We start from the raw sequence: 55276 nt of genomic DNA, 5'->3' as shown, positions 1-55276 counted from the left end.
GCTCGGTCTGCCGCTAGCTGGTGTTGCGTCCGCTTCCCGGCCCCGGCTCCCGATGAGCCCGGACCGGAGCGGCGGCCCACCGGGCGGTCCCGGGGCCGCCGTCGCTCGGGGAAGTGGCCGGCAACCCGAATGTGAGGAGTGGTCGTGAAGAAGGCCTACGAGGCACCCACGCTCGTCCGGCTCGGCACCTTCCGCAAGGAGACGGGGCTCCTGGGGCGCTCCGGCAACGACCGGCTGATCCTGAGCAAGAACTGACGACGGCGGTCCTCGACCCGACGTCATGACCGAACTGCACGAAAGTGCGAGGACGGGCCCCGGCGACGCGCACTTCGCGGTCTTCACCGACCGTGCGGACGCGGCCGCCGTGGCCCGCTCCCTCGCCCGTACCGGAAGCCGGACCCTCGCCCACGCGTCGGGCCGGCCCTGGCTGGTGGGCCACTGGCACGACGAGGAAGTCGTCACCGCCGAGGCCGGCGGCGCCGCCCTCGCCGTGATCGGCTGCTGTCCGATCGACGCCGGTGAACTGCGGCGCCGGGCCGCGCGATTGCGCGATCTGTCGGAACTCGACACCCTGGCCCGCTCCCTGCCCGGCAGCTTCCACCTCGTCGGAGCCCTCGGCGGACGGATCAGGGTGCAGGGCACCGCATCGGGACTGCGGCTCGTCTTCCACGCCGAGATCGACGGCGTCCGGGTGGCCGCCACCCGTGCCGACACGCTCGCCGCCGCCCTGGACCTCGACCCCGACGTCGAGGAAGTGGCCGTGAGACTGCTGTGGCCCGCCCCGTACCCGTTGTTCGAGACGTCCCTGTGGCGCGCGGTCACCGCCGTTCCCCCGCAGGACGCCCTGATCGTCGCCGCGGACGGACGTACCGTGCGGCACACCAGATGGTGGACGCCCCCGGAACCGGACCAGCCGCTCACGCGGGCGGCTCCCATGATCCGCGAGGCCCTGCAGGAAGCCGTCGGGGCCCGGACCCGGCAGGGCGGCGTGGTCAGCTGCGACCTGTCCGGCGGCCTGGACTCGACCTCCGTCTGCTTCCTGGCCGACCGCTCCCCCGCCCGCGTCGTGGCCGGCACCTGGCCGGGGCGCGATCCGGCGGACACCGACCTGGAGTGGGCCCGCAAGGCGGTGAGTCACCTCCCGGACGTCGAGCACGTCGTCTGGGACGCCGACGCCTCGCCGCTCGTCTACGAGGACCTCCTCACCATCGACGACCTGCTCGACGAGCCCACCATCGGCGTCATGGACCGCTCCCGGGTCCTGCACCATCTGCCCGGCCTCGCCGCACGCGGCAGCCGGCTGCACCTGACCGGCATCGGCGGCGACCACGTGGCGTGGTGCTCCGAGGCCTACTACCACCGGATGCTGCGCACCCGCCCGCTGTTCGCGATGAGGCAGTTGCGCGGGTTCAGGGCCCTGTGGCAGTGGCCCCTCGACGGCACGGTGCGTGCTCTCGCCGACTCCCGTCCGTACGGCAGATGGCTCGCCGAGGCCGCCGGTCACCTGCGCGATCCGCTGCCGCCGTCGGTCGCGACGGGCCTGGGCTGGGGCATGGCACCGCGTCTGTTCGACTGGGTGACCCCGCAGGCCGAGGGCATGGCCCGCCGGGCTCTGCACGCGGCTGCGGCGACGGTCTCGCCGCTGCATCCCGACCGCGGCATGCACAGCGACCTGGAGCAGATCCGCTCGTGCACCCGCGTCATCCGCCAGTGGGACCGGATGGCGGCCGGCGTCGGCCTGCCGATGGCCTCACCCTTCCTCGACGACCGCGTCATCGAGGCGTGTCTCGCCGTACGCCCGGGCGAACGCGTCACACCGTGGGCCTACAAGCCCGTCCTGAGCGCCGCGATGCGCGGGGTCGTCCCCGAAGCGTGTCTGCGGCGGGCCGACAAGGCCACCGCCTCCATGGACGCCTCCAACGGGCTGCGGGAGCACCGGGCGGACCTGCTGGCCCTGTGGGAGGACTCGCGGCTGGAGGCCCTCGGCCTGGTGGACGGCGCCGCGCTCCGCCGTCTCGCCCGGCGGCCCGCCTCGCCCGGGCTGTCCGACGCCATCCTCTACTCCACGATCGCCGCCGAGGTGTGGCTGCGCGGTCTCGCCCGCAAGCGCGCTCGCGTCCCACGCCCCTGAGCACCGCCGCGGGCCCGCACACTCCCCGTCCGGAGACCTGCGCCCCATGTCTCTCCCCCCCACGTCAGAAAGGTCCTCACATGTCCCTGCGCTTCGCCGGCGACGTCTCCACGGCCGAGACCGACTACGGCACAGTGCTCCTCGACGAACGAGCGGGCGCCTACTGGGAGTTGAATCCGACGGCCACCCTCGTGGTACGGATCCTGCTCGACGGCGGCGAGGAGTCGGACGCGGCCGCCGCCCTGGTCCGGGAGTTCGACATCGACGAGGGGCAGGCCCTGCGGGACGTCGAGGCGCTCGTCGGACAGCTGCGCGGCTCGGGGCTCGCCTCATGACAACGCCCAGCGCGCTGGAGCGACCCACCGGCGTTCCCCTGGACCGGCGTCTGGCGGCCCGGCTGGTGCTGCTCCCGGCCGTCCTCCTCGCCCTTCTGCCGCCCCGCCGCATCCGCGCGGTGCTCGGCGTCCTGCGCCGCGGGGCCGCTCCCGCGACCGCCGCGCAGGCCCGGAACGCGCGGGACGCCATGTGCGCCGCCAGCTTGCACTGCGCCGGGCCGAAGGGCTGTCTGCCGCGATCCCTGGGAGCGGCGCTGCTGTGCCGTCTCGGCGGGACCTGGCCGACGTGGTGCACCGGGGTACGCGTCGTCCCGCCCTTCACCGCGCACGCCTGGATCGAGGCGGAGGGCCGTCCCGTGGGGGAAGGTGCGCCCGAGGGCTACTTCGCCCGGCTGGTGGCCGTCGGCCCGCCGTCACGGCCGACCGGCCGGTGACCGGCGCTCAGGTCGCCGACGGCCGCCGGACGCCGGTCGCCACCGGTGACGGGTCCCCGGTCGCCGTCGGCTCCGCCCGAGAGGCGGTGGCCACGATGTACCGGCTCACCGCCGGACACCGGAACACCATCGCCCTGGCCACCGTGCTCACACTCGTGGGCTCCGCGCTGGGTCTGGCCCAGCCGCTCGTCGCCAAGCACGTCGTCGACGCGAGCGGCCACGCGCAGGTCGCCTGGCCGCCGCTGGCGCTCCTGGGCGCGCTGTTCGTGGCCGAAGCCGCGACCGGGTCCACCGGGCGGTTTCTCCTGGAACGAATGGGCGAAGGCGTCGTGCGGCAGCTGCGGCACGGGCTCGTCGGTCGGTTGCTCCGGCTGGAGATGCGGGAGTACGACCGGCATCGGGGCGGCGACCTGGTATCCCGGGTGACGGCCGACACCACGCTGCTCCGGGAGGTCGTGTCGCAGGCCCTGGTCGACATGGTGACGGGGAGCATCGTGGCCGCAGGGGCCGTCCTGATCATGCTGTGGCTGGATCCGCTGCTGCTGCTCCTCGTCGGCGGCACCGTGGCCGCGGCGGCCCTCGTCGTCGCCTCGCTGCTCACGGGCATCCGGTGCGCGTCGGCGCACATGCAGGACTCGGTCGGCGCCCTCGCCGCCGACCTCGAACGCGCCCTCGGCGCCCTGCCGATGGTCCGCGTGCACTGCGCAGAGGAACGCGAGGCGGCCGGCATCGGCGCACGCGTCGATGCGGCCTACGGCGCGGGGGTGCGCACCGCGAAGCTCGCCTCGGTCATGAGTCCCGCCGTCGAACTCGCCGTACAGGGCTCGTTCCTGATCGTCCTGGTCGTCGGCGGCCTGCGCGTCGACGGGCAGGCCCGCTCCCTCGGGGACCTCGTCGCCTTCCTGCTGTACGCCTCGTACCTCGTCCTGCCGCTGTCGTCCGTGTTCCACGCCGTGGGCCTCGTCCAACGCGGGATGGGCGCCTATCAGCGCGTCGACGAGGCGCTGCGGCTGCCCGTCGAGCCCGCCGCCCGCCCGACCCCGGGACCGTCCACCCCCGCCCGGCCGCCGGCCGGGACGCGCGGAACCCAGGGAGCGCCTGGCGGACGGCCCGGCGAAGAGACCGAGGGAAAGCCCGGCTGTCGGCCCGGTGGAGGTCCCGGCGTCCGGCCTACTGGGGATCCCGGCGGCCGGGCCGGTAGGGATCCCGGTGGACGGCCCGCGCTCGCCCTGCGCGACGTCCACTTCGCCTACCACCCGGACCGGCCGGTCCTGCGCGGCGTGTCGTTCGCCGTCGCACAACGCCAGCACGTCGCGCTGGTGGGCCGGTCGGGGGCCGGCAAGAGCACGGTGTTCGCCCTGGTGGCGAGGTTCTACGAGCCTGCCTCGGGCGAGGTGCTCTTCGACGGGCTGCCCGCGGCCAGGCTCACCCGCGACGCGTGCCGCCGCCGCATCGCCGTCGTCGACCAGAACGCCCATGTCGTGCACGGCACCCTGCGCGACAACATCGCCTACGCCGTGCCCGACGCCCCGGAACGAGAGATCCGGCGCGTCCTGCGGCTGGCCCTGCTGGAGGGGGTCGTCGACCGGTTGCCCGGCGGTCTGGACGCCGTCGTCGGCGAACGCGGCAACACGCTCTCGGGCGGCGAACGCCAACGCGTCGCGATCGCCCGCGCGTTGCTGGCCCGGCCCGCGCTGCTCCTGCTGGACGAGCCCACGTCCCACCTCGACGCGATCAACGAATCCGCCCTCACCACCGTCATGAGGGACGCCGCCGAGGAGTGCGCCCTGCTGGTCGTCGCGCACCGCCTGTCCACCGTGCGGCACGCGGACCGCATCGTGGTGCTGGACGAGGGCCGCGCCGTCGCCGAAGGACGCCATGAAGAGCTCCTGACCGGCAGCGATCTGTACCGCGAGCTGGCCGCGAACCAGATGCTCCGGCCGGAAGAGGGCGCGGTGGTGCTGGACGACCGCGGGCCCGACCACGGCGGTCCCGGTGCCGGCGGCCCCAGCCGGGCCGGGAGACGGCGGCCGACGGCGTGAAGGCGGGGCCCGCGCAACGAGCGGGCCCCGCCGGTCAGCTGGACCGCGGTCGTGCGCAGCGAGCCCATCCGGTGGTCGACCGCGCAGGATGGCTGCCAGGTCCTCGTACACAGCTTCCCGGTGCGGGCGGCACCCCGCTGAACACCCGGGCGAGCTCGTAGGGGCCTTACCCGGCGTAGCCGCTGCCGTAGGCGCGTCCGTTCTCCTGCGGCAGCAGCGGCAGCGGGCCGTCGCGTGCGGATCCGGAGCAGGCCGGACCGGGCCGGCGGTCGGTGATGAGGCGGTGGAACGCGTCACCGGGCCGCAGACCGTGCGGGTGCCAGGCGGGAACTCGCCCCCGGCCGGGACCGGTCAGGGCCGGACCTGGCCGCGCCCGGTCGCGTGAGCCTAGTGGGTCTGCCGGTCACCACCAGGCAACCAGCACGGCGAGCCCGCCGACGACCAGAGCAATGAGCAGGAGCAGGGACACGAGCGCGGCTCGCGGGTGCGCGGTGGGATCGGCGAAGACGCCGAGGCCAGCACCGTTCTGCCGCTCGGAGACGGCGCGGCGTCCGCGGAACACGTGGACTCGTGCGGTGCTGGGCTCCATGTCCATCGCGGTGGCGATGCTCGCGTAGCTCCAGTCGGCGACGATCCTCAGCAGCACCGCCTCACGCTGCGTGTCGGGCAGCCGCAGAATCTCGCCCATCACCGCGTCGGCCTCCGCCGCCCGCTGAGGATCGGACACGGCCGAGGTCGACGTCCATCGCGGCAGGCCCGAAGCGGGCTCCAACCCCGCGTGGTCGACAGGAGTGGAACGGCGGACGTGGGCGGGCAGGTCACGGCATTTCTGCACCACCACGGTGTGGAGCCACCCCAGCGGGTTGCCCAGGTGTTCGGTCATCGTGGGCCAGGTCGCCAGGGCGGCGACGAAAGCCTGCTGGACGATGTCCTCCGCGTCGGCAGCCGACGACGGGTGTCCGTGTTTCGCCAGTTGCCTTCTGGCGAAGCGCAGGAGGTGGTCGCGATGCTCGCGGTACAGGTCCTGGATCAGATCCGCCCACTCACCGGGGTGCTGATCAGGCGTGTGCATCGTCATCAGTCGTCACGTCCCGTCTCGGAGGGGTTGAGCGTGCGGCTGCGACGGACGTGTACACGCATGACGCACCACTGCGTGACCGTTTGCGCGAGGAGTAACAGGACCTGTGCCACGGTGACTGCCAGGTCGAGCCAGAGGTGTTCGGTCATGCGGCATTCGGCCTTTCTGCGGGGGCCGTCCGCGCGGACGGCCGTACATCCCTGTACGAGAGACCGGTCGCCGTTTCGTTTACCGCCCGCAGCGAGCTTCTTTACGCATGTTCAGAGCAGAAGGGCGTAAGCGACGACGAGCACGACGCACTGCAGGACCAGGACGAGGACGCCGGCTGTCGGGCGCTGACCGTTCCGGCGTGCCGCGGCCATCGCCCGGGCGGCGAAGTACGCGCCCAGTGGCGTGCAGCATGCGCTGGCAAGAACCCCCTTGGCCGCCCATCGCAGAGGGCTGGGCCCGGCCGGGTGGGCGGCCAGCCGCGCGGCCCGTCTCTGCGTCCGGCGTCCGTCCGGACGCGGAGGCGCTGTGAGCCGGCGTGCGGCGGCCCGCTGCAGCAAGGCGCCCACCAGGAAGAACCCAAGGAACAACGGCAGAAACGGCATCATCTCGTCGCTGTGGGCTGCGGTGATCGCCACGACGAGGATCGCGGACACAAGGTTCCACATGATCAGGACGGCGACGCTGCTACGCCGCGCACCACCGCGGTTGAGGTCGACGGCGGCCAGCGCACGGTACGTCGCGGTGACCCGGGCAGCCCGGCGCCCACGGGACGGCGCCTGGTCCGGTTCCCGCGGAGTCCGCTCGACAAGGGCAGCGACCACTGCTCTCGCCTCGGCCCCTCGGTGCAGGGCTTCCACCGGATCGACCCGGTGCCGACGTCTGCGTTTGCGCCAGCCGAACTCCTCCATCCGCAGCCAGGTGCCGTCCTTCAGGAAGAGGTCCGTGCCCGCTTCGGCAGGCTGCAGGGGACGTGTGGCGGCGACGCTGCGGAACGCGACGAACAGTCCGGGCTCGCTCGGGCCCTGCACGGCGGTCTCCAGCCGGGCCGCGAGTCTGTGGCCGAACGTGTCCCAGGCCATGTCATGCGGATTCGCCGGGAGGAAGTACAGGCCCGAGATGTGCACCAGCACGTCGTACGGCTGGTTGTTGAGGCGCACCGCGAGGGCGCCGATCAGTTCACCCGCGTTGTCGGCGTCGCTGCCGGAGCCCGGCGAGGGGCGTCCCCGTCGTTCGTCGACTCCCAGAGCCCGCAGCTGGTCGCGCACCGCCCCTACGAGCAGGGGATCGACCAGGCGCCCCGCCGAGACGGGAAGAAGGTCCGGAAGCGTGATGTCCGGCAGGGTTCCCTGTACCGGGTCCGGCCGCCAGCACGCGGCCCCGGAGGCGACCGCGGCGAGCACGACGGCGTCCTGAAGGGCCTGTCGAAGCGTTTCCGTGCCGCCGGTGGCGCCGGCGGCCGTTGCGGGGCACTCGCGCAGCAGGAGCTCATGGAGCCGTCCGCCGTTCCCGCCCGCCAGTAGTTCCCAGACGTAGGGCAGGCCGGCCTCAGAGCCGCCGTGCATCTCGGCGGCCGCACGGTAGAGAGCGTCAGCGCTGTCCTGGCGGCGTCCGACGGCGACCGCTTTCGCATGTTCGTCGAACGGCTCACGCGTACAGCCCGGTGAAGGGAGCACCAGATCGTCCAGCCGGGCTGAGTGCTCAAGGCCCGGCACCAGGTCCCAGGACCGGTCGACCTGCGGCAATTCCACTCCGGTGGCGTCGGCGGGCAGGGCGTCGGACAGGAGTGCCTCGATCCTGTCGGCCAGCGGCGGGTGCGTGTCCCATGTCGCAGGCCGGGGCGCGGGCTGCCAGGCGGCAGGGCCGGAGCCGCCCGCTGCCAGGAACCGCCCGAAGGCTGGCAGGATCCCGGCCGGCGCGCGTCCGGTGCGTGCGGGGTCCATGTGGTCGCCGACGAAGCGCTGCCAGTCGACCGCGGCCGTGTGCACCTTCTCGATGGCGGCGGCCGCGGTGCCAGGGTCGGTGACCCGCGCCGCGCAGCGGTCGGCCAGGAACTCCTGACGCTGCAGCACGGAGGAGGAGACCAGCGAGTACAGGTGGAGGTATCCCTGGAGGACCAGCCGATGTGGTGCTCCCGGCGGGACCGCGTCGACGACCCGGGCCAGTAGATCCCGCCCGCCGTAGGTAACCACCGCAAGCCGCGTGTCCAGGTGGGAGAAGTGAGCCAGCTCGTGCCCCAGGACGGCGGTGAGACTCTGTACCGGCAGGGCGGTGAGGAGCGGCGCCCCCACGTACACGGAACGCCTGCCGCGGAGCAGGCCCAGCAGCCTCGTGTGCTCGACGACGTATGCGTTGGGTTCGGCCGTCACGCGGATCTCGTGCGGCGGCCGCGTGCCGACCTCCGCGGCCAGGAGAACCACGTGGTTCCACAGCAGGGGAGCCTCGGCCGAGGTCACGAGGATGCCGTGCTGCGGTCCGCTCCGGCCGACGACGGTACGCGCCATCGCGGCCACCGTTCCCGTGGCCAGGGCGAGCGCCAGAGCGGCGAGCTTCACCGTGGCGATGTTGACGCCCTCGGTCGAGATCAGGACGGCGCCGGCGGCCAGGGCGAGCACCAGCATGCACGGCACCACGTACACCCCGGCGAGAAGGACCACGGCCGTCCCCGCGCGTACCGTCAGCCAAGTACCGCCACCACCCCGTTCACCGGTGCGCACACCGCCCCCTCAGTGACTGCGTGAAGGAGATTCTGGCAACTCAGCCGCGCGCCGGGCGAGCAAAGGAGGAAGGCGGTCGTATGTGAACCCATCGCGACCATGTGAAGCGGAATAACGTCCCGAATCACCAAAAGAACGCGACGATCCGGCCGCCGCCTCGACCGGACCTGTGACATCACCTCGAAGATCACCCGCCCGGAGACTCCGGGGACGGTCCTGCTCACCGGGCTCGCGGCGGCCGCTCCCCCGGAGCGGGCGGAGGTCCGGCGGCCGCCTGCCCCCCGGGGACCGGCCGCCGTCAGGGCGCGTCTCCGGGGGCGGGTCACCCCTGTTCCAGCCCGTAGACCCGCTTCCGTCTCCGCTCCCATCGCGGCGTGGCTTCTCCGTCTCGGCGGGGTTCCTCAGCGCGGCTCCGGGCGCTCCGGTGGTGGACCGCCCGGACCCGTGGGTGCGACGTGCCGCGGTGTACCTGCGCGCCGTGGCCGCGTGAGAAGGCCGTGGAAGCCGGTCAGGTCAACCGGGTCACCGAGTAGTCGAAGGTGGTCCCGGTGACGGTGTAGGTGGCCGTCTGACCGTTGTCGCAGTAGGACACGTAGGAACTGCCGAACTCCTTGGTCCCACCCACCGCCTCGACGTACGGGCGGACGTCGGTGCCTTCCGGCCATAAGGCGGTGGCCAGGTCGATGACCCTGGTCTGGTTGATCGGGTACTCGTCGGTCGGAACGGCCTGTTCGCCGGTGCGGGTGGTGGCGGCCCAGGAAAGGACGAAGCCGGCGTTGTTGACGACGGCCACCTTCTGCACGCAGGGCTGGGCCTGCGCGGGCACCGCCGCCGCGGTGACCGAGGGCAGGACGGCCAGTGCCGTCGCACCCGCCAGGATCGCGGCCGACCTGCGGCATATCCGGGTCCGGTTCATGATCGAAACTCCTTCCCGACCGGGGCTGTCCCGGCCGACGACCGCCCGAGTAGCCCGACGCTCCATCAGGAAACCTCTGTGACGCAGGAGTTGAGAGTGGCCGATTGCGCCGACTCCCCGGCCTGTGCATGAGAGGTGCAGCTCTCTCCAGGGAAGCCCTGGGCAGGGAAGAACGCTGGTCGACGGCGCGGGCGGGGCAGGCGCCCTTCGGCCGCAGCGGGTGAAGTGCGGGTGGAGTGGGGGAAGTCGACAGTCTCGTCGATCGAGGACCTGAACACGTGTGAGGCGGGGGCCTGCGCCCGGACGGGAAGCCCTGGGCGGGAACTTCGAGGCGGAAAATCGGGGCGGGATTCTTCGAGTTGGCCTCATGCCTGGTGGGCGTTCGACCGGCTCGGTACGCGGCGTATCACCCATAAAGTCCTGCGAATGTTTCGACACCGTTCGCGAATCATGCGAGAAGTATTGACCCCGTCCACCGGTTCCCTATCATCCTGATTGCTCGACGATCCGACCCTTGTTCGACATGACGAACACGCCAGAGTCGCCCCATCTGCACAGCAGAGCACCTCCGGATCCCGCACCACCGCAACGGCCGAAGCCTGAAGGAGCGTGCCACCGATGTATATGTCATGACCGCATCAACGATTCTTCCGTTGTCGCGCACCAATGGGCGCCTCGTGCGCTGACGCCCGAAGCCCTCTGCAGGCGGAGCACGGTATGCCGTTGAGTCGTTCGGTTGCCCAAGCTCCTCTCGCTCGGGGAATGCCGAGCACGCTCCGGAGCGTGCCGTCCGCGCGGGCCCTGAGGCCCGATCAGAGCGCGAATGGCTCGCGGGGTGCACGGGGGGCCGCCGTACGTCGGGCCGGCACCACGACGGGCGACGGACTGCGACGACGGACTGCGCAGGCTGGTGCGTTGCCGCAGCCCGGACGCACCGGGCGCCACCGGTTTTCCAGAGGGTCTCGCGGCGCCCGGAAGCCCTCAGGGGTCGGCCGGCGCTCACGGACCGCTGTGAAGCTCACCCCATCGACAGTCCGGACAGCCTCCGACGGGGCCGGCCGGAACCGCGTACTCAAGGATGACGAGGTCCTCATGCGCAGACCAAGTTTCAGCCACAGACGTCTGTCTGTGGTGCTCGCCGCTGCGGTCACGGTCCTGATCGCGTTGGCAGCCGCGCTCGTCGCCAACCCGGCTGAGGCGGCCACGAGCGGTGCCCTGCGCGGTGTCGGTTCCGGCCGGTGTCTCGACGTGCCGAACTCCAGCCAGACCGATGGCACGTACCTGCAGATCTACGACTGCTCGGGCGCGGCCAACCAGCAGTGGACGGCGACGGACAGCAACCAGTTGACCGTGTACGGCAACAAGTGCCTGGACGTTCCGGGCCATGCCACCGCGGCCGGTACCCGGGTGCAGATCTGGGCCTGCAGCGGCGGGGCCAACCAGCAGTGGCGGGTGAACGCCGACGGCACGATCGTCGGCGTGGAGTCCGGGCTGTGTCTGGACGTCACGGGCCACGGCACCGCCAACGGCACGGCGATGGAGATCTGGACGTGCAACGGCGGCAGCAACCAGAAGTGGACCGGTCTGTCCGGGACGACTCCGCCAGACGGCCCGTGCTCGCTTCCCTCGACCTACCGGTGGACGTCGACGGGCGCGCTGGCGCAGCCGGCGAACGGGTGGGTCTCACTGAAGGACTTCACCAACGTGGTGTATCAGGGCAAGCACCTGGTCTACGCGTCGAACGTGTCGGGATCGTCGTACGGTTCGATGGCTTTCAAGCCCTTCACGAACTGGTCGGACATGGCGTCGGCCGGCCAGACCGGGATGAGCCAGTCCACGGTGGCGCCCACGCTGTTCTACTTCGCGCCCAAGAACATCTGGGTGCTGGCGTACCAGTGGGGTGCGTGGCCCTTCATCTACCGCACGTCGAGCGACCCGACGAACCCCAACGGCTGGTCCGCGCCGCAGCCGCTGTTCACCGGCGGCATCGCGGGCGCCGCCCCGATCGACCAGACCCTGATCGCAGACGGCCAGAACATGTACCTGTTCTTCGCCGGTGACAACGGCAACATCTACCGGGCGAGCATGCCGATCGGGAACTTCCCCGGCAACTTCGGCTCCTCGTACACGACCGTCATGAGCGACACGGTGAAGAACCTCTTCGAGGCGCCGCAGGTCTACAAGGTCCAGGGCCAGAACCAGTACCTCATGATCGTCGAGGCTCGGGGTGCGAACGAGCAGCGCTACTTCCGCTCGTTCACGGCCTCAAGCCTGAACGGTTCGTGGACCCCGCAGGCCGCCACCGAGAACAACCCCTTCGCGGGCAAGGCCAACAGCGGCGCCAACTGGACCAACGACATCAGCCACGGAGACCTGGTCCGCAACAACCCCGACCAGACCATGACCATCGACCCCTGCAACCTGCAGCTCCTCTACCAGGGCAAGTCCCCCTCCGCGGGCGGCCCCTACGACCAACTGCCGTGGCGGCCGGGTGTCCTCACCCTGCAGCGCTGATCCTGCCCCTCCACGGATGATCGCGCCCCGGTGTGGTCCGCCGGTGCGTGGACGAGCGGTTCACGGCGCGGGCGACTTCGCCTGCTGACCGATGCTCACCGCCCAAAGGGACCCCAGCCGTTGCGTCGGCTGGGGTCCCCCAGTTGTGGCCCTGCACGGGGGCCAAGGAGCCCAGCCGACGACGACTTCCGGGCTGCCGGCGCGCCCCGTCTCATCACACTCGTCCAGCCGCCTCCGCGGGGCCGGGGCCGGGGCCCGCCGACGGGCCGGCACACAACGTCGAGAACCACGGGATGGGTGAAGCGGCCCGGTCCATCCGGCCGCTTCAGCCAGGAGCGGTCACGGGCCGGCCGGTCGCAAGGATCCGTACGTCGTACAGAACCTGTATCCCGGCCAGTTCGGGCGTCACGTTTGCCGTAATACGCCCCGGCGCCGTGGTTGCGGGTGTGGCGGCGGTCGAGCAGGTGCTAGGCCCTCCGTGAGTTCTTCGCACCGTTGCCGGCCGCAGCCGTCCATGACGTCGTGTGCACGGGGCAGCGTTTCGTCTGCTCCCCCGGCGCAACAGACAGCCGGACCGAACCTGCGCCGGCCAGTCCACCCAGCAGGGCGGAATCGCGGCGAGGTCGCGCTGCGGTCCGGTGAGCGCCCGCAGCGCGAGCAGGTCGGCGCCATCGGGTTCGTCGAGAAGGCGTCGGGTGGTGGCGGCGCGGCGGATCCAGTCCAGACGTGGGGGCCCCGTGGCTCCAGGGCGCGCACGACGGCGATGTTGCCTTCCACCAGATGGAGCATCTTGGTATTCGCGGTGCCGCCCGGCCGGGCAGCTGCGGTGTCAGCGGCTGCCGCTCGTCAGATCACGTCGTCGACTGCGAGTTCACGGAGTTCCCACGTCCTCGGCGGTCATTGCCAGCAGGACCAGCGAGTCGTGCTCGGCCGTGCCGGGCGGGGCCTGGTAGATCAGCAGGCGCTGGCCCTCGCCAGCAGGGCTGAGCACCTCGTTGGCGAGGGTTATCGGGCCGATCACCGGGTGCCGGAACGCGGTCTCACCGGCGCGCTTGACCCATACCTCGTGCCGGTGCCACAGAGCGGCGAACTCGCCGCTGGCCGCTGCCAGTTCGGCGACCAGCGCGGCAGTCCGCTCCGGAGCGGTCAGTTCGGCGGTGTGCAGGTGCGCGACACAGTTACGTGCCACCCGGTCCCAGTCGGCGAAAAGGGTCCGCGCGGCCGCATGCAGGAAGGTGTACCGAATGGTGTTGCGCTGTGCGGGCGGCCAGTCGCCGAGCCCGGGCATCAGCGCAAGGCCCTCCGGATTCGAGGCCAGCACGTCGTTGACATCGTCCAGTACGTACGCCGGGCTGGGCCGGACCGACTCCAGCAGCAGTCGCAGGCCAGGGCTGGCCGGCCGGGGGTCGGCCGGACGGCGGCGCGGTGTCCGCCCGGCGACCTGGTCGGCGAGGCCGAGCAAGTGGGAGTGCTCGTCGGCGGTGAGCCGCAGGACCCGGGCCAACGCGTCCAGTACCGCGTCGCTGGGTGCGGTCTCCCGCCCCTGCTCGATCCGGACGTAGTAGTCCACGCTCACGCCGGCCAGCGCCGCCAACTCCTCGCGGCGCAACCCGGGTGTGCGCCGGGCGCCCGGTCCGGTGGGTAGCCCGACGTCGGCCGGGCCGATCCGCCCGCGCCTGATCCGAAGGAAGTCGGCCATAGCGTTCACGGCTTCGAGTCTGCCACCGGCCGACACGCTCCTGGGTGGCCGTGGCACACCCAGGAATCACACGGCCTTCCCGGAGACCAGCCCGGCGGTGCAGCCTCGCATCATGACTGACGCGATCATCATCGGTGGCGGATCCGGCATGGGCCTTGCCCTGGCCCGCACTCTGCTCGCTGAGAACATGCATGTGACGATCGTCGGCCGATCCGCGGACCGGCTAGCGACTGCCCGGGCGGAACTGGAACGCCCCGGTCACGGGAAGATCACCACGATCACGGCCGACATGGGGCGGGAGGAGGACGTGGCCGAGCTGTTCGCCCAGGTGGGGCGCGTGGAGCACGTGGCGGTCACCGCTGCGGACGCGACCGGTGTGTACGGGCGGACCGCCGACGTCGCCACCGCGACCGCACGGGCCATCGTCGATACCAAGCTGCTCGGTGCCTGGCTGGTCGGCAAACACGCGACCGGACGAGTCACCGGCTCGATCACCTATACCTCGGGCATCAACGCGTACCGGCCGAACGGGTCGAACACCATCATGGCCGCGGCCAACGGCGCGCTCGCGTCACTGGCGTATGGGCTGGCGCTCGAACTGGCCCCCGTGCGAGTGAACGTCATCTCCCCCGGCTGGGTGGACACCCCCATCTGGGACCAACTCGGCATGGACAAACAAGCAGCCTTCGCCGAGCTGGCCGCACGACTCCCGGCACGCCGCATCGGCACCCCCGACGACATCGCGCAGGCATTTTTGTCGGTGATACGCAACGGATTCATCACCGGGACCGTCCTGCACATCGATGGAGGACACCGCATCACCTGATCCGGTAGCGAGGCGCGCGGCGCCGGCGCCCCTCACCCGACCAGCCCGGTAGTGGTCGCGGCCTGGTGGCGGGCGAATTCGCGGACGCAGGCCTGCCAGCGGGCGCGCACGGCGTCTTCCAGGCACCGGGCAGGGTCGGCGCGGGGCCAGCGGATCCGGCCCTCGATGTAGCGCTCGACGGTGCACTGCGACATGCCGAGAGCGTCGGCGGCCCTGTCCTGATCGAGGGCGCAGCCGCGCGCTCGCTACTTGGGGTGTCGGACCGCCCTCTTCACTTCGAGCTCCACGCCGGCCCGCATCACACCCCGCTCTTTCGCGTGTACGGTGACTGCGCCCTGCACGTCTTGGGCGAGGTCGCGCCATGCCTGCCATGCGGCCTCGTAAGCGGCCGGGTCGCCTTTGATGCGTAGGGCTTGTGCGGTCGCGTGCGCCTGGTCGGCACCGCGTTGCTTCTCCACGAGTTCTTCGAAGGTGTGCGCCACATACGGACCCTAAGCCGTGCACGACTGGGCCCCTCCCCGCGACGTGCGCATCAGCCTCCGAGAAACACCAGGTAGACCAGAAGTCGGCGTTTCCGTAGTGGGTGGGATTCCCTGGAAGGTCATCTGCGCCCCCGCAGGAGGCCCGGGGCACGATCGTGTCCGCGACCGGGCCCGGTAAGACGATCACCACGTGCCGCGTGCCCGGTGGAGTGCTCCCCGGCGGCCGGATCCTCGTGACCGTACCGACCCTGGACCTGTTCGTGCGGTCCGCCCCACGCGCGGCGGGCGGTGGGCCACCGCTCCCCCGCCCGCTCGAAGACCGGTGGCCGGACCCCGCGTCAGCCGCCTTGCCCGCCTCGGCAAAGGCGCACACCGAGGCGCGGGCGTCGACGCGGCTTCACCGCAGGAGGTTGGTCTACTTCTCCGAGTGGCTGGCGGCGGTGCCCACGGAGACGGCGTTGGCGGTGACAATCACGGTGATGGCCAGCCACGATGCCGCACCGAGGTGCTGGCCAAGGACGAGCATGCCGATCAGAGCGGCGAACACCGGGTTGACGCTCATGAAGATCCCGAAGAAGCGGGCGGGGACCCGGCGCAGCGCGAGCAGGTCGGCGAGAAACGGCACCGCGGAGGACAGCACACCGGCAGCCAGCGCGCACAGCAGGGCGCCGACGGTGGGCTGGTGGAGCCACAGGACCGCAGCGCCGAGGGGCAGGTAGAGCAGGCCGGAGACGGCCGCGGCGGCGGCCGATCCCTGCAGCCCGGGCAGACGCTCGCCCACGGTGCGGTTGAGCAGGATGTAACAGCCCCAGCAGACGGCGGCGATCAGGGCCAGGCCGATGCCGAGATAGTCCGTGCTGGGCCGGGGGCGGGTGAGGACCACCACGCCCACCACGGCGGCGAGAGCACAGGCCAGATCGATACGCCGGCGAGAGCTTGCCAGCGCCACAGCGAGCGGGCCGAGGAACTCCAGAGTGACCGCCAAACCGAGCCCGATCCGGTCGATCGCCGCATACAGCGTGAGGTTCATGGTCGCGAACACCGCGGCAAGGCCAAGGACCGGACGCCACTGCGCGGCGGTGAATGAACGCAGGTTCGGCCGGCCGGCGCTCAGCAGCACCACGGCGGCCACCCACTGGCGCACCGCCACCACTCCCGCCGGCCCCAGCACCGGGAAGGCGAGCGCGGCTATTGATGCTCCGACCTGGTTGGACAGGCCGCTGCCCATCATCAGCGCCACCCCGGACCACCGGGGCGACGACGCCTGCGCCACGGCGGCCGAAGTCTCCGCGCGAGCTTCGAGTGTCATGGCACGACCATCCGCCAGACCGACGCATACGCAAAATGCATCCGAACCCCCAGCTATACGCTGGACGTATGGATGGTCGTACAGATCTGGAGCTGCGGCACCTGCGCTGCCTGGTGGAGATCGTCGACACCGGCAGCTTCACCGACGCCGCGATCGAGCTGGGCGTCTCCCAGGCCGCGGTCTCCCGCACACTGCTCGCACTGGAGCGCATCCTCGGCGTGCGACTGCTGCACCGCACCAGCCGCACTGTCACCCCCACCACCGCAGGCGTGCAGGTTCTCGCCCGCGCCCGGAATCTCCTGGTCGACGCCGACGAACTGGTCCACCAGGCCACCACCGGCCACACCCGGCTGCACATCGGCCACGCCTGGTCCGCGATGGGCCGCCACACCGCCGAGTTCCAGCGCCGCTGGCACGACCGCTACCCCAACGTCGAACTCCACCTGATCCGCCACAACACCCCCACCGGCGGCCTCGCCGAGGGCCTGTGCGACCTGGCCGTCCTCCGCGCCCCCGTCGACACCCGCCGCTACGCCCACGCCCTCGTGGGCCACGAACGCCGCTACGTCGCCCTCGCCTCCGACGACCCATGGACCAGACGTCGCAGCATCCGGCTGGCGGAGATCCGCGAGCGCACCCTGGTGGTGGACCGCCGAACCGGCACCACCACCTTGGCACTGTGGCCCGAACACGCCCGCCCTGCCGTGGAGTACACCCGCGACGTCGACGACTGGCTCGCCACCATTGCCGCCGGCCGTTCTGTCGGCGTCACCCCGCAGGCCACCGTCGCCCAGTACCGCCGCGACGGCATCACTTATCGCCCCCTGCGCGACGCTGCCCCTGTCCCCGTCCACCTCATCTGGGGCCGACAGGACCCCCACCCGGCCACCCACGCCGCCGTCGCCCTGCTCACTGACCTCTACCGCGAAGACGCCTGACACCCGAGCCCATGGTCTAACCTCCGAGCTCCAGGCACTGATCGCCGCAGTCACCACCGGACTCTCTTCGCCGCGTGACTGAATAAGCCGGCAGGATCGTCACCAGCCGCAAAACGGCGGTGATCAGTCCTCTGCCCTGGTGGATTGGGGCAGTTCCGGCGTGCTCGTCGCCTCAGCGAGTGCGAGTCGACCACCCTTGAGTTCGGGCACGTACTGGTAGATGGTGTTGCGGGAGACGCCGAGGAGCTTGGCGATCGAGGTGACGGTGTTCTCCGGGCGGGCGAGTAGGCCGCGGGCGTGACGTACCTGCTCCTCGGTCATCGCCGGCGGGCGGCCGAGTCGGGCGCCGCGGGCGCGGGCGGCGTCCAGGCCCTCATTGGTGCCTTGCACGATGAGTTCGTTCGGCGACTGGAGCGCCGACTCCGGCTACCACCTGGGCCGCCGGCCGGCCCGGCGCGCGGACGTCATCGCGGTGTTCGTCTCCAACGACCAGATGGCCCTCGGCGTTCTGCACGCCCTGCACGAGGCGGGCCGGCCGGTGCCGGGTGAGATCAGCGTGGTGGGCTACGACGACATTCCCGAGGCGGCGCATCTGCTGCCGCCGCTGACGACCGTACGCACCGACTTCGCGGAGATCGGCACCCGGTCGCTGCAGCTCCCGCTGAGCCGGATCGACGACTCGGCGAAACCGCCCCGGCCCGAGTCGCTCGTCCCGGTCGACCTGGTGATCCGCGCGGCGCCGGGCCGTTGAACCCGGCCCTTCACGCGGGCACCGCGAGTCCCTCGTTCAGGGCCTCGCCGATGAGGGCGATGCCCTCGTCGATCTCGTGGGCGGCGCCCGCCGCGTAACCGAGGACCAGACCGGGTGCTCCGGGGCGGATCCGGTGCCAGGACAGCGGGTGCGCCTTGACGCCCCGGGCGAGCGCGGCCGCGGCGAGGTCGGTGTCGCGGATGCCGGTCCCCGTCTCCTCGAAGGTGACCATGAGGTGCAAGCCCGCGGCGGCCCCGTGCACGCGGGCGCCGGGCAGATGTGTCTCGACGGCCCGCAGCATGGCGTCCCGGCGTCTGCGGTGGCGCAGCCGGACATGGCGCAGATGCCGTTCCAACTCGCCGGAGTCCATCAGCCGTGCGAGGACCAGCTGGGTGAGGATGCCGTTGCCGAGGTCGGCGTAGCGCTTGGCCGTCACGACGGCGTCCAGCCGGTCCGGTGGGACGAGCAGCCAGCCCACCCGGAGCGCGGGCGCGAGCAGTTTGGAGACACTGCCCGCGTAGCAGACGCCGTCGGACATCAGCGAGCGCAGGGCCGGCACCGGCGGCCGGTCGTAGCGGTGCTCGGCGTCGTAGTCGTCCTCGATCACCACCCCGCCCTCGGCCGCCCAGTTCAGCAGCTCGCGCCGGCGTTCCCCGTCGAGGACGACGCCGGTGGGGAACTGGTGGGCCGGAGTCGACAGCACCGCCTTGGCACCGCTGGCGCGCAGCGCGCCGACGTCGAGGCCGCCCGCGTCCACAGGGACGGGGACGACGGTGTGGCCGCCGTACTCCAACTGCTGGCGCGCGCCCAGGGATCCGGGGTCCTCGACGGCGACACGGCGGATGCCGTCGGCCCGCAGGAGCTGCCCGAGCAGGACGAAGGCCTGTGCCACACCGGCGACGATCACCACCTCGTCCGGGTCGGCGCGGATGCCGCGGTTGCGGGCCAGCCAGCCGACGACGGCCCGCCGCAGGGCGGGGGCGCCTTGGGGATCGCCGTAACCGAAGTCGGCCGGGGTGACGCCCGCGAGGACGGCTCGCTCGGCGCGCAGCCAGGCGGTGCGTGGGAAGGCGGCGAGGTCGGGCAGGCCCGGGGAGAGGTCGATGCGGCACGGGAGGGCGCGCAGGGCGTCGACGACTCCCTCGCGGACCGCCGATCCGAAGAGGGGGTGACCGGGTTCGGACGCGGCTCGGGTGGGGGCGCCGGGTGCGGGGCCGGGAAGGCCGTGCGTCCGCTCGGCCGGTGCCGGGCCGGAGAGGTCGTGGGGGTCGCCGGGGCGTGCGGGACCGTTCGCGGTGTGGATGCGGCCCCGGGGCTCGGCGGGTGCCGCCACAACGACCGTGCCGAGCCGGCCGCGGCCGGCGATCTGGCCCGACTCGGCGAGCCGTCGGTAGGCCTCGGTGACCACGCCTCTGGTGACGCGCAGCTCGTCGGCGAGGACGCGGCTGGCGGGCAGCCGGGTGCCGACGGGCAGCCGGCCGTCGGCGATGGCGGACCGCAGGCTGTCGGCGAGCCAGGCGGTACGGCCGCCGGGCGGCGCCTGACCGATGTCCAGTTGGAGGAAGTCCGAGCCGATGCCCGGCTGCGGCTTTTTGGACCCCTCGGACGGTGGGGTTGTGGACCTGCCCATGACGTCCATTGTGCGGGCAGGGTGGACGGCATGGACACCCCCTCCCCCTCGTTCGCCCGGCTCGTCCCCGGCATGGTCGGGATGACACTCGTCGGCAGCAGCGTCACCGTCTCGCACACCCTCGTGGGCGCCCCGCTGTTCAGCACCCAGGCCGTCCGATATGTGGCCGCGACCGCGATCCTCGTGGTCATGGCCCGGCTCGCCGGTACCCGTCTGGTGTGGCCGCGCGGACGGGAGTGGCTGTGGCTGGTGGGGCTCGCCGTGACCGGACTGGTGCTGTTCAACGTGGCCGTGGTCCGTGGCGTCGCACATGCGGAGCCCGCGGTGATCGCCGTCGCGGTGGCGTGCGTCCCCCTGCTGCTCGGGGTGATCGGCCCCCTGCTGGAGCGGCGCAGGCCCAGCCGGCAGGTCCTGCTAGCGGCGCCCGTGGTGATGGCGGGCGCGGTGCTGGTGGAGGGGACGGGCCGGACCGACGCGGTCGGGGTGGCCTGGGCGGCGCTGGCCCTGGGCTGCGAGGCGGCGTTCACGCTGCTGGCGGTGCCGGTGCTGGGACGGCACACCCCGTGGGGCGTGTCCGTGCACGCGACCTGGCTGGGCGGAGTGCTGCTGGCCGTCCTCGGCATGACGCGGGAAGGGCCTTCGGCCGTGCGGGGGCTGACCGGGGTCCAGTGGGCGGCCGTCGGCTTTCTGACGCTGCTGGTGACGGCGGTCGCGTTCGTCCTGTGGTACTCGACGGTCCGCTCCGTGGGGGCCGGACGGGCCGGGCTGCTCACCGGCATCGCACCCCTGGCGGCCGCGGTCGTCGGCGCCGTCTCGGGAACGGGTGTGCCGGGGCCGTCGGTCTGGCTGGGCATCGCCGTGGTGATCGCCGGCCTGGTGGTCGGCCTGCGGCCACGAGCGCTGCCCGCCGCGGAGAGGGCCCCCGTCGGTCCCGGGCGCACCCCGGCGTCCGGAGGCAGGAGCCCGCGGACCCCTGCCTCCCGGTGACCGGATCACTCTCGTTCACCCAGCGCATGAGCCGCTGCAACGGGTGAAGCCTCGTGCGAGAGCCCCGGTGGCACACCGCCCGCTCTGCCGAGGGACACGACGCGCTGGACTCCGGCGCAGGCGAGGGCGTCGCGCAGTTCCGGGTTGCGGGTGTCGGGGTAGACGCCGGCCGTCTGGGCCAAGACCCGCGTACGCCCCCTGCTCGAAGCGCTGCCCGGGATCGGCGAGATCCGCGCCGGCCAGCTCCTGGACCACATCGGCATATCCGGGCGCCGCCGCATCCAAGGCCTCCGCCCCCGCCAGAAGGCCCAGCTCCTCGAGCTCTTCCCGTCCCACGACGATCCGCCCTGTGCCCGGCGGTACGTCGCCGGGCACAGGCCGAGAGTCCCCGCGACCGGCCTGAGCGGCACGTCGACGACGCCGGCATCCGCAGCGCCGCCGGCGGTGACCAAGCCGGGCGGCCTCACCGGGCCCGGCCACTGCTTCACCCGGCGGCCGCACGAGCGGGGTCGGCGAGTCGGGTCACCACTGGGTGACGAGCGGCGTGTCCGGACGGTGCTGCCGCCAAGCTGCGGTCAGGCGGGCGAGGCGGGTGGGGGCGGCGATGCCGCGCACGGTTGCGATCCTGCCGCCTGTGATGTCGAACGTCACGGCGCCGATGACCTGGTCGCCGATGACGAAGATGATGGCGGGGGCGCCGTTGACGAGCTCGTAGTGGATGGCGGGCGTGCCGCCGGCAAGTCGCCGTTTCGCGGGTGTGGGTGTGAAACCGGCCCGTGCGATGGCGGCGATGCGCTGCGGAGTGTCGTACCGCAGCAGCGTCTTGGCAGCGCCGGCGCCGTTGGACTCGGCGATCGCGGTCGCATCGCCGGTGAGCAGCGCCACCAGTCGTTCGGTGCGGCCCGAGGAGGCAGCGTCGAGGAATTCCTCGACGATCCTGCGGGCGGATACCGGATCGGCTTCGCCGCCGCTCGGGCGCACGGCGGTGATGCGGTGCCGGGCCCGGTGGAGGTGCTGCTGGCTTACGGATTCGGTGATGTCGAGGATCTCGGCGATCTCGGCGTGGCTGTGAGAGAACGCTTCGCGCAGGACATAGACGGCCCGCTCAAAGGGTGACAGGCGTTCCATGAGAGTCAGCACGGCCAGGGAGACCGCTTCGCGCTGCTCGAAAGTGTCGGCTGGGCCGAGCATCGGGTCGCCGTCCAGGAGCGGTTCGGGCAGCCAGGCGCCGACGGTGCGTTCGCGGCGTGCCTGCGCCGAGCGGAGCCGGTCGAGGCACAGGTTGGTGACGACCTTGGTCAGCCATGCTTCCGGCACCTTGATCAGCTGCCGGTCGGCGGCCTGCCAGTGCAGGAACGCGTCCTGCACGGCGTCCTCGGCGTCGGCGGCGGAGCCGAGCAGCCGGTACGCCAGCGAAGCCAGCCTGTTCCGGCTGGCCTCGAACCGACTGGTGTCGAAGCGATCAGTGGCGGTGCTGTCCACGCGGACCTCCCTCGTCAGGCGGCTACGCGACCGTCCTCTCGGCTGCCGCATCTGGTACGACGGCCAGGTGGCGCTTGAGCTTGGGCAAGCCGAAGGTCGGGTGCGAGGTGGTCCACAGCGACATCTTGAGGATGCCCGCCTTGATCCGCGCGGCCTTCCGGCCGCCCACATACGTCGGCTTTGCTTGCGCTTCGCCGTCGACCACCTGCAGGATCCCGTCCCGCCGCCCGAGGCTGATGTGGTTGCCCAGGTACTCCATCTTGGTGTTCGGGATCTTGCGGCCTGTCAGACGTCCCACGATCGCGGACGTGGCCTGCATGCCGGTGTAGCCGGCAGAAGCGCAGGACATCGGCAACGGCCGGCCGTTGTCGCCGATGGCGTAGGCACTGTCGCCGGAGGCGTAGACGTTCGGGTGCGAGACCGACCGCATGGTGCGATCGACGACGATGCGACCGTTCTCGGTGACCTCCAGCCCGCTGGTGGCGGCGATGGGGCTGACCGCGAATCCTGCCGTCCACACGGTTGCGTCGGACGCCAGGGCGGCGCCTTCGGCGCACAGCACCCGCGTTGCTTCGACGGCTTCGACGCTGAGGTGCTCCAGGACGGTGATGCCCAGTCGGTCGCAGGCCCGGCGCAGGTGGCTGCGGGCTCCGGCGGAGAGTGGGGCGCCCAGCTCTCCGCGGGCGACCAGCGCCACTGACAGGCCGGGCCGGGATTCTGCGATCTCGGTGGCGGTCTCGATGCCGGTCAACCCGTCGCCGACGACCAGCACACTCCCGTCCTCGTCCCGCCTGCTGAGGATGTCCAGGCGCTCGCGCAGGCGCAGGGCCGCCGGACGACTGCTGACGTCGAAGGCGTGCTCGGCCACGCCAGGGACCCCGCGGTTGGCGGCGTGGCTGCCGAGAGCATAGAGGAGCGTGTCATAGCCGAGTTCGCCGCCGCCCTCGGCGTCGGCCACGGCGACGACCCGGCGCTCGGGGTCGACGGCGGTTACACGGGCCAAGCGCAGCCGTATCCCCGTGCCCACAAAGACGTCGGCGAGCTGTGGAGCCTCGACCTCCTGGCCGGCCGCGAGCTGGTGCAGCCGCAGCCGCTGGACGAAGTCCGGCTCGGCGTTGACCACGGTGACCTCGGTGTCCGCCGGGGACAGCCGACGGGCCAGGGTTCCGGCCGCGTAGGCCCCGGCATAGCCGGCGCCGAGGACGACGATGCGGTGCTTCATGTGCTGCTCCTGTCGGTTCGCTTGGCTCTCCGTGACTTGAGCGGAACAGCGCCCCGATTGCTGACAGGAACCGCATGTGTCATGCGTCACATCGCGGCAGTGGCTCACTTGCACCGTGAGTCACGGACAGGAGTCTGGGGCCCACAGCAGAAACGGGCCCAGATCTTCCCGCAGCCGCTGGTCAACGTGACCCGCGTGGAACTCTTCCGAGCCTCCCCTCCCAGAGGCCGGCGCCGGGGGCGCCCCAGGGGCCGCTTCCGGGGGGTGTCTCAAGCCCCGGAAGCCGGGACGTCGGAGAAGCGGGGCGTACAGCCTGCAGCAGCTACAGCCTCCGGGCTACGACGAGTGGCTGTCGATCGCCTCGGACTTCGCCGCGGAGGCAGTCGCCGACGACCCTCCCTTGTCCGACGAGGCGATCGACCTCATGCAGCGTCTCGCGCGCCTGCGACCCCAGCACGCCGGTGCGGTGGCCCAAGCAGGCCGTCGCGCTCGGCATGGTCCTGGATATGGGCTCGCTCCCTCTCGGTCTCGGAGGCGAGGAGGTGACCCTCGTTCCTCTCCACGAAGTGGCGGGTGCTCTGGGCGCCGACACAACCGGCGACCTGCGGAGCAGCTTCCACCAGCTTCATTCCATTGGCGTCTTGCTGGTCGACGAGGTGGGCAAGGTCCCCCTGGTGCGGATCGTGACCCAGCGTCCGCAGCGTCCGCAGCATCCCGGGCGGCCCTTGGATCTTCAGTCACCCTTCGGGTCTCTGACCGGCTCGGATCACCGCTCCGCCCGAATGGTCTTCACCGTAAGCACCGGGTTGACGGGCTCCACCAGTTCCTTGGTGGCGACGGCCACCTGGTGGGCGGGTGCATCACCTTCCAGCAACGCGGCCACGTACTCGAGGGCTTCCGCGGGCGAGAGCACAGGCAGCCTCTGGCGCAGTGTCCGCACAGCATGCATCCGTCCGCGCGTAACGGCGACTCCGCGGAGCGCATCGTGTAGATCGTCCACTGCAGTGCGCACCGGCAGCCCGCGTATCCGAGCCCGGTAGTCGGCCTCCCACTCCCCGGTCACCGCGGAGACGACGCCGATCTGGTGCAGTCCCCCGTCGACGCGGTCGACCAGATACGGCCCATTGCCCATCAGCGCGTACTTCGAGTTGCGAGTGCGTACGAAGTCCTCGGACTGCCAGGAGACGATCCACACCAGCTCGTGCTCCTTGACACGGACCACAGCCATCCGCAGCGCCTCCGCGCTCACAGCCCGCCACTGCTGATATTCGCGCTCCAGCTGCTCTTCGACAGCCCGAACGGCGGCTTCTCGCTCGATCACGCGTGCAGCATCCCGTACAGGCCTCTCTACCGACCAGCGAATTCGCCCGGCCCAGCGCCATGTACGAGGGGCCTGACGGACCTTCACCACAGTCCGTTCGGCGGTCTCGATATGACAGTCGTTATAGGCCGTGTACGCTGAAGCTGTTTATAACGACTGTCATAGGAGAATGTCATGACGATCATTACCGTGAACACGCCGACCGGGCGCCTGAGCCTGGAGCGGCGCCGCAAGCTGGCCGAGACACTGACGGACGCGGTCCTCGTGCCCGAGGTCGGGCAGTTCGCTCCGCCCGCGCGGGTCGGCTTCCAGGTGCACTTCGTCGAGCGCCAGCCGGACATGATGGCGATCGGGGGGCGGCTGCTCGCGGACCTCGGCCCGGAGGCCGACGTCATGGTGATCGACGTGGCGGTGATGGACGGGGACTGGCGTCAGGAAGTCAGGACCGAGGTCATCGAGCGCCTGCTGGCGGCGCTGGCCGACGCCTGCGGCCTCGAAAAGCCGTCGCCGACCTGGTGGGTCAACTTCCGCGTCATCGACGAGGGCAGCTGGGGCTCCAGCGGCGGCGTACTGTCCGTCCTCCCGCTCCTCGACACGGGCGTGTTCACCGAGGAGAAGGCCACGGCCATCCGCGCCCGCCTCGGCGCGTGATCCAGGCATGTGCGTCCACCTGCGTCAGGCCGGATGGGCGCATAAGCCGACGCGTCCCCTGTGGACAGATACAAGCCGACACGTTCAACGCGGACCGCTCGGGCGCGGCGACGCCGGCTCGCGTGCGCCGATGCGAGAACTGGACGGTCGTTCCGGTCAGCCCTTGACCGCCCCGGCGATGAGAGCCTGGAGCTGTTCGGCGGTGCGGTCGAGGGGCTGCGTGCTGCGCTTGGCGCGGCACATGGCGACCGTACCCTCGACGGCCGCCACGATCAGGGTCGCGAGCTGCGCGGCCTGTCCGGCCTCGGCACCGTGCGCCCGAAGCGAGTCGGCCAGCAGGCCCTCCCATTGCTCGAAGACGTCGGCCGCGGCCGTCAGAGCGGGCGGGATCTCGCCGGCCGGGGGTTCCTCGATGGCCACGGCCAGGACCGGGCAGCCGGCATGGAAGTCGCTCTCTACGACGATCTTGCGCCACAGGTCCAGGAAAGCCCGCAGGCCCGCGGCCGGCCCCGCTTCCAGCTCCTTGCGCAGACTCCGGGCCACCCACTCACCGGTGAAGCGGACGGCCTCGGTGGCCAACTGCTGCTTGCCCTCGGGGAAGTAGTGATACGTCGAGCCGAGCGGCGCCTTGGCGTGCTTGGCCATCTCCCGGATGCTCGTCGCACTCAGGCCACGCCGACTGATCATGTCGGCGGCACCGGCCACGATCCGCTCGCGCGACGGCGCGCTGCTCTTGGTCACCGACGTACTCCCCTCTGGATATAACGGTCGTCATAGTCTACCGTGACCCGCGTCTATAACGATCGTCATAGGAGCTGCCATGCCCATGATCCGGTTGACCGCGCCCGCCGGCTCCCTGGCCGAAGAGGCCCGCGCCACGGTCCAGCGGGACCTCGCCGCCGCACTGCTGCGTTGGGAGGGGGCACCGGACACCGCCTTCTTCCGCGCCCAGGCGTGGAGTTACCTCGCCGAGCTGCCCGAAGGCGCCCAAACCACCGCCGAGGACGAAGCTCCCCGTTTCCTGGTGGAGGTGACGCTGCCGCACGGGGCGCTGTCCGAGCGGCGCAAGGCGGGCCTGGTCGAGGACGTGACGAAGACCGTCCTGTCCGCGGCCGGGCTCACTCAGGACGATGCGCTGCGGGTGTGGGTCCTGGTGCACGAACAGCCCGACGGCACGTGGGGCGCGGGCGGCTCCGTGATCCGCTACGCCGACCTGGTGGCCCTCGCCAAGCACGGCACGGGGCAAGCCGATGCGTGAGCTGACGTACGTCGCCCGCCGCGCGGTCGAGTGGCGCGAGAGCCCCGACCCGAGGCTGAAGTCGGACGCGGAGGCGATCGTCGCGCCGGTCGCCGCGACCTCCTGCGATGTGGACTCCGCGATCCTGGCCGGGCACGGCTTCATCGATCCGCCGTTCGCCCTCGGCCACGAGTGCGTCGCCCGCGTCACCGAAGTCGGTGACGCCGTGACCACGGTGGCCCCCGGCGACCTCGTCGTCGTGCCCTGGTCCATCAACTGCGGCACCTGCGACCACTGCCGAGCCGGACTGACCGCCCACTGCAGCACTGTCCCGCACATGGCCATGTACGGAGCGCCGATCGGCGGAAGTTGGGGCGGGCTCTTCTCCGACCTGGTCCGTGTCCCGTACGCGGACGCCATGCTGGTCCCGCTGCCCGCCGGCCTCGACCCCGTCGCCATGGCCTCGGCCAGCGACAACTGGTCTCTGTCCTGGCGTCTGGTCGCACCCCACCTCGAGGCCCGCCCCGGCGCCCGGGTCCTGGTCGTGGCCCGAGGCAGCATCGGCCTGTACGTGTGCGACATCGCCCGCGCCCTGGGCGCCTCCGACGTCCTCTACGTCGACCCCGACCCCGAACACCGCCATCTCGCCGAAAGCTACGGTGCCCGCACCGCCGAAGCCATCGAACCCGTCCGGCACGGCTTCGATATCGCCGTCGAGGCCACCGGCCGTGTCGACCAGCTCACCCTCGCCGTCAACTCCCTTGCACCCGAAGGCATCTGCGAGTCGGCCGGCAACCACTTCCGGCCCGGCGAACTGCCGCTCCTCGACATGTACCTCACCGGCGTCACCCTGCGCATCGCCCGCGACAACGTACGCCACCACCTACCCGACGCCCTCGACCTCGCCGCCTCGGGAAAGGTGGCACCCGAACGCGTCGTCTCCCACGTCCTCGGCTGGGAACAACTCCCCGAGGCGCTGTCCGAAAGGCACCTGAAGCCCGTCTTCGTCCGCGACCTCCCCGAGCCCCGAGCCGGCCGCTGACGACTGGCCCGCGCTCGAGACCCCGTACACGGAGAAGCCTCATGAACTCGCCCCTCACCCCGACAACCATCCCCCCCGAACGGACCGGCCGAAGCGGAACTGGACCGGCAGCGCGAAGCGATCGCCGTCCTCGGCCGTGAGCTACGCGCCCTGGCGGATGACACCGTACGCACCGCGGCCACCCCACAGACCCCGCACCGTATGGCAGGCGGCGTCCGCGCGCTCAAAGGTCAGCTCACCGGCCGACGCCGTGCACCCGCGGAGATCCCCGAGGTCGAAGAACTCCCCGGTGGCGTCCGGACGTACAGCCCCGGCACCGGTGTCGGCAGCCCGCTCGCACCACCCCTGCGGGTCACCCCGACCGAAGACGGTCTCACCGGCCCGTGCGTCCTCGGCATCGCGAACGCGGGGTTACCCGGCTACGGCCACGGCGGCATCAGCGCCACGCTCCTCGACGAACTGATGGACCGGGCCTGCGCGGCCACTGGGAACCCAGGCATGACGATCGCCCGTAACATGCGCTACCGAAACCCCGTCCCGCTGGAGACTCCCTTGCGGGTGTTCGCCCGCCTCACGCGAACCGAGGCCCGCAAGATCTTCGTCAACGGCTCGATCCACCACCGGAGAGGAGTGCTCCGCCCTCCTGGTGGACGCCGACGGCATCTTCATCGCGCCGGACCCGGACGTCGCCCGCACCCTCTTTCCCGCTCTCCGAGACACAACGTGAGGTGAGGGCGGATCGCCGAGACGTCCGGGCTCAGAGCTGGGTTTCGCCGCCGTCCACGGCCAGCTCGATGCCGGTGGTGTACGTGGCGTCGAAGGCGAGGAATGCGGCCGCCTTGGCGAACTCGTCGACGGTGCCGTAACGCTTCATGGGGTTGCTCGCGGTCCGTTCCGCCCTGAACTGGTCGGCGGCTTCTTCGGACAGGGCCATCGTTTCCAGAATCCCCGAGTCGATGGGACCCGGGCTGATCGCATTGACACGGATTCCCCGCGGAAGCAGCTCGCGGGAGAGGGTGCGGGCCATCGAGCGCAGCGCCGCCTTGCCGGCCGCATAGACGCTGGTGTCCACCATGCCGATGACGTTCGCGATCGAGGTGGTGAGGACGATGCCGGCGTTCGCGCTCAGCAGCGGGGCGAGTTTCTGCACAGTGAAGAAGGCGCCCCTGACGTTGATCGCGAACAGCTCGTCGTACGCTTCCTCGGTCGTCGACTCGAGGGGCGTGAGGGGTGAGATGCCGGCGTTGACGAACAAAGCCTCGATCGAGCCCAGCTCGCTCTTCACACAGCCGGCGAGCATATCCAAGTCGGACAGTGAGGCCACATCCGCCCGGACGGCCATGGCGTTCTCGCCGAGCCGCTCGCGTGCCGCGTCGAGCTTGGCCTGAGAACGACCGGTGATCACTACGCGGGCTCAGTCTTGCACCAGCAACTCCGCCAGCGCGAGCCCGATGCCGCTGCTGCCGCCCGTGATCACCACATTCTTGTCGCTGTACTTACCCATGCTGAGGTTGCTCCGTTCCATCATCAAATACGTGCCGCCATATCGGGACGTCGCCGTTCATGAAGCGGATCAGCCGAGGGTTTCGATCTTCATGTCGCCTGTGGTGACCGTTCGGATGTGATCGCTGGCGAGCAGGTCGTGCGGATTGCCGAGGTCGATGGCGCTGACCTCGTCGAGGCGGGCCAGCTGGGAAGGAGCGAGGTCGACCTGCAGGGCACCCAGGTTGTCCTCCAGCTGCGCGACGGTGCGTGCGCCGATGATGGGTGCCGTCACGCCCGGGGCGTCCAGGGTCCAGGCCAGTGCGACCTGGGCGGGTGTGCGGCCCAGCTCCGAGGCCACCTCCTTCACCGCATCGGCAATGGCAAGGTTGCGGTCGGTCACCCATCCCAGGGCGACGTTGAGGCTCTTGCGGCTGCCGGCGGTTTCGCCGACAACGGAGCCCGCCGGGTTCTGGTCCTCCCGGGTGTACTTGCCGGTGAGCACTCCGCCGCCCAACGGGGAGAAGGGGACCACGCCGAGTCCCATCTCGCGTGCCATCGGGATCAGGTCGCGCTCCGCGGTGCGCTCGATCAGGCTGTACTCGGTCTCCAGTGCGACCAGTGGCGACCAGCCGCGCAGGTCGGCGATCGCCTGCATGCGCGACACCTGCCAGGCCGGGGCGCTGGAGATCGCCACGTACAGTACTTTGCCCTGCCTCACCAGGTCGTCCAGGCCCCGCAGGATCTCCTCCACCGGCGTCCTGAAGTCCCATACGTTCACGTAGAGAAGATCGATGTAGTCGGTGTTCAGCTGTCGCAGACTGGCTTCCACCGACGCCAGCATGCTCTTGCGGTGGGCACCCCCGGAATTCGGGTCACCGGGCCGGCGCAGCGTCGAGTACTTCGTCGCCAGCACCATCTTGTCGCGATGGGTGCGAGCGAATTCGCCGAGCAGTCGCTCGGAGCTGCCGTTGGTGTAGGTGCTGGCGGTGTCGAAGAAGTTGCCGCCGAGCTCCGTGTAGCGGTCGAAGAGCTTGCGCGCCTCGTCGCGCTCGGCTCCCCAGCCCCACTCGGTGCCGAAAGTCGCCGTGCCCAGCGCCAGCGGTGAGACCCGGAGTCCGGAACGGCCCAGCAGCCGATAAGTGTCGAGAGTGAGTGCCATCGTGTTCTCCTGTGAGGTGCGGTTCGTGGCGTTCGAGAGGTGCGTATTGGTGGCCGGCTAGCCCGGGTTTCAGGCGCCGAGCCCGTAGCCGCCGGCCACGGTGATGTCCTGGCCGGTGATGTAGCCGATTCCTCCGGCACCCGGGCAACCGGTGCCGCACGGAAGTTCCCGGCGTCGAGGAAGTGCAGGTCCAGCGATCCGAACCGCGCCGACACCGCTGCCATCAGGGCGTCGGTGTCGGAGGGCACGCGCCGTCGGATCGGACGACGAGCACGTCGTCGGGGAGCTCGGATCGTGCTCGTGCGAGGGAATCGGGATTCTGTCCGGTGACCGCGACCTGGTGCCGCGGGCGTGCAGCACCTCGGTCGTCGCTCTGCCGATCCCGGTCGTTCCCGCTGAGGAGAGCTGTAGGCATGGCAAACCTTTCGTCGCGGAGGCGATAGGTGAGAGCACCCGTAATCGGGGACCTCCCCGCTTGTCTCACCGTACACTGAACCGGGGACATCCCCGAATCGCTCCCGAGCCTCATCCGACACTCACGATCGCGAAGGCCATGACACCTCCACGCAGCACCCTGCGCGCCGACGCGCAGCGCAACCGCGAGCAGCTGATCGCCACGGCCGCCGAGGCCTTCGCCTCCGGACGCGCGATCTCGCTGGACGCGATCGCCAAACGCGCGGGCGTGGGCAACGCCACCCTGTACCGGCACTTCCCGACCCGGGAGGATCTGGTCGAAGAGGTCTACCGGGACCAGATCCGGCCCTTGCGCGAAGACGCGCGCACCCTGCTGGCTGCCAAGCCGCCCGCTCAGGCCCTCCACACGTGGATGCTCCGATTCGCCGACTGGGCCGGTGAACGACGCGGCATCTGTGAGGCCCTGGTCGCCATGAGCGCTTCCGGCCGCTTCGGCACTGGACCGGTCTGCGACGAGGTCCAGCAGGTCCTGGCGATGGTGCTCGAGGCCGGCGCCACAGCCGGAGAACTGCGCAGCGACATCGACCCGGTCGAGGTAGGCGGCATCCTCGCCGGTTTGCTCTCCGTGGCCGGCGCACCCGGGCAACGCCCGCAGCTGAACCGAATGCTGGACGTCGTCGTCGACGGGCTCAGGTCCCGCTGAGAGATACGCACGCGGTTCGGCGAGGCGTCGGCCTGTGCTGGACGGCATGGCCGCGGCCGCGGCGGTCGTTGCGCCCCAGACCTTGGTGAGGACCGTCGGGACGGTTGCCTACGTTCGGCTCGTTGCCCGCTCGCGACAGCGCCCGAACGGCTCGTCAGATGTTCCTGCCGTCGCCCTCACACTTCAGGCCGGTGGCGCCACCCCGCCCGCCTGCACCGCACCCGCCCCGACCTCTACCCCACCGACATCCCCCGCCTGACGTCACCCCCGAACTGACGGCAGCAGCGACAGCACAGCAGCGCAGCCGGGGCAACCATCCCCGCTGACCAGCCGTCGTCGGGCTCATGGTCGGGGACTCCCACCGAGCCGACCACGCCCGCCCGTGACCGGCGCAGAGCGTCTTCAGGCAGCTCCACTGGTGTGCGCGGCCGCCGCGCCACTCGACCCACCGGTCGTCGTCCAGGATGCTGTCGGCGTCGTGGATGCCCGCGCCCTCGAGGAACACCACCAGGTCGTGATCGCTGTAGGCGGTGCCGAGGATTTCGTCCCGGCCAAGGGAGTGCACGGTCACCCTCCGGCCTCCCGTGTCTGTGGGCGGGTGTACGACGATCGGCGTGCTGCTCACATTTCCCAGCGTGCATCGGACACGCCGGCGCGGCGAGCCGCAGCAGCGGTCAGGGCATATCGCCGCAGTGGTGAAGCGGCAGCTGACGCCGGGGCCGGGGCCATCGACGGCATGGCGCAGCGCCGTGATCTGCATGCCCGCCTGTCCTGAGTCGGTGTGTGCCCAGGCCGCTGCCCCGGCCAGGCGGGTTACAGGGACGGGTGTTTCCCTCGGCGTCTAGGGCGGGTCTGAACCGTTCGGGGCGATGCGCAGCGCCCGGACGGCGGCGGCGATGTCTGCCTGTCCGTGCCGATCGGTGAGTGCGGCAAGGGCGTCCAGTGCGACGGCCACGAACGTCACCGGCTCTGGTTACGCGGCTTCGTTTCGGACGTCCCCAGCACCGTTGGCGTTCGAGTTCGCGTTGGAGGCGATGCACTTTCATCGGCTAGCGTGTTGATCGCGGACGTACGCCGGGTGCTTGATCACGCGGCGGTTCGGTGGAGCGGGCACGGCGCCCTGCGGCTGCTGTCGTGGCAAGGCCCGCGCGCTGCTCCTTGTGTCATGTCATGACAGGAGATCACCAAGCTGACCGACGTGCGCAAGGTCGGCCTGCCCGACGGGTTGTTCACGGACTGCTCGGAGAAGCTGATGGCCTCCTGGCGGGCGCGGGCGATCAAGATGTACCCCTCGAGCTTCCGTGACACGGCGGAGGACGTACGGATCACCCTGCTCGCGGCGCTGTACTCGTTCCATGAAGGTCCGCGGCAGGGAGAGCATCCCCTTCAAGCCGGCGACGGCCAGGCGTGATCTTCCCCGAAGGAGTCACCTGATCAGTACGACGACGGATCCCCGGGAGTGGTCGGATCGTCAGTTTTCGTGTCGAGTTGGATGTGCTCGTTGTCGTTGTCCAGGAAGGTGGTCAGGTCCTGGGCTTCGGCGCAAACGGCTTCCTGTTCCAGGGCGGTGAGGGGGCGCAGGGGGCTGATGTGGAGTCGGTGGTTGCGTACGGTCCAGGTGGCGGTGACGCGTCCGTCGACCAGGACGGTGCGGTGGCCTGCGACGGACAGACCGAGGTGGGGGGCGTCGATGATGCGGCTCCGGTCGTGGTAGCCGAGGATGGCGTTGTCGAAGGCCGGGAGGAACCGGACGGGGGCGGGGGTGTCGGGGTGGGGGCGGGGTGCGTCGGGCAGGTCGAGCAGTTCGCGGCCGCGTTCGTCACGGAAGACGACGAGTTCTTCTCGGGCGGCTTTTATGGCGGCGGGAAGGCCGGCGAGGCCGCACCAGGCACGTAGGTCCGTGCCGGCGGCGGGCCCGTATGCGGCGAGGTAGCGGTGCAGCAGTTGCTGTCCGACGGGATCACTGCCATCGGCGGGCAGGGGGTCGACGTCCCGTTCCAGCCAGGTGCTCAACGGCAGGTTGCGTACGCCGGCGCTCCGGTGCCACAGGCCGCGGGGCGGGAGTTGGGCCATCGGGATGAGGGCTGCGACGAGCAGCTCGCCCAGGACACGATGTGGTGGGCCGGGCCAGCGGTCTTCGAGAGCGTGTACGAGCTCGGTCATCGTGCGGGGCTGCCGGTCGGCCATGACCGCGCGGCCGGCTGCGGCGACCTCGTCCACGTCGATGCCGGTCAGTTCACGCCGGTAGGTTCCCAGCACTCGCTGGCGCAGCATTGCGTCGTGGCGGGCTCGCCAGGTGAGCGCGTCGTCGGCGGTGACGAGGTGGACGGTGCGCCGCATCAGGTGAGTGCGCACCACCACGCGGCCGGTCAGCGCATCGTCGAGTTGCTCGGGCTTGAAGCCGGACAGACGGGACCACAGCCCGGTGAAGGGTTCCTGAGGATCCTGCGCCTGCAGGCCGCACAGATGGGCCACTGCCTCCGACACGGATGTGTCGCTGCGCTGGAGCAGGTGCTGGCGGGCGAGGGTGGCGCGATTGAGGGCGCGGGCGTCAAGGACAGTCATGGCATCCTCACGCGGCGGCTCGCTCGTGGGCCGGGCGCCGGCGCAGGTCGGTGCGGGTGAGGGAGGGAGGTACGTAGGACACGTCCAGAGGGCTGATGTCGGTGCCGGGCGGGACGATTGCGTCGATCTTGTCGAGGATGTCGTCGTCGAGGGTCAGGGTGGCGCCGACGAGCAGGTCGTCCAGCTGGTCCATGGTGCGCGGGCCGATGATGGCGGCGGTGACGTCGGGGTGGCTGGTGGCGAAGGCCATGGCCACGTGCGTGAGGGAGTGACCGGTTTCTTCGGCGAGGGTGAGCAGCTGCTCCACCGCGTCAAGCTTGCGTTCGTCGGTGAGATGCCGGGAGACCCACTGCACGCGGGCGTTGCCGGGCCGCGGGGCGTTCTTGCGGTAGCGGCCCGTGAGCAGTCCCATGGCCAACGGACTCCACACCAGAACGCCGAGGCCGAAGCGGCGGCAGGTGGGCAGGACCTCCCGCTCGATGCCGCGGTTGAGGATGGAGTAGGTGGGCTGCTCGGTTCGCAGGCGGTGCTGTCCACGCTGTCGGGAGACCCACTGGGCCTCGACGATGTCCGAGGCCGGCAGGTTGGAGGAGCCGATCGCGCGAACCTTCCCGGCACGCACGAGGTCGGTGAGCGCGGACAGAGTCTCCTCGAGGTCGGTGTGCGGGTCGGGATGGTGGATCTGGTACACGTCGATGTAGTCGGTTTGCAGCCGCTTCAGTGAGCCCTCGACCGCCTGGACGACCCAGCGCCGGGAGCTGCCGCTGCGGTTGGGGTCCTCGCCCATCGGTCCGTTGAACTTGGTTGCCGGCACCACCTCGTCGCGGCGCCCTTTGAGGGCCTTTCCGACGATCTCCTCGGTCTCGCTGTATCCGTACACATCAGCGGTGTCGACGAAATTGATGCCCGCATCCAGCGCCCGGTGGATCATGCGCACACAGTCGTCGTGATCAGGATTGCCCATCTTGCCGAACATCATGGTTCCCAGGCAGTAGGCACTGACTTCGATGCCGGTCCGTCCCAGCTTCCGTATCCTCACGGTGCCCCATTTCCTTCCGCTGCCGTACGTGTTCGGTGCCTGCGCCGTCCGGGCCGCCCGTGCGGTCGCGGCGGCCCGGACGGCGCAGGCATGTCAGGTCGGTCGGTTGTTCAGCCGTTGTACGAAGCGGTGACGTCCAGGACCCAGGTGATGCCGAAGCGGTCGGTGAGCATGCCGTACAGCGGCGCCCACTGCGCAGGCTCCAGCGGACGCACGATCGTCGAACCTTCGGCGAGCTTGCCCCACAGGGCGCTGATCTCCTCGGTGTCGTCGCCGCGCACGGAGACGAAGAACGGCTTCTCGCCCTGGCTCCAGGGCAGATGCGAGGGCACGTCGTAGGCCATGACGTGGAAGCCGTTGTCGCCGGCCACCTCGCCCCACATCACCCAGTCCGCCTCGCTCTCATCCTGCACGGCGCCCGCGTCCTTGTAGGTGACCGCGACGGTACGTCCGCCGAAGACGGATCGGTAGAAGTCCAGCGCCTCACGTGCGGTGCCCCGGAAGTTCAGGTGAGTGGTGGTCGTGACGGACATGACCTGCTCCTTGCTCGATGTGATGAATACACCGCCGACCGTTCCAGCTCCAGCGGCGGCTGCCGTGACCAGGAGCGATGCGTCCCGAACGGCTCGTATGCCACGATGGCAGAGGTAGAGGACAGGGCGTGTCCGGTACTCCAGGGAGTATGGGTGCCATGCATAAGACATCCGCCCGGTTGCTCGCGCTGCTCTCGCTGCTTCAAACGCCCCGTGACTGGTCCGGCGATGATCTCGCCGAGCGTCTCGGCATCACCTCACGCACGGTGCGCCGTGACATCGACCGTCTGCGCGAACTCGACTACCCGATCAAGACCCTCAAAGGACCGGCCGGCGGCTACCGCCTGGAGGCCGGCACGCATCTGCCGCCCATGCTGTTCGACGACGACCAGGCCGTCGCCCTGGCCGTCGCGCTGCAGACCGCGGCCGCCGGCACCGCCGTCGCTGAAGACGCCACCCGCGCGCTGGCCACCCTCCGCCAGGTCATGCCACCCCGCCTGCGCCACCGCATCGACCTGTTGCACATCACCGCGGTCCACCCGCCCGCGGCGGCCGGCGACACCCTTCAGGTCGACGCTCAGGTCCTGATGGACCTGAGCCGCGCCATCCACGCCCGCGAGGAACTGCGCTTCGACTACGCCCCGGGGCCAAGCACCTCGGCCGATGACGTCCGCCGCGTACAACCCCACCACCTGGTCACCTGGCGTCATCGCTGGTACCTCGTGGCCTGGGACCTCCACCGCGAGGACTGGCGCACCTTCCGCGTCGGCCGCATCCAGCCCCGCACACCCACCGGCCCCCGCTTCACCCCTCGTGCCCTCCCCGGCGGCAGCGTCTCCACCTTCGTCACCAGCCGATTCCGCGGCAACGACGGCACCACCACCGACTGGCCCTGCCAAGGCGAAGTCATCCTCCGCCTCCCGGCCGCCGATGTCGCGCCCTTCGCCCAAGACGGAATCGTCGAGGAACTCGGGTCCCGTCATTGCCGGCTCATCCTCGGCTCCTGGTCATGGACCGGACTCGCCGCCGCCATCGGCCGCTTCGACACCGATATCGAAGTCATCGGCCCACCCCAACTGGCCACCGCATTCGGGGACCTCGCCACCCGCTATGCCCACGCCGCACGCACCACAGGACCAGCAACCGGCCCGGCGCGGTGAGAACAGAACTCACCACGCCGCTCGAGCCCGGGTGCGAGCAGTTGGGGTACAGGAAATCCCGGCGAAATTGATCTTGGTCGGACCGTTCCCAGCGGGTGCTGCCGAGAGTAATTGTCAATATGCGTGGATGAGTCGCCCTGGATAGGGCTTGTTTCGTCAGTCGGTCGTGAGGTTGCTCGGTTCCTCCCCGCGATACGGTATCCACCGGTATCCGGGCTGGAACGCTTCGTAGTCGGCGCTCGGGTCGAGTTCGGCATACAGCTTTTCGCAGAGCACGAGCCCGTGGATGCTGCCGTCGTTCAGTTCGTCTGACCACTCGCTTCTGAGCTCGGCGGGGTCCAGGAAAGATTCCGGATCCCAGCCGACCTTGGCGGCGACATATCCGCGGAACTGCGCGAGCAGTTCGTAGAGTTGGTGTCCCAGTTCGGTCAGCTCTGCTGCGGTGAGCTGGAATCTGGGGAGGCTGCCGTCCAGGCCACAACCCCAGCTGACGGCCACGGGCAGGATCGAGAGCTCGATGCATGAGCCCACCTTCGCCAGCATCGGCCGGTGGAGAGGGATGCGGTGGGCGCCCGCGCGAAGCACCCATGGCTTGGGGTCAATGCGGGCGGCAGCCTGTGCCGCCTCGGCGTCGTCGCCAAAGTTCACCACGAGTTCGAAACAGATCGCCACGGTTCTTGCGCCTCCCCAGCCCCACGGCCTCACGCAGCCCGCGTTTCAGTGCGTTCGACGAGGATGCCATTCTCGAACCTGGCGCCAGCACGGACCAGGGGCACAAGGTGAGATCCGGTGATCGCCCGCCAGCGGGCCTGGGCGGACTCCACGAGCTTGAATACCATCGCGAGGGCGGCGGCCGGGCTTCCGGCCCCGCGGGTGACCTTGGTCCGTAGCTTGACCGTGGAGAACGCCGACTCAATCGGGTTCGTAGTCCGCAGATGGACCCAGTGCTCGGCGGGGAAGTCGTAGAACGCCAGCAGCCCGCGTCGTCAGCCGTTGCCATCCGTAACGAGTAATCGCTGTCAGCCATACGCCGAATCCTGCCACCCGCCACATCAGCGCCCAACCGGGCGAACCTTCACGGTCACAGCACTTCGTGAAGGCGTCCCGGCCTGGGCTGCCCATCGTTTGCCACCGTGCACGTTTGCAGCGCCATGGTTCAGCACAGATGGCCGACGCCACGCTCTCCGTCGGGTACCGAGTTTGCGGCGTACCGGTTCGAACGGCATGCGTCGTGCGGCGTCAGCGCTTCGGCGGGAACGGCTCGGCGCAGGCCCACCGGGGGCCAGGGACGGATTGCGGTCGGCCGTCACATCGATGGGCGAGCCGCACGCGCCCGGCTCAGGCCGGATGCTGAGGGCGCCGGCCGGATGGCGGGGGCGGTGGCGGGCGGGAACCAATCGGAACTTAACTGGTCAGTTCCATTGACGAGTCGTTAGCCGGATCCTATCTTCGAGCGCGGTTCACAGTTCGCAATTCCGCACACCGTTCGATATCTCGGACTTGCTGCTGACAGCCAGGACAACAGCGGCACCGGTTACTCCCTCCAGTCCTCCAACCACCCGGCCGAGTACATCCGCCCCCACCCCTGACCCGGCGCCGGAAACGACCGGAACCTCACCGGCACGAAGGTGTCAGCGCAACCCGCACCGTCCGCACGGCCGGACCCCAAGGGTTCGTCGACGCCCACCCTCAACCCACCTTGAAGGAGTTCTTCATGATCAAGCCACCGTGGATACGAGGCGTCAGACGCGCACTGCTCGCGGCCGGCGCCACGGCTGCGCTCGCCGCCGGCCTGCTCACCGCCACGGCCGCCCCCTCGCAGGCTGCCACCCAGGGGCCATGTGACATCTACGCCGCGGGCGGCACTCCCTGCGTGGCCGCGCACAGCACCACCCGCGCCCTGTACGGGGCGTACACCGGCCGGCTGTACCAGGTCAGGCGCGCCTCCGACAACACGACCAAGGACATCGTCCCGCTGACCGCCGGCGGCGTCGCCGACGCCGCCGCGCAGGACTCCTTCTGCGCGAACACCACCTGCGTCATCACCGTCATCTACGACCAGTCCCCCAAGGGCAACAACCTCACCCAGGCACCCGGGGGCGGAGCCGCCCCCGGGCCGGACAACCTGGCCAACGCCATCGAGGCGCCGGTCACCGTCGGTGGACACAAGGCGTACGGCGTCTACATCGCCCCCGGCACCGGTTACCGCAACAACAACACCAACGGCATCGCCACCGGCGACCAGCCCGAGGGCATGTACGCCATCTTCAACGGCAAGCACTTCAACGGCGGCTGCTGCTTCGACTACGGCAACGCCGAGACCAACAACCTGGACACCGGCAACGGCCACATGGAGGCCCTGTACTTCGGCAACAGCAAGGACTGGGGCTGGGGCAGCGGCAACGGCCCCTGGGTCATGGCCGACCAGGAGAACGGCCTGTTCTCCGGGGTCAACCGCGGCTTCAACGCGGGTGACCCGAGCGTCGACAACCGTTTCCTGACCGCCATGCTCAAGGGCGGCGCGAACCAGTGGGCCCTGCGCGGCGGCAGCGCCCAGTCGGGCGGCCTGTCCACCTACTACAACGGAATACGTCCCACCGCCGGCGGCTACAACCCGATGAGCAAGGAAGGCGCGATCATCCTCGGCATCGGAGGTGACAACAGCAAGTGGGCCCAGGGCACCTTCTACGAAGGCGTCATGACCTCGGGCTACCCCTCGAACGCCACCGAGGACGCCGTCCAGGCCAACATCACCGCCGCCGGCTACGACAGCGGCTCGACCAGCACCGGCTCACTGACCCCTGGCTCCCGGATCTCCCTGAAGGCCACCACCTCGCCCTGCTGCACTTCGCACTACCTGCGCCACAACGACACGGACACCAAGGTCGCCATCTCCAACATCACCTCCGCCAGCTCGGCCACCGACAAGGCGGACGCCACCTGGATCGTCCGCGCAGGCCTGGCCAACGCCTCCTGCCTGTCCTTCGAGTCCGTCGACAAGCCCGGCCAGTTCCTGCGCCACTTCAACTACCAGCTCAACCTGAACTTCGACGACGGCGGCAGCGCGTTCGCGAAGGACGCCACCTTCTGCCCCACCACTGGCAACAGCGGCGTCGGCACCTCCTTCCAGTCCGCCAACTTCCCGACGAAGTACATCCGCCACTACAACTACACGGCCTACATCGCCAGCAACGGCGGCACCAACGCCTGGGACTCCACGACGTCGTGGGCCCAGGACACCAGTTGGCTCACCGCATCCCCCTGGAGCTGACGACCTACCCAACCCGTGGGCGCGTCCGGCCGGGCGGCTCACGGATCCGGGAGCCGCCCAGCGTCGTGGGGGGCTCCCGGACCGGCAGGAACCGGCATATCAACCTCCGTTCAACACTAAAGCCAGCTGCCCCGGCCAGGGCCTACGCCCGCTGCGCGACCCGAGAGCGCCCGAGGACGGCGATGAGGAGGAGTAAGGCAGGTGCGTCGAGCCCAGTGCCCAACGTCCGGGAAGGCGCTGGGTGCTGGGCGCGATGGAGGTGTTCGCCGATCCGGTGGCCCTGGCCGTCCCGGCTGCGCGTCTTTTCGGCGGAGGTGAGGGCCTCTATCGCGGCGGCGTCGTGCCGGCCGCGCGGTTGCCGTAGCCGCGGTGGACCACGAAGATCCGGCGGTCTTCGGCGGAGGCGTTCACGTCCCGGTAGGCAACGGTTCCATCGCGTTGAAGATCTGTAGCGCAAGGAGGCGGAATGCTCGCCGACTCGTCGGCGCCGGCGGCCGGAAGGCGTCATTCGGTCGGAGGGCGCCCCTCGATGACGCCGGCCGAGCCGCGTTCGACGAGATCGTCCGCCACTACCACGACCGGAGTGCGGCCTGACCCCGCCCTCGTCCGCTCCGAGCCGAAGGTGCGGAAGCGGCCTGGTTGCCGCGGATCCGGGCGCACTTTCCCCAACTTCCCCGCCTCCTATGTCAGATCGGGATAGCTGATAGTGAAGTCGTCCACGGGCGTGGCCCTGTCTGCGGCGTATTCGGCGCGGGCTTGCCGGTCTGTGTCGGTGATCTCCGGGTGCTCCGGGGGTGTCCGGGGTGCGCGCCAGAACTGGATGAGGTGGTGTTCGCCGTGGTCGCCGACGCCGGGTTCGGGGTCGTCGGCGTGGCAGTACAGGCGCATGCGCACCCATTCGCCGCCGTCCGGGGAAGGCGGGATGTCGAGGGGACCCTCGTCCGCCGGCCAGGCGTCGAGGATGTCCCCCTGTTCCAGGGTCGCCAGGCACAAGGTGGGCAGTTCGGTGCGCAGGCTCATTTCCTCTGCCGGGTCCCAGGCGCCGCCGGATACCGGGGGCGGCGGGGAGTCGTGGACCTCGACGGTCAGCTGGAGGGGGCCGGTGTCGGTGGTGGTCATGACGACGACGCCTGCGTCCGTGGCCGGGCCGCAGCGCCATCCGAAGGGCATTTCGGCCGGGTAGTCGTAGTCGTCGGTGAAACCGACGAGGTAGCCGTTCTCACCGAGATCGACGGTGAACGAGGACGTGCGTACCAGCATGAGTTGCCTCCCTGGAAACGGCCTGACGCCCCTTTCCCGGGTGACGTGGGAAAGGGGCGCGGTGGCCGGCGGGATTGTATCGGCGCTCAGGCGATGGCGTAGAAGGGGTCGTGGTCCATGACGTGCAACTGGCCGCGCCAGGCGGTGATGCGTCCACCCTGGGGCTTGTTCTCCTGGACCTTGACCCAGGTGATCTCCCGCTGTGCGGCGGGCAGGGTGGTGCCGCCTTCGTAGGTGGAGGCGAAGGGGTATTCGTCGCACGAGGTGCGTCCGGCGCGTCGCATGTCTGCCGGTGCGGTGCCCGGGCAGACCGCGGCCCGATGCTGGGCCTCAACGGTCTTGTTGATCATCCAGTGCAGGGGCTTGCCGCCGTCGGGGTCGCCGTAGTGCCCGCCGCGGACGCGCAGGTTGCGGATGCCTTCGTCGATGCGGGCCAGGCCGACCATGCTCACCCCGGGGGTGACGCGGCCGGAGCGGTCGGTGCGGGAGCTCGGCTTCGGGCACTGCGAGGGTGCGCTGACCGTGCCCCTCGGCGTGGCCGCCGTGCTCGACGCTGACGAGGGCACCCTCAACGGACAACGGTGCGTTGCGGTGAGTCACGCCGCTCACCGCGCTTGCGGGAGGCGAGGTCCGGGGTGGCCTCCTTCGGCCGTGATACGTGGGCGACGAGGAAGACCAGCACGCCACAGGTGGCGACCAGGATCCAGCCCGGGCGGGACGCGTATGCGAGACCCGTCGGGCTGGCGGCCGTGACCAGGCCGCCGGCGAGAGCGATGCCGAGGGCGGAGCCGAGTTGCCGTGCGGTGGAGGTGATCGCCCCGGCCACGCCTGCACGGGCGGGTGGCAGTCCATTGACCGCGGTGTTGGTGATCGGGGCGTTGGCGAAGCCGAACCCGACGCCGATGAGCGAGTATGCGGCCAGAAGCAGGAGCACGCTCGTGTGTGGAGTGAGCCGGACCAGGCAGAGCCCGCCGGCCGTGATGAACCCACCGGCAAGGAGCAGCGGCAGCCGCGGTCCCGTGCGCCCGACCATGCGGCCGGACCAAGGGGCGCAGACAGTCGCTCCAACGGCCAAGGGCAAGGTCGCCACTCCGGCGGCCAGCGGCGTCCATTCCCGGGTGTGCTGCAGGTAGAGGGTGTTCAGTAGCAGTGTCATGGTCAGGGCGACGAAGACCGCCACCGCGCCCAGGATGGCACCGCTGAAGACCGGGCTCCTGAAGATCCGCGGATCCATCAGCGGCTCGCGTCGGTGGGACTCGACCCAGACGAATCCGGCCGTCGCCACAGTAGCCCCTGCGTATCCTGCCAGCGCCGCAGGCGACGTCCAGCCGATGCGAGGCCCTTCGATCAGCACTCCGACCACGACTGCGAGGACCACGGTCAGCAGGACCTGGCCGGGCAGGTCAAGGCGCCGGGCCCGCGGTGCCCGGGACTCCGGCACGAACACCGCACTGAGCAGCAGAGCGGCTGCGATAACCGGTGCGTTGATCCAGAACAGCGCGCGCCAGCCTAGCCCCGCGAGCAGCGCACCGCCCGTGACGGGACCAGCGGCCATACTCAGCCCGAACACTGAAGCCCAGATGCCGATCGCCTGCGCCCGTTCCTTCGGGCCCGGCATCGCGTTCACCACGATCGCAAGCGCCACGGGGCTGAGCATCGAGGCACCGATGCCCTGCAGAGCGCGGGCCGCGATGAGTACGCCCGCCGACGGGGCGAGCGCGCAGACCAGCGAGGCCGCGCCGAACGCGGCCAGCCCGCACTGGAACACCCGGCGGCGCCCGAAGCGATCCGCCAGTGCGCCGGAGGAGATCAGGAGACTGGCCAGGACGAGGGTGTAGGCGTCCACGATCCATTCGAGACCGCGCGTAACGACACCCAGGCCGCGCCCTATGGCCGGCAGACCCACATTGACGATGGTGGTGTCCAGGCCCACCAGGAACATGCTCAGGCAGCAGACGGCGAGTACCGTCCAGCGTCTGCGCGCACTCAGCATGGGTTGAACAGGGGGTGTCGTCGCGGTCACGGTCTACCTCTGATGTCCGGGAACAGTGCCCGGCAAGGCTCAGCCCGAACGACACCCGCAGCCCATCAATTTTGCGAATACTGCAAAAATGAATCCGTGAACACAGGAGCCAGGAATGCGGAGCTGGAACAGATTCTCGATGGCATCGGGCCCCGGCTGCGCATGCTGCGCCGGGAACGGGGACTCACGCTCGAGGCACTCGCGGCCGCTACCGGGATCTCGGTCAGCACACTGTCCCGGGTGGAATCCGGCAAACGACAGCCGACGCTGGACCTGCTCATCCCGCTGGCACGGACCCACCGCGTCGCGCTCGACCAACTGGTGGCGGCGCCCGCCAGCGGTGACCCTCGGGTGCACCTCCGCCCCCTGCACAAGGAGCGCGGCAGCGTCCTCGTACCGCTGACCCAGTACCCGGGCCGAGTGCAGGTCTTCAAGCAGGTACTGACCCCCCGCCAGCCGGAAACGGTCACCCACGAAGGCTACGAATGGCTCTATGTCCTCGCCGGTCGCCTACGCCTCATCCTCGGGGCGCAGGACTTCACGCTGCGGCCCGGCGAAGTGGCCGAGTTCGACACCACCGAGCCCCACTGGTTCGGCCCCGCGGACACGAGCACCGTGGAGATCCTGCACCTTTTCGGTCCACGAGGAGACCAGGCCATCGTCCGCACCAGACCGTCCACAACGGATCTCGCCCCGCCGCCCGCCCCACACCCACCCGCAACAACATCATGACCCGCAACATCTGGGAGGTGGAGGGCGCCCACAACGGCGCGCCACCACGAGGACGCTCCGGCGGCACGCCGTGCGTCATCTGACAGACGTACAGCCGCGGGCACACACCTACGGGAGCAGCGGCCGGGACACGGTGAGCCAACCGGAGTCGGGGTGTACGACCAGCGTAGGGCCCCACGACCACCTGTGTGCCGGCCACAACCACTTCTCCACTGCCGGGTCTGGACGGCAAGACCGGGCGCTGCGCTCGCCCTGTTCCTTAAAACCTCCGGAGAGTGCGCTCGGAAGCCCGAGCAGGGAAGCGGTGCGGGGGACCAGGGCCTGTTACGAACATCATCCGGTCGTTCATCGTTAGTGGATGCCGGACTGGGCGTGCCCTTCGGCAGGGGCCGTTGCATGTCAGGTTCTGGGGGCCCGCTGCCTCTGGGGGCTGTCAGGTGCAATCGGGAGGCTGCGCAATGTCAGCACAGTCGGAGGGGGTAGCGGTTTGTTGGCCGTGTCGGTGCGGAACGACTGGAGCAGATAGGCCACCAGACGCCGGGACGCTGGACCATCATCCGGTAGGGCGGTCACCAGACCGCAGTGTGCCAACAGGACCACGGCAAGGTCGGAAGGGTGAAAGTCGGGCCGTAGCGCGCCCGAAGCCTGGGCCCTGCGTACCAGGGTCGTGAATTCCCGCTCGGCTCGTTGGCGGGACTGCACGTGTTCCGACGTGCTTTCCGGGAAGGCCGCGACGAACGCGGCTGGGAACCCGCGTTCCTCCCGTTGCAGGGCGCAGACCGTCTCGATCAGCTGCTGGAACCCCTGCCATGGATCAGGGGCGGCCAGAGCCTCGGTGAGGGCCCGTGCGCAGGTCTCCATCTGCTGCGCGAACGCGCCCCGCACCAGGGCGTCCCGGGTCGGGAAATGCCGGTACAGCGTCGCCACGCCGACCCCGGCCCGCCGGGCCACAGTCGCCATCGGCGCGTCGATCCCGTGCTCCGCGAAGACCGCACGGGCAGCCACGAGGACGCGCTCCCGGTTGCGCCGGGCGTCCGCCCGCACTCCGTCCCGGGCTGGGATCCGAGAGGATTCCGCCATCACTGTCTCTCACTTCCGCTTCAAGCGGACGATCACGTCCGCTTAGGAGCTTACGGTCGGTGCCAGTCCCCTGCGATCCCCCTCGGCGGCAAAGGTAGAACGATGAACGACCGGATGATGAAGGCAGTGCTCTACGACCGCTACGGCGGCCCCGACGTGCTCTACACGGGCCGCGTGCCGCGCCCCGAGCCGGCCCCCGGCGAGGTCCTTGTGAAGGTGCGCGCGTTCAGCGTCAATGGCGGTGAACTGGCAGCACGTGCAGGCCGATTCCGTCTCCTGGGCGGCCGGACGTTCCCCAAGCGCGTCGGCTTGGACTTCACCGGTGAAGTCGCCGCACTGGGTACCGGAGTGACAAGGTTGACGGCTGGCGACCGCGTGTGGGGGGTCTTGGGCATCACCTCCGGGTTCGGCAGCGCCGCCGAGTTCGTGACCGTGCCCGCAAAGCGGGTCGGCCGGCTCCCCGACGGCCTTGACCTGGTGGACGCCGCCGCGCTGCCGGTGGCCACCACGGCTGTCACCGCGCTGCGGGACAAAGCCGGACTGCGCCCCGGCGAACGCCTTCTCGTCCGGGGTGCCGCGGGCGGCGTCGGCAGCGCCGCTGTCCAGCTCGGGCGGGCGTACGGCGCTGAGGTCACGGCCCTGGCCCGCGCAGCCAATCTCGACTTCGTCCGCGGGCTCGGCGCGCACAAGGCCGTCGACCACCGGACCGTGCGGCCGGCGGAACTGGGCCGCTTCGACGTGGTCCTGGACACCGCGGGAACCGACCTGCGGGCCTTCCGGCGCCTGCTGGATTCCGGCGGGCGCATGGTCACCATCGCCTTCGACCTGACACGGCCCGCCGCGTCGCTCGGCTACCTCGCGGCCAGCATGGTCCACGGACATGGCCGGGTGCGCTTCTTCAGCGGCAATCCCACGTGGGTGGAGCTCGACGACCTCGCCCGCCATGTGGTCGAGGGAAAGCTGAGCCCTGCGGTGGACACCGTCTTCCCCCTGGAGGAGACAGCAGCGGCACACCGGGCGCTGGAGGCGGGCGGCGTCCAGGGCAAGTACGTGGTCAGGGTCGCGTAGGACGTCCGTAGACGTGCTGATCACAGCCACTCGTTGATGGCGGTGATGAGGACGGTCGCCTCGTAGCGGCCCGCCGGCTTGTCGTACCGCGTGGCACGGCGCGATGCCTCTTCAGGCGGTCGATCCCGCACGCGACCGCGTGCCGCCGTTTGTAGTCAACCTTGTCGGACATCGGCCGCCGTCCGCCACGCGATCCACGCTTGAAACGGTTGCGCGCCTGTTCGGCTTCGTCCCGGATTGTGCAGCGGGTTCCGCGGCGGCGCAGGCAGGCGCGGTCTCTGCGCGAGGCGTATGCCTTGTCGGCGCGGACCCGATGGGGATGGACACATGGCCGCCCCGAACCGATGCGGGGCACGCGGATCTTCTCCAGGACGGGTTCGAATTGCGGTGAGTCCCCTCGCTGCCCAGCGGTCACCACGATCGACATGGGCCGTCGACAAGTTGGCGAAGCGTACAGAGGCTGCCGGCGCAGCGATCCTCCAGCCGCCGACAGACATGTTCGAGAACTGGAACAGCGCCAACACCGTGCTCCACTACGGCAAGGGCGGTGCCCTGACCGGCCCGGACAAGGAGCACACCGAGACCAGCATGCTCGCACTGCACCTGCCCCAGTCCGCGCTCGTGCACGTCAACACCCTGCTCGTGCAGCAGGTTCTGGCCGAACCCGCGTAGGCGAAGAAGCTCACGGACGAAGACCGGCACGGCCTGACCTCGCTGTTCTGGTCCAACGTCTACCCGTGCGGCACCTTCCGTCTGGGCATGGCTGGAAGTGGATCGCGGCGGCGAGGCAGGCCCCACGGCATGCCGTTGGTCAGGACGTCTTCGGTCTGCAAGCCGATGTCCTTCGGCTTGATGCCGCCCACCGCTGGAAGCGGGCGAAAATGTCCGGCAGACCCGGCCCGCCCCGCTCCAGCAGTGACTCCGCGACCAAGACGGCCATCTGCGTGTCGTCCGTGGCCTCGCCGGGGTCGCAGGCCTGGCCGATCGTGTTGATACCCCGTCTCAGGGCGCGCAAGGCCGGTGTGGGGCATGATGATCAGGTGGACTTCGAGCCGTACCGGGGTGAGTTGGTGGCGTACTGCTACCGGATGCTGGGCTCCTTCCACGAGGCCGAGGATCTGGCGCAGGAAACTCTGCTGCGCGGCTGGAAAGCCCGCGATCGGTACGACCCGGCGCGCGCCTCGGTGCGGACCTGGCTGTACCGGATCGCGACCAACGTGTGTCTGACCGCGTTGGAGGGAAGCCGGCGGCGTCCCCTGCCGTCCGGGTTGGGGGTGCCGAGCGACGATCCTGGAGCGCCGCTGGTACCCGCGCTCGACGTGCCCTGGCTGGAGCCGTTCCCCGACGCGCGGTTCGACGTGGAGGTCAGGGCCGATCTGCGGCTCGCGTGGGTGGCGGCGGTGCAGGTCCTGCCGGCGCGGCAGCGGGCGGTGCTGGTGCTGCGCGAGGTGCTGGCGTTCACCGCCGCCGAGGTGGCCGAGCAGTTGGGGACCACGGTCGCGGCGGTCAACAGCGCGTTGCAGCGGGCCCGTGCCGCCCTCGCCGGCGTGGGTGACGCCGGTGCAGTCACCGAGCCGGACGATCCCGAGGTGCGGGCGGTCATCCAGCGGTACATGCGGGCGTTCGAGGCGGCGGATGTACCCGCTTTGGTGCGGCTGCTGGCCGACGACGCGGTGATGGAGATGCCGCCGGTGCCGCTGTGGTACCAGGGCAGCCGGAATTATGGACGGTTCATGGCGCGGGTGTTCACGATGCGTGGCACGGGCTGGTGCATGCGGGAGCTGACCGCCAACGGGCAGCCCGCGCTCGCCGCGTACGCGCCGGAACCCGGCGGCGGGCACCGGTTGCACACCCTGCAGGTCTTCACCGTCGCCGACGGCCGCGTCGCGCACAACGTCGTGTTCGCCGATCCGCGCATTCTCGACGCCTTCGAGTTGCCGCGCGAGATTCCCGCAAGCGAGTTGCGCCGGGAGCGATGAGTCCGGGCGGTGCGGCCGGTACGTACCGGTGAGCATTCGACCGGAGGGAATCTCATCGTGAGTGTCATCGTCATCGAGTTCATCACCCTGGACGGGATCGTGTCCGACCCGGACGGGTCCGCCGGCACGCCGCGGGGCGGCTGGGCGTTCCGCCACGGTCCGGAGGCGGTCGCCGGGGACAAGTTCCGGCTCGGCCGCACGCTGGACGACGGCGTGCTGCTGCTGGGCCGCACCACCTGGCAGTTGTTCTCTCGGCTGTGGCCGGGCCGCGACGACCCGTTCGCCGCGCGCATGAACGCCGTGCCGAAGCTGGTCGCCTCCCGCACCCTGACCGACACCGACACATCGGTATGGGGGAACTCCCGCATCCTCGACGGCGACCTGGTCGATGCCGTCAGGCGGGAGCGGCGGAACGTGGTGGTCACCGGGAGCCTGAGTGTCGTGGACCGGCTGATGGCCGCGGGTCTGGTCGACGAGTTCCGGCTGCTGGCCTTCCCCACCGTCCTCGGCACCGGTCGGCGGCTCTTCCCGGACGACGGGCCCCGCATCGAGTGGGAGTGCCTGGCTGTCGAGCAGGTCGGTGCCGCCGTCCTCACCCGCTACCGCAGGGCCCCACGATGACCGCGCGCTTCCTGGCCCTGTACGAGACTCCCGCCGACTCCGCGGCGTTCGACCGGCATTACCACCAGGTCCACACCCCACTCGCACGCCGCCTGCCGGGGTCGGTCCGGCGTTCGCCGCCGTCGGAGCGGCCGTGGCTCTGAGTTCGCGATCGGTCGAGGTGCTCTGGGCCGACCAGACGATCACCGGAACAGGTGCGGCCGCGCTTGTTGCCCACGACGCCGGCGATGATCAGTCACGCCGTGCCCGACCCGCGCGAGCGCGGCAAGTTCGTCGGGATGTGGCCAGCCGCGCTTACGGCGGCACTCGCTGTAGGCCCGCTGGTCGCCGGCGTGATCCTCGACCATGCCGCCTGGCGCTGAATCTACCTGCCCTCCATATCCGTGACCGTCCTCGCCCTTGCTCCTCGGAGGCCCGGGTGATCTTCCACGCCAGGATCGAAGTCCCTGCGTCCTTGGAAGACGTCGGCAGCACCGCCGTACCGCCCTCCCCTCCTCATTCGCCTCCCCAGTACAGGGGGGCCGGAGACCCTAGCTGGGTCAGACTGGCAGCGCCTCCGAACGCCCTCCGACGCCCACAGAAGGAGTCAGGCGGCGAACACCTGGGAGTCGTGTGCGAAGGCCTTGAACTCCAGGGCGTTGCCGGCCGGGTCGAGCAGGAACATCGTCCACTGCTCGCCGGTCTCACCTGCGAAGCGCACGTAGGGCTCGATGACGAATACGGTGTCCGCGGCGCGCAGGCGGTCGGCGAGCCGGGCGAAGGCGTCGACGGTCAGGATCAGCCCGAAGTGCGGTACGGGGACGTCGTGACCGTCGACCGGGTTGTGTACCTGCTCGGCGCGAACCGGGGCGAGGTGCGTGACGAACTGGTGGCCGTGCAGGTTCCAGTCCACCCAGGTATCGGCGCTGCGGCCCTGCTCCAGGCCGAGCGTCTCGCCGTAGAAGCGGCGGGCGGCGTTCAGGTCGTCGACCGGTACGGCGAGGTGGAAGCGGGGGATGCGGGAGGCGGGATCGGTCATGGGTCTGAGGTTCCTTCTGTGCGGAGGGGAGAGCCTGGCGCTTACCGGTTCTGACGGATGGGGGAAGTGATCAGGTCGTTGACGGTGACGTCGGCGGGCTGGTCAAGGGTGCAGCCGCCGGCGCCGGCGACGCTTCGCGGGCTGTTGATGACGATGGCGTTCAGTTCCCGGGCCGCTTTTCGGCCGGTGGGGTCGGTGACCTTGCCGGCCCGGCCGGTGTGTCGAGGACGCCAGGGGGTGAGTGACGGGTCAGGGTCGCTTGCGGCGCTGCACCGCGTAGCCGTACTGGTCGGGCCAGCGCGGCTCGGCGTCGAGGGTCAGGGCGGCGTGCTGGGCCCAGTAGGGGCTGCGGAGCAGTTCGCGGCCGAGGAAGACGGCGTCGGCGTGTCCGTCGGCGATGATCTCTTCGGCCTGCTGCGGCTCGGTGATGAGGCCGACCGCGGCGGTGGGGATCCCGGCGCCTTGGCGGGCCTGGGCAGCGAAGGGCACCTGGTAGTTCGGCTCGGCGACTGTTTTGGCGTCGCGAACCATGCCGCCGGTGGACGCGTCGAGGAGGTCGACACCGTGGGCGGTGAGTTCCTTGGCGAGACGGACGGTGTCTTCTCCGCTCCAGCCTTCCCGCTCGTCCTCAGGGTTCTCGGTCAGCCAGTCGGTTGCCGAGGCGCGGAAGAAGACCGGCAGGTCGTCGGGCCACACGGCGCGAACGGCGTCGACGACTTCGAGGGCGAAGCGGATGCGGTTCTCGAAGCTGCCGCCGTAGGCGTCGGTGCGGATGTTGGCGGCCGGTGAGAGGAAGGAGTTGATGAGGTAGCCGTGGGCTCCGTGCACCTCGGCGACCTGGAATCCGGCGGCCAGGGCGCGGCGGGCGGAGTCGGCGAAGTCGCGTACCAGCCGCTGGATCTCGTCCACAGTGAGCTCGTGCGGGATGGGCAGGCCCTGGTACGCGACCGGGCTGGGCGCGACGGTCCGCCAGCCGTTCTCGGAATCGGACAGGTAGCGGTCGGAAAGCCAGGGCTTGTCGACGGACGCTTTGCGGCCTGCGTGCGCGAGTTGGACGGCGGGGACGGCCCCGTGCGCCTTGATCGCCGCGGTGACGCGGGCGAACGCTTCCTGCTGGCGGTCGCTCCACAGGCCGAGATCCCAGGGGCTGATGCGCCCGTCGGGACGCACTCCAGTGGCCTCGGCCATGACCAGGCCCGCGCCGCCGGCGGCGCGGGCGGCCAGATGAGTGAGGTGGAAGTCGGTCGGCGCACCGATGTCCGGGCCTTCGGGGGCGGCGGAGTACATGCACATCGGGGACATCCACACCCGGTTGGGTATCTCCAGGGAGCGCAGAGTGAGGGAGGTGAAAAGGCTGCTCATGCGGGTGGTGCTTCCTTCGTGGTAGGCGGTCGGCGGACCGGGCGGGTCGGCTGCCGTCCGGATGTCGGGTGATGACCGTGTGGAGACCGGCGAGGGCCGGGACGTCGGCCGATTCGAGGAGCCCGGTGGCCCCTTGGGCAGTGGTTTGCCCCGCCGGATCGCAGGCGGCCTACCGACTGAGGAGGGTGCGCCACCGGCGTCGGCGACCGTCTGGACGTGCAGCGTCGAGAGGCTGGTGCGGACCGGCAGCAGAGCTGGTGAAGTCCGAACTCCACTACGCCTGTGCCATCAGGCGGGCAGGCGGGTGTCGACGACGACGTTGGTCTCGATGAGCTGGGCGGGGAAGAACAGGTGGGCGACGCCGATGGTGCTGCTGGTGGGGCGGTGGTCGCCGAAGTAGGCCAGGTTGGCGGCCGCCATCGCGTCGCTGTACCTCGGCAGGTCGACGATGTACTGGGTCTCCGAGACGACCTGGTTGCGGGTGGCTCCGTAGTGGGCGAGGACCTTCTCGAAGTTGGCGGAGACCTGCTCGGCCTGGGCGTCGAAGTCGCCCGGGGCCAGGAATTCTCCCTCTTCGTCGTGAGGGAGCCGGCCCGAGACGTAGATCGTGTGATCGACCCGGATGGCCTGGGCGCATCCGAACTCGCGCTCGCCGGAGGCACCGTGACTGTAGGAGTCGATCGTGGTCATGGTGGTGATCCTTCCGGTGGTGGGCGATGCGGGGTCGGGGGGCGCCTGGCTCAGCGGGCGAGGCGGGCGACCGCGTTCGCGACGGGTGTGTCACCGGAGGTCAGCTCGACGATGACACGGTTGAGGGCGGGCTCGTGCAGGGCGGCGCCGATGAACGCCGCGACATCGTCGCGGTGTACGTCGCCGTATTCGACCGCGGGCCCGGCGGTGACCCGCCCGGTACCCGGTCCGTCCAGCAGGGTGCCGGGGCGGACGATCAGCCAGTCGAGGCCGGTGCGGGTGAGATGGACGTCGGCACTCTTCTTGACCTTGACGTAGTGCTCGAAGCCTTCGGACGCCGCAGCCCCGCGCAGGGCGTCGGGGAACACGGAGACGAGGACGAAGCGCGGAACCCCGGCGGTCTCGGCCGCGGCTGCCGCCTTCTCCACGCCCTTGCCGTCGATGAGGGTCGTCTTGTCCATGCCGGTTCCGTGGGCTCCGGCCGAGAACACCACTGCGTCGTGCCCGGCGAGCTTGCCGGCGAGCTCTTCCACGGAGTCGGCGATCAGGTCACCGGTCACCGGCGTCGCACCGGTCTCGCGGATCGTGTCGGCCTGGGCCGGGTCACGGTGCATACCGGTCACCTCGTCGCCGCGCTCGGACAGCAGGCGGGCGAGCCTCCTGCCGACACCTCCGGCGGCTCCGATCTGGAACACCTTCACGGGAATCGCCTCTCTCCTGGCCGGACTGACCACCGGCCTCGAACTTGTAGCAATGTTGACATTAGGACAACACGCCCTGATGTTAACATCACGACATGGAGGAGACGCAACCCACAGGGGATCGCGCGGTGGCTCCCGCCCGCCGCCGCGGACTGGCCGACGAGGTCGCCGACCGGATCCGGGAGGCGATCTTCAGTGGCGCCTACGCTCCGGGGGCACCCCTGCGCGAGGTCGAACTCGCCGGAGTGCTGCAGGTCAGCAGGGGCCCGGTGCGTGAGGCGCTGCGTGTACTGGAGCGCGAGGGACTCGTGCACTGCGCCTGGCACCGCGGCACCGTCGTCACGACGCTGTCCCCCGAGGATGTCGCCGAACTCGACAGCCTGCGCGGCGCACTCGAGGACCTCGCCGTACGACAGGTCATCGCCCACGCCTCGGACGAGGACCTCGCCGCCGTCGAGAAGGCGGCGAACTCAATGGACCGCATGACGGACCCGCACGCCATGGTCCGCTCGGACATCGCCTTCCACGACGCCGTCTTCGCCGCCACCGGCCATCAGCGTCTGACCGCGGCCTGGGAGACCATCCGCTGCCAGGTCCACCTGTTCCTGCTGACCCGCATCGGCATCAGCACCGGGGGCTACCTCGGTTGCATCCCCCAGGAGCACCACGCACTGGCCGCCGCCCTGCGCGCCCGCGACCCCGAGGCCGCTCTCACCCTCTTCGCCACCCACCGCCGCCACGCGGTGGACGTCGTCACCGGCACGTCGAGCCACCCGGCCTGACCACCAGCCCGCCACCAACTGGGCGTCGCCCAGCGCTGGTTGAGAGTCTCTGGAACTCGGGCCTTGACCCCTGAGCCGGTCACGCCGCGATCGCCCCAAGCGCGCACCGCCCAACTGCCCGCAGTCGGTTCCAGCACTACCACCGCCATCATCCGCCGGCGCTGGAGCGTCGCGGTGCGCGGCGGCAAGCTGCTGGTCGCCGGGGGCATGTGGTCTGGCGAAGACCCCGTACGTGGTGGGACCGCCCGGCACCGGTTTCGTCGCGGCCGATCTGCACGCGGGGGTCGACGGGGTCCTACTAGGGATTACCTTAGGCCTTCGGGCTCCCAGCCCTGCCGGGACTGACGCATTTTAGGCTTCCCCCGAGTCGATCCATCGCCACTCGAAGGGAACCTGATCATGCCCCGCCCCCTGCGGGTAGCCATTGTCGGAGCCGGCCCCGCCGGGATCTACGCCGCCGACGCGCTGCTCAAGTCCGCCGTGGCCGCCGACCCGGGTGTCTCCGTCGACCTCTTCGAGCGCATGCCGGCCCCGTTCGGCCTGATCCGTTACGGCGTCGCCCCGGACCACCCGCGCATCAAGGGCATCATCACGGCCCTNTTTAGGCTTCCCCCGAGTCGATCCATCGCCACTCGAAGGGAACCTGATCATGCCCCGCCCCCTGCGGGTAGCCATTGTCGGAGCCGGCCCCGCCGGGATCTACGCCGCCGACGCGCTGCTCAAGTCCGCCGTGGCCGCCGACCCGGGTGTCTCCGTCGACCTCTTCGAGCGCATGCCGGCCCCGTTCGGCCTGATCCGTTACGGCGTCGCCCCGGACCACCCGCGCATCAAGGGCATCATCACGGCCCTGCACCAGGTCCTCGACAAGCCGCAGATCCGCCTCTTCGGCAACGTCGACTACCCGACCGACATCAGCCTGGACGACCTGCGCGCCTTCTACGACGCGGTGATCTTCTCGACCGGCGCGACGGCCGACCGCGAGATGTCGATCCCCGGGATCGGGCTCGACGGCTCCTACGGCGCCGCCGACTTCGTCTCCTGGTACGACGGCCACCCCGACGTGCCGCGCACCTGGCCGCTGGAGGCCGAGAAGGTGGCGGTCCTGGGCGTCGGCAACGTCGCCCTCGACGTGGCCCGGATCCTGGCCAAGACAGCCGCCGAGCTGCTGCCCACAGAGATCCCGGCCAACGTCCACGAGGGCCTGAAAGCCAACCGGGCACGCGAGATCCACGTGTTCGGCCGGCGCGGTCCCGCGCAGGCGAAGTTCTCCCCGATGGAGCTGCGGGAACTGGACCACTCCCCCACCATCGAGGTCATCGTCGACCCCGAGGACATCGACTACGACGAGGGCTCGATCGCGACCCGGCGCGGCAACAASCAGGCCGACATGGTCGCCAAGACGCTGGAGAACTGGGCGATCCGCGACGTGGGCGAGCGCCCGCACAAGCTGTTCCTGCACTTCTTCGAGTCACCGGCCGAGATCCTCGGCGAGGACGGCAAGGTCGTCGGCCTGCGCACCGAGCGCACCGCTCTGGACGGCACCGGCAACGTCAAGGGCACCGGCGAGTTCAAGGACTGGGACGTCAGCGCGGTCTACCGTGCGGTCGGCTACCTCTCCGACAAGCTGCCGAAACTGCCGTGGGACCTCGACTCCGGCACGGTCCCGGACGAGGGCGGCCGCGTCATCCAGGAGTCCGGCGAGCACCTGCAGTCCACGTACGTCACGGGCTGGATCCGGCGCGGTCCGATCGGCCTGATCGGCCACACCAAGGGCGACGCCAACGAGACGGTGGCGAACCTGCTGGCCGACCACGCGGACGGCCGCCTGCACACGCCCCTCTCGCCGGAACCCGAGGCCGTGGACGCCTTCCTCGCCGAACGCGACGTCCGCTACACCAC

At 70.4% G+C, this 55276-nt stretch carries 53 protein-coding genes and 8 pseudogenes; 29 read left to right on the top strand and 32 right to left on the bottom strand.

From position 1 onward, the window contains the following. Positions 1–144: 144 nt before the first annotated feature. The 5 genes from BG482_RS42595 to BG482_RS14280 all read left to right on the top strand — a co-directional run bounded on the left by BG482_RS42595 (position 145) and on the right by BG482_RS14280 (position 4942). Positions 145–255, top strand: coding sequence for a keywimysin-related RiPP (locus tag BG482_RS42595; protein WP_107102704.1), 111 nt, complete (start codon positions 145–147; stop codon positions 253–255). 25 nt (positions 256–280) lie between these two features. Continuing rightward, positions 281–2131: a lasso peptide isopeptide bond-forming cyclase gene (locus BG482_RS14295; RefSeq protein WP_069769386.1), complete on the top strand. Its 1851-nt coding sequence runs from the start codon at positions 281–283 to the stop codon at positions 2129–2131. A gap of 80 nt (positions 2132–2211) precedes the next feature. After that, positions 2212–2466 carry a lasso peptide biosynthesis PqqD family chaperone gene (locus BG482_RS14290; protein WP_069769385.1) on the top strand — a complete coding sequence of 85 codons (255 nt, stop codon included), beginning with the start codon at positions 2212–2214 and terminating at the stop codon, positions 2464–2466. Further along, positions 2463–2900, top strand: coding sequence for a lasso peptide biosynthesis B2 protein (locus tag BG482_RS14285; RefSeq protein ID WP_069769384.1), 438 nt, complete (start codon positions 2463–2465; stop codon positions 2898–2900). Before BG482_RS14290 ends, BG482_RS14285 begins: the two co-directional genes overlap by 4 nt. 95 nt (positions 2901–2995) lie before the next feature. Beyond that, on the top strand, positions 2996–4942 hold the full coding sequence (locus BG482_RS14280) for an ABC transporter ATP-binding protein (protein WP_107450559.1): 1947 nt from the start codon (positions 2996–2998) through the stop codon (positions 4940–4942). Positions 4943–5345: 403 nt separating this feature from the next. Here the strand turns inward: BG482_RS14280 and BG482_RS14275 are convergent, their stop codons facing one another. From BG482_RS14275 to BG482_RS14265, 3 genes are all read right to left on the bottom strand, one after another. Next, positions 5346–6020, bottom strand: a complete 675-nt coding sequence (locus BG482_RS14275) for an RNA polymerase sigma factor (RefSeq protein ID WP_069769383.1) — start codon at positions 6018–6020, stop codon at positions 5346–5348. Between the two features lie 260 nt (positions 6021–6280). Continuing rightward, the gene (locus BG482_RS14270; protein WP_141746573.1) at positions 6281–8725 is read right to left on the bottom strand and encodes a M48 family metallopeptidase; all 2445 of its coding nucleotides are present in this window, start codon (positions 8723–8725) and stop codon (positions 6281–6283) included. A gap of 508 nt (positions 8726–9233) precedes the next feature. After that, a complete protein-coding gene (locus BG482_RS14265; RefSeq protein ID WP_069769381.1) occupies positions 9234–9641 on the bottom strand; it encodes a hypothetical protein in 408 nt (135 codons plus the stop codon). Between the two features lie 1092 nt (positions 9642–10733). Here BG482_RS14265 and BG482_RS14260 point away from each other — a divergent pair. Then, positions 10734–12155 (top strand): non-reducing end alpha-L-arabinofuranosidase family hydrolase, encoded by a 1422-nt coding sequence (locus tag BG482_RS14260; protein WP_069769380.1) that lies wholly within the window; start codon positions 10734–10736, stop codon positions 12153–12155. An 871-nt stretch (positions 12156–13026) separates the two neighbouring features. On the opposite strand, the gene BG482_RS14255 is transcribed toward BG482_RS14260, so the two are convergent. Then, positions 13027–13854 carry a helix-turn-helix domain-containing protein gene (locus BG482_RS14255; protein WP_069769379.1) on the bottom strand — a complete coding sequence of 276 codons (828 nt, stop codon included), beginning with the start codon at positions 13852–13854 and terminating at the stop codon, positions 13027–13029. A gap of 112 nt (positions 13855–13966) precedes the next feature. Here BG482_RS14255 and BG482_RS14250 point away from each other — a divergent pair, with 112 nt between their 5' ends. Next, a complete protein-coding gene (locus BG482_RS14250) occupies positions 13967–14680 on the top strand; it encodes an SDR family oxidoreductase (protein WP_069769378.1) in 714 nt (237 codons plus the stop codon). A 32-nt stretch (positions 14681–14712) separates the two neighbouring features. Here the strand turns inward: BG482_RS14250 and BG482_RS43905 are convergent, their stop codons facing one another. The 3 genes from BG482_RS43905 to BG482_RS14240 all read right to left on the bottom strand — a co-directional run bounded on the left by BG482_RS43905 (position 14713) and on the right by BG482_RS14240 (position 16471). Then, positions 14713–14874, bottom strand: coding sequence for a hypothetical protein (locus tag BG482_RS43905; RefSeq protein WP_176741373.1), 162 nt, complete (start codon positions 14872–14874; stop codon positions 14713–14715). 51 nt (positions 14875–14925) lie between these two features. Continuing rightward, positions 14926–15162 carry a hypothetical protein gene (locus BG482_RS14245; protein ID WP_069769377.1) on the bottom strand — a complete coding sequence of 79 codons (237 nt, stop codon included), beginning with the start codon at positions 15160–15162 and terminating at the stop codon, positions 14926–14928. 415 nt (positions 15163–15577) lie between these two features. Beyond that, positions 15578–16471: an EamA family transporter gene (locus BG482_RS14240; RefSeq protein WP_079141801.1), complete on the bottom strand. Its 894-nt coding sequence runs from the start codon at positions 16469–16471 to the stop codon at positions 15578–15580. 68 nt (positions 16472–16539) lie between these two features. Here BG482_RS14240 and BG482_RS14235 point away from each other — a divergent pair, with 68 nt between their 5' ends. Then, the gene (locus BG482_RS14235) at positions 16540–17409 is read left to right on the top strand and encodes a LysR family transcriptional regulator (RefSeq protein ID WP_069769376.1); all 870 of its coding nucleotides are present in this window, start codon (positions 16540–16542) and stop codon (positions 17407–17409) included. A gap of 123 nt (positions 17410–17532) precedes the next feature. Here the strand turns inward: BG482_RS14235 and BG482_RS14230 are convergent, their stop codons facing one another. Beyond that, positions 17533–17799: a helix-turn-helix domain-containing protein gene (locus BG482_RS14230; protein WP_256096363.1), complete on the bottom strand. Its 267-nt coding sequence runs from the start codon at positions 17797–17799 to the stop codon at positions 17533–17535. Positions 17800–17812: 13 nt separating this feature from the next. On the opposite strand from BG482_RS14230, the pseudogene BG482_RS14225 reads away from it, so the two are divergent. After that, positions 17813–18160: pseudogene (locus BG482_RS14225) on the top strand (substrate-binding domain-containing protein); the annotation flags it as partial. Between the two features lie 10 nt (positions 18161–18170). On the opposite strand, the gene BG482_RS14220 reads toward BG482_RS14225, so the two are convergent. Beyond that, complete coding sequence (locus tag BG482_RS14220) at positions 18171–19799, bottom strand: PLP-dependent aminotransferase family protein (protein ID WP_079141800.1); 1629 nt, start codon at positions 19797–19799, stop codon at positions 18171–18173. Between the two features lie 21 nt (positions 19800–19820). Between BG482_RS14220 and BG482_RS14215 the strand changes: the two genes are divergently transcribed. Together BG482_RS14215 and BG482_RS46135 are read left to right on the top strand one after the other, a co-directional pair. After that, positions 19821–20777 carry a DMT family transporter gene (locus tag BG482_RS14215; protein WP_069769448.1) on the top strand — a complete coding sequence of 319 codons (957 nt, stop codon included), beginning with the start codon at positions 19821–19823 and terminating at the stop codon, positions 20775–20777. A 198-nt stretch (positions 20778–20975) separates the two neighbouring features. After that, positions 20976–21044: pseudogene (locus BG482_RS46135) on the top strand (hypothetical protein); the annotation flags it as partial. 255 nt (positions 21045–21299) lie between these two features. On the opposite strand, the gene BG482_RS14210 reads toward BG482_RS46135, so the two are convergent. The 3 genes from BG482_RS14210 to BG482_RS14195 all read right to left on the bottom strand — a co-directional run bounded on the left by BG482_RS14210 (position 21300) and on the right by BG482_RS14195 (position 24802). Continuing rightward, complete coding sequence (locus BG482_RS14210; protein WP_176741372.1) at positions 21300–22259, bottom strand: sigma-70 family RNA polymerase sigma factor; 960 nt, start codon at positions 22257–22259, stop codon at positions 21300–21302. A 22-nt stretch (positions 22260–22281) separates the two neighbouring features. Then, a complete protein-coding gene (locus tag BG482_RS14205) occupies positions 22282–23481 on the bottom strand; it encodes an NAD(P)/FAD-dependent oxidoreductase (RefSeq protein WP_069769374.1) in 1200 nt (399 codons plus the stop codon). Between the two features lie 766 nt (positions 23482–24247). Continuing rightward, positions 24248–24802: a YrhB domain-containing protein gene (locus tag BG482_RS14195; RefSeq protein WP_069769372.1), complete on the bottom strand. Its 555-nt coding sequence runs from the start codon at positions 24800–24802 to the stop codon at positions 24248–24250. A 174-nt stretch (positions 24803–24976) separates the two neighbouring features. Between BG482_RS14195 and BG482_RS14190 the strand changes: the two genes are divergently transcribed. Then, on the top strand, positions 24977–25453 hold the full coding sequence (locus BG482_RS14190; RefSeq protein WP_069769371.1) for a tautomerase enzyme: 477 nt from the start codon (positions 24977–24979) through the stop codon (positions 25451–25453). A gap of 156 nt (positions 25454–25609) precedes the next feature. On the opposite strand, the gene BG482_RS14185 is transcribed toward BG482_RS14190, so the two are convergent. After that, on the bottom strand, positions 25610–26194 hold the full coding sequence (locus tag BG482_RS14185) for a TetR/AcrR family transcriptional regulator (protein ID WP_069769370.1): 585 nt from the start codon (positions 26192–26194) through the stop codon (positions 25610–25612). Between the two features lie 79 nt (positions 26195–26273). Here BG482_RS14185 and BG482_RS14180 point away from each other — a divergent pair, with 79 nt between their 5' ends. The 3 genes from BG482_RS14180 (at position 26274) to BG482_RS46130 (ending at position 28464) form a co-directional block, all read left to right on the top strand. Continuing rightward, positions 26274–26711 (top strand): tautomerase family protein, encoded by a 438-nt coding sequence (locus tag BG482_RS14180; protein ID WP_069769369.1) that lies wholly within the window; start codon positions 26274–26276, stop codon positions 26709–26711. Continuing rightward, positions 26704–27732: a zinc-binding dehydrogenase gene (locus tag BG482_RS14175; protein WP_069769368.1), complete on the top strand. Its 1029-nt coding sequence runs from the start codon at positions 26704–26706 to the stop codon at positions 27730–27732. The genes BG482_RS14180 and BG482_RS14175 overlap by 8 nt, the downstream gene beginning before the upstream one ends. Positions 27733–27933: 201 nt before the next feature. Beyond that, positions 27934–28464, top strand: coding sequence for a PaaI family thioesterase (locus tag BG482_RS46130; RefSeq protein WP_370745784.1), 531 nt, complete (start codon positions 27934–27936; stop codon positions 28462–28464). A 25-nt stretch (positions 28465–28489) separates the two neighbouring features. On the opposite strand, the pseudogene BG482_RS14170 reads toward BG482_RS46130, so the two are convergent. Next, positions 28490–29236: pseudogene (locus BG482_RS14170) on the bottom strand (SDR family oxidoreductase). A 69-nt stretch (positions 29237–29305) separates the two neighbouring features. Beyond that, positions 29306–30376 carry an aldo/keto reductase gene (locus BG482_RS14165; protein ID WP_069769367.1) on the bottom strand — a complete coding sequence of 357 codons (1071 nt, stop codon included), beginning with the start codon at positions 30374–30376 and terminating at the stop codon, positions 29306–29308. Between the two features lie 553 nt (positions 30377–30929). Between BG482_RS14165 and BG482_RS14160 the strand changes: the two genes are divergently transcribed. Beyond that, positions 30930–31493 (top strand): TetR/AcrR family transcriptional regulator, encoded by a 564-nt coding sequence (locus BG482_RS14160; protein ID WP_069769366.1) that lies wholly within the window; start codon positions 30930–30932, stop codon positions 31491–31493. 412 nt (positions 31494–31905) lie between these two features. On the opposite strand, the pseudogene BG482_RS45145 reads toward BG482_RS14160, so the two are convergent. Beyond that, positions 31906–32118: pseudogene (locus BG482_RS45145) on the bottom strand (hypothetical protein); the annotation flags it as partial. A gap of 216 nt (positions 32119–32334) precedes the next feature. After that, the gene (locus BG482_RS45140; protein ID WP_256096362.1) at positions 32335–32457 is read right to left on the bottom strand and encodes a hypothetical protein; all 123 of its coding nucleotides are present in this window, start codon (positions 32455–32457) and stop codon (positions 32335–32337) included. 234 nt (positions 32458–32691) lie between these two features. Here BG482_RS45140 and BG482_RS14150 point away from each other — a divergent pair, with 234 nt between their 5' ends. Then, a complete protein-coding gene (locus BG482_RS14150; RefSeq protein ID WP_069769365.1) occupies positions 32692–32904 on the top strand; it encodes a hypothetical protein in 213 nt (70 codons plus the stop codon). Positions 32905–32927: 23 nt separating this feature from the next. On the opposite strand, the gene BG482_RS14145 is transcribed toward BG482_RS14150, so the two are convergent. From BG482_RS14145 to BG482_RS14135, 3 genes are all read right to left on the bottom strand, one after another. Beyond that, positions 32928–34058, bottom strand: coding sequence for a winged helix DNA-binding domain-containing protein (locus BG482_RS14145; RefSeq protein WP_069769364.1), 1131 nt, complete (start codon positions 34056–34058; stop codon positions 32928–32930). A 7-nt stretch (positions 34059–34065) separates the two neighbouring features. Beyond that, complete coding sequence (locus BG482_RS14140) at positions 34066–35097, bottom strand: aldo/keto reductase (protein ID WP_069769363.1); 1032 nt, start codon at positions 35095–35097, stop codon at positions 34066–34068. Positions 35098–35207: 110 nt separating this feature from the next. Continuing rightward, complete coding sequence (locus BG482_RS14135; RefSeq protein ID WP_069769362.1) at positions 35208–35630, bottom strand: VOC family protein; 423 nt, start codon at positions 35628–35630, stop codon at positions 35208–35210. A gap of 158 nt (positions 35631–35788) precedes the next feature. On the opposite strand from BG482_RS14135, the gene BG482_RS14130 reads away from it, so the two are divergent. Beyond that, positions 35789–36790 (top strand): YafY family protein, encoded by a 1002-nt coding sequence (locus tag BG482_RS14130; protein ID WP_107450544.1) that lies wholly within the window; start codon positions 35789–35791, stop codon positions 36788–36790. Between the two features lie 156 nt (positions 36791–36946). Here the strand turns inward: BG482_RS14130 and BG482_RS14125 are convergent, their stop codons facing one another. Both BG482_RS14125 and BG482_RS40950 read right to left on the bottom strand, forming a co-directional pair. Continuing rightward, complete coding sequence (locus BG482_RS14125; RefSeq protein WP_069769360.1) at positions 36947–37462, bottom strand: hypothetical protein; 516 nt, start codon at positions 37460–37462, stop codon at positions 36947–36949. 29 nt (positions 37463–37491) lie between these two features. Beyond that, a pseudogene (locus tag BG482_RS40950) lies at positions 37492–37767 on the bottom strand (transposase); the annotation flags it as partial. Positions 37768–38504: 737 nt separating this feature from the next. On the opposite strand from BG482_RS40950, the gene BG482_RS14120 reads away from it, so the two are divergent. Further along, positions 38505–40061: an alpha-L-arabinofuranosidase B gene (locus tag BG482_RS14120; RefSeq protein WP_069769359.1), complete on the top strand. Its 1557-nt coding sequence runs from the start codon at positions 38505–38507 to the stop codon at positions 40059–40061. A 681-nt stretch (positions 40062–40742) separates the two neighbouring features. On the opposite strand, the gene BG482_RS14115 is transcribed toward BG482_RS14120, so the two are convergent. From BG482_RS14115 to BG482_RS14105, 3 genes are all read right to left on the bottom strand, one after another. Further along, complete coding sequence (locus BG482_RS14115) at positions 40743–41321, bottom strand: hypothetical protein (protein WP_069769358.1); 579 nt, start codon at positions 41319–41321, stop codon at positions 40743–40745. Between the two features lie 86 nt (positions 41322–41407). Beyond that, complete coding sequence (locus tag BG482_RS14110) at positions 41408–41671, bottom strand: NucA/NucB deoxyribonuclease domain-containing protein (RefSeq protein ID WP_256096369.1); 264 nt, start codon at positions 41669–41671, stop codon at positions 41408–41410. Between the two features lie 218 nt (positions 41672–41889). Next, positions 41890–43314, bottom strand: coding sequence for an MFS transporter (locus tag BG482_RS14105; RefSeq protein ID WP_079141798.1), 1425 nt, complete (start codon positions 43312–43314; stop codon positions 41890–41892). A gap of 126 nt (positions 43315–43440) precedes the next feature. Between BG482_RS14105 and BG482_RS14100 the strand changes: the two genes are divergently transcribed. Further along, entirely contained in the window at positions 43441–44076 is a 636-nt protein-coding gene (locus BG482_RS14100; protein ID WP_079141797.1) for a helix-turn-helix domain-containing protein, read from the top strand. Between the two features lie 399 nt (positions 44077–44475). Here BG482_RS14100 and BG482_RS14095 read toward each other — a convergent pair whose 3' ends face one another. Further along, entirely contained in the window at positions 44476–45156 is a 681-nt protein-coding gene (locus BG482_RS14095; RefSeq protein WP_069769355.1) for a TetR/AcrR family transcriptional regulator, read from the bottom strand. Between the two features lie 102 nt (positions 45157–45258). Here BG482_RS14095 and BG482_RS14090 point away from each other — a divergent pair, with 102 nt between their 5' ends. Further along, a complete protein-coding gene (locus BG482_RS14090; protein ID WP_069769354.1) occupies positions 45259–46224 on the top strand; it encodes an NAD(P)-dependent alcohol dehydrogenase in 966 nt (321 codons plus the stop codon). Here the strand turns inward: BG482_RS14090 and BG482_RS40945 are convergent. After that, a complete protein-coding gene (locus BG482_RS40945; RefSeq protein WP_256096361.1) occupies positions 46211–46651 on the bottom strand; it encodes a transposase in 441 nt (146 codons plus the stop codon). The genes BG482_RS14090 and BG482_RS40945 overlap by 14 nt on opposite strands. Before the next feature lie 68 nt (positions 46652–46719). On the opposite strand from BG482_RS40945, the gene BG482_RS44545 reads away from it, so the two are divergent. Then, positions 46720–46896 carry a Tn3 family transposase gene (locus BG482_RS44545; RefSeq protein WP_256096360.1) on the top strand — a complete coding sequence of 59 codons (177 nt, stop codon included), beginning with the start codon at positions 46720–46722 and terminating at the stop codon, positions 46894–46896. Between the two features lie 116 nt (positions 46897–47012). On the opposite strand, the pseudogene BG482_RS46125 reads toward BG482_RS44545, so the two are convergent. Next, positions 47013–47164, bottom strand: a pseudogene (locus BG482_RS46125) (ADP-ribosylglycohydrolase family protein); the annotation flags it as partial. A gap of 82 nt (positions 47165–47246) precedes the next feature. Between BG482_RS46125 and BG482_RS14080 the strand changes: the two are divergent. From BG482_RS14080 to BG482_RS40930, 4 genes and pseudogenes are all read left to right on the top strand, one after another. Continuing rightward, positions 47247–48203 carry a sigma-70 family RNA polymerase sigma factor gene (locus BG482_RS14080; RefSeq protein ID WP_256096359.1) on the top strand — a complete coding sequence of 319 codons (957 nt, stop codon included), beginning with the start codon at positions 47247–47249 and terminating at the stop codon, positions 48201–48203. A 57-nt stretch (positions 48204–48260) separates the two neighbouring features. Beyond that, positions 48261–48824 carry a dihydrofolate reductase family protein gene (locus BG482_RS14075; protein ID WP_069769352.1) on the top strand — a complete coding sequence of 188 codons (564 nt, stop codon included), beginning with the start codon at positions 48261–48263 and terminating at the stop codon, positions 48822–48824. After that, positions 48821–48967, top strand: a complete 147-nt coding sequence (locus BG482_RS40935; protein WP_079141795.1) for an EthD family reductase — start codon at positions 48821–48823, stop codon at positions 48965–48967. Before BG482_RS14075 ends, BG482_RS40935 begins: the two co-directional genes overlap by 4 nt. Then, positions 48928–49183: pseudogene (locus tag BG482_RS40930) on the top strand (MFS transporter); the annotation flags it as partial. The gene BG482_RS40935 and the pseudogene BG482_RS40930, both read left to right, overlap by 40 nt. Positions 49184–49410: 227 nt before the next feature. Here the strand turns inward: BG482_RS40930 and BG482_RS14070 are convergent. From BG482_RS14070 to BG482_RS14055, 4 genes are all read right to left on the bottom strand, one after another. Continuing rightward, a complete protein-coding gene (locus BG482_RS14070; RefSeq protein WP_069769351.1) occupies positions 49411–49842 on the bottom strand; it encodes a VOC family protein in 432 nt (143 codons plus the stop codon). A 249-nt stretch (positions 49843–50091) separates the two neighbouring features. Beyond that, complete coding sequence (locus BG482_RS14065; protein WP_069769350.1) at positions 50092–51204, bottom strand: NADH:flavin oxidoreductase/NADH oxidase; 1113 nt, start codon at positions 51202–51204, stop codon at positions 50092–50094. Between the two features lie 288 nt (positions 51205–51492). Beyond that, on the bottom strand, positions 51493–51894 hold the full coding sequence (locus tag BG482_RS14060) for a RidA family protein (protein ID WP_069769349.1): 402 nt from the start codon (positions 51892–51894) through the stop codon (positions 51493–51495). 50 nt (positions 51895–51944) lie between these two features. Then, a complete protein-coding gene (locus BG482_RS14055; protein ID WP_069769348.1) occupies positions 51945–52595 on the bottom strand; it encodes an NAD(P)H-binding protein in 651 nt (216 codons plus the stop codon). Positions 52596–52690: 95 nt separating this feature from the next. Between BG482_RS14055 and BG482_RS14050 the strand changes: the two genes are divergently transcribed. The 3 genes and pseudogenes from BG482_RS14050 to BG482_RS14040 all read left to right on the top strand — a co-directional run. Beyond that, a complete protein-coding gene (locus BG482_RS14050; protein ID WP_069769347.1) occupies positions 52691–53377 on the top strand; it encodes a GntR family transcriptional regulator in 687 nt (228 codons plus the stop codon). A gap of 399 nt (positions 53378–53776) precedes the next feature. After that, positions 53777–53976: pseudogene (locus BG482_RS42580) on the top strand (NAD(P)-binding protein); the annotation flags it as partial. A 50-nt stretch (positions 53977–54026) separates the two neighbouring features. After that, the coding region (locus BG482_RS14040; protein WP_069769345.1) for an FAD-dependent oxidoreductase at positions 54027–55276 on the top strand (1250 nt) is incomplete at its 3' end.

Source organism: Streptomyces sp. LUP30 (assembly GCF_001746365.1).
Taxonomy (GTDB): Bacteria; Actinomycetota; Actinomycetes; order Streptomycetales; family Streptomycetaceae; genus Streptomyces.
This window is presented reverse-complemented; position numbering and strand designations above follow the sequence as displayed.

Excerpts from the sequence above, each read along its gene's own strand:
- BG482_RS14090 (WP_069769354.1), top strand. The coding sequence starts at position 45,259 with ATGAACGACCGGATGATGAAGGCAGTGCTCTACGACCGCTACGGCGGC.
- BG482_RS14145 (WP_069769364.1), bottom strand. The coding sequence starts at position 34,058 with ATGACTGTCCTTGACGCCCGCGCCCTCAATCGCGCCACCCTCGCCCGC.
- BG482_RS14260 (WP_069769380.1), top strand. The coding sequence starts at position 10,734 with ATGCGCAGACCAAGTTTCAGCCACAGACGTCTGTCTGTGGTGCTCGCC.
- BG482_RS14065 (WP_069769350.1), bottom strand. The coding sequence starts at position 51,204 with ATGAGCAGCCTTTTCACCTCCCTCACTCTGCGCTCCCTGGAGATACCC.
- BG482_RS14285 (WP_069769384.1), top strand. The coding sequence starts at position 2,463 with ATGACAACGCCCAGCGCGCTGGAGCGACCCACCGGCGTTCCCCTGGAC.
- BG482_RS14255 (WP_069769379.1), bottom strand. The coding sequence starts at position 13,854 with ATGGCCGACTTCCTTCGGATCAGGCGCGGGCGGATCGGCCCGGCCGAC.
- BG482_RS14165 (WP_069769367.1), bottom strand. The coding sequence starts at position 30,376 with ATGGCACTCACTCTCGACACTTATCGGCTGCTGGGCCGTTCCGGACTC.
- BG482_RS14265 (WP_069769381.1), bottom strand. The coding sequence starts at position 9,641 with ATGAACCGGACCCGGATATGCCGCAGGTCGGCCGCGATCCTGGCGGGT.
- BG482_RS14060 (WP_069769349.1), bottom strand. The coding sequence starts at position 51,894 with ATGACCACGATCGACTCCTACAGTCACGGTGCCTCCGGCGAGCGCGAG.
- BG482_RS14160 (WP_069769366.1), top strand. The coding sequence starts at position 30,930 with ATGACACCTCCACGCAGCACCCTGCGCGCCGACGCGCAGCGCAACCGC.
- BG482_RS14290 (WP_069769385.1), top strand. The coding sequence starts at position 2,212 with ATGTCCCTGCGCTTCGCCGGCGACGTCTCCACGGCCGAGACCGACTAC.
- BG482_RS14250 (WP_069769378.1), top strand. The coding sequence starts at position 13,967 with ATGACTGACGCGATCATCATCGGTGGCGGATCCGGCATGGGCCTTGCC.
- BG482_RS14105 (WP_079141798.1), bottom strand. The coding sequence starts at position 43,314 with ATGCTGAGTGCGCGCAGACGCTGGACGGTACTCGCCGTCTGCTGCCTG.
- BG482_RS14295 (WP_069769386.1), top strand. The coding sequence starts at position 281 with ATGACCGAACTGCACGAAAGTGCGAGGACGGGCCCCGGCGACGCGCAC.
- BG482_RS40945 (WP_256096361.1), bottom strand. The coding sequence starts at position 46,651 with ATGTCGATCGTGGTGACCGCTGGGCAGCGAGGGGACTCACCGCAATTC.
- BG482_RS14235 (WP_069769376.1), top strand. The coding sequence starts at position 16,540 with ATGGATGGTCGTACAGATCTGGAGCTGCGGCACCTGCGCTGCCTGGTG.
- BG482_RS14280 (WP_107450559.1), top strand. The coding sequence starts at position 2,996 with ATGTACCGGCTCACCGCCGGACACCGGAACACCATCGCCCTGGCCACC.
- BG482_RS14130 (WP_107450544.1), top strand. The coding sequence starts at position 35,789 with ATGCATAAGACATCCGCCCGGTTGCTCGCGCTGCTCTCGCTGCTTCAA.
- BG482_RS14050 (WP_069769347.1), top strand. The coding sequence starts at position 52,691 with ATGGAGGAGACGCAACCCACAGGGGATCGCGCGGTGGCTCCCGCCCGC.
- BG482_RS14095 (WP_069769355.1), bottom strand. The coding sequence starts at position 45,156 with ATGGCGGAATCCTCTCGGATCCCAGCCCGGGACGGAGTGCGGGCGGAC.
- BG482_RS43905 (WP_176741373.1), bottom strand. The coding sequence starts at position 14,874 with ATGTCGCAGTGCACCGTCGAGCGCTACATCGAGGGCCGGATCCGCTGG.
- BG482_RS14215 (WP_069769448.1), top strand. The coding sequence starts at position 19,821 with ATGGACACCCCCTCCCCCTCGTTCGCCCGGCTCGTCCCCGGCATGGTC.
- BG482_RS14275 (WP_069769383.1), bottom strand. The coding sequence starts at position 6,020 with ATGACGATGCACACGCCTGATCAGCACCCCGGTGAGTGGGCGGATCTG.
- BG482_RS14115 (WP_069769358.1), bottom strand. The coding sequence starts at position 41,321 with ATGCTGGTACGCACGTCCTCGTTCACCGTCGATCTCGGTGAGAACGGC.
- BG482_RS14240 (WP_079141801.1), bottom strand. The coding sequence starts at position 16,471 with ATGACACTCGAAGCTCGCGCGGAGACTTCGGCCGCCGTGGCGCAGGCG.
- BG482_RS14175 (WP_069769368.1), top strand. The coding sequence starts at position 26,704 with ATGCGTGAGCTGACGTACGTCGCCCGCCGCGCGGTCGAGTGGCGCGAG.
- BG482_RS14190 (WP_069769371.1), top strand. The coding sequence starts at position 24,977 with ATGACGATCATTACCGTGAACACGCCGACCGGGCGCCTGAGCCTGGAG.
- BG482_RS44545 (WP_256096360.1), top strand. The coding sequence starts at position 46,720 with ATGTTCGAGAACTGGAACAGCGCCAACACCGTGCTCCACTACGGCAAG.
- BG482_RS14110 (WP_256096369.1), bottom strand. The coding sequence starts at position 41,671 with ATGATCAACAAGACCGTTGAGGCCCAGCATCGGGCCGCGGTCTGCCCG.
- BG482_RS14135 (WP_069769362.1), bottom strand. The coding sequence starts at position 35,630 with ATGTCCGTCACGACCACCACTCACCTGAACTTCCGGGGCACCGCACGT.
- BG482_RS14220 (WP_079141800.1), bottom strand. The coding sequence starts at position 19,799 with ATGGACGTCATGGGCAGGTCCACAACCCCACCGTCCGAGGGGTCCAAA.
- BG482_RS14205 (WP_069769374.1), bottom strand. The coding sequence starts at position 23,481 with ATGAAGCACCGCATCGTCGTCCTCGGCGCCGGCTATGCCGGGGCCTAC.
- BG482_RS14180 (WP_069769369.1), top strand. The coding sequence starts at position 26,274 with ATGCCCATGATCCGGTTGACCGCGCCCGCCGGCTCCCTGGCCGAAGAG.
- BG482_RS14070 (WP_069769351.1), bottom strand. The coding sequence starts at position 49,842 with ATGACCGATCCCGCCTCCCGCATCCCCCGCTTCCACCTCGCCGTACCG.
- BG482_RS14120 (WP_069769359.1), top strand. The coding sequence starts at position 38,505 with ATGATCAAGCCACCGTGGATACGAGGCGTCAGACGCGCACTGCTCGCG.
- BG482_RS40935 (WP_079141795.1), top strand. The coding sequence starts at position 48,821 with ATGACCGCGCGCTTCCTGGCCCTGTACGAGACTCCCGCCGACTCCGCG.
- BG482_RS46130 (WP_370745784.1), top strand. The coding sequence starts at position 27,934 with ATGGCAGGCGGCGTCCGCGCGCTCAAAGGTCAGCTCACCGGCCGACGC.